General features: G+C 54.8%; 50 protein-coding genes and 12 tRNA genes (2 of these 62 running past the window's edge). 41 read left to right on the top strand and 21 right to left on the bottom strand.

Translation table 11 applies throughout. The annotated features are described in order from the left end of the window. The 4 genes from cysQ to STH12_RS09835 all read left to right on the top strand — a co-directional run. A protein-coding gene (cysQ, locus tag STH12_RS09850; protein WP_126167379.1) for a 3'(2'),5'-bisphosphate nucleotidase CysQ crosses the window boundary here: on the top strand, positions 1-537 show its 3' portion. The gene continues 255 nt to the left of window position 1, outside the view; the window shows 537 of its 792 coding nt (coding positions 256-792); its start codon lies off the left edge, out of view; the stop codon is at positions 535-537. Between the two features lie 27 nt (positions 538-564). Continuing rightward, positions 565-1,464 carry a fructokinase gene (gene mak, locus STH12_RS09845; protein ID WP_126167378.1) on the top strand — a complete coding sequence of 300 codons (900 nt, stop codon included), beginning with the start codon at positions 565-567 and terminating at the stop codon, positions 1,462-1,464. Between the two features lie 118 nt (positions 1,465-1,582). Further along, a complete protein-coding gene (locus STH12_RS09840; protein WP_126167377.1) occupies positions 1,583-2,311 on the top strand; it encodes a YdcF family protein in 729 nt (242 codons plus the stop codon). A 22-nt stretch (positions 2,312-2,333) separates the two neighbouring features. Further along, entirely contained in the window at positions 2,334-3,065 is a 732-nt protein-coding gene (locus STH12_RS09835; RefSeq protein ID WP_126167376.1) for a DUF2982 domain-containing protein, read from the top strand. A gap of 75 nt (positions 3,066-3,140) precedes the next feature. On the opposite strand, the gene STH12_RS09830 is transcribed toward STH12_RS09835, so the two are convergent. From STH12_RS09830 to galU, 6 genes are all read right to left on the bottom strand, one after another. Then, complete coding sequence (locus tag STH12_RS09830; protein WP_126167375.1) at positions 3,141-5,465, bottom strand: OmcA/MtrC family decaheme c-type cytochrome; 2,325 nt, start codon at positions 5,463-5,465, stop codon at positions 3,141-3,143. Positions 5,466-5,619: 154 nt separating this feature from the next. Further along, positions 5,620-6,612: a LysR family transcriptional regulator gene (locus STH12_RS09825; RefSeq protein WP_126167374.1), complete on the bottom strand. Its 993-nt coding sequence runs from the start codon at positions 6,610-6,612 to the stop codon at positions 5,620-5,622. A 283-nt stretch (positions 6,613-6,895) separates the two neighbouring features. After that, positions 6,896-7,291: a bactofilin family protein gene (locus STH12_RS09820; protein ID WP_126167373.1), complete on the bottom strand. Its 396-nt coding sequence runs from the start codon at positions 7,289-7,291 to the stop codon at positions 6,896-6,898. Positions 7,292-7,492: 201 nt separating this feature from the next. Next, positions 7,493-7,981, bottom strand: a complete 489-nt coding sequence (napF, locus tag STH12_RS09815; protein ID WP_126167372.1) for a ferredoxin-type protein NapF — start codon at positions 7,979-7,981, stop codon at positions 7,493-7,495. A gap of 87 nt (positions 7,982-8,068) precedes the next feature. Then, on the bottom strand, positions 8,069-9,079 hold the full coding sequence (gene galE / locus STH12_RS09810) for a UDP-glucose 4-epimerase GalE (RefSeq protein WP_126167371.1): 1,011 nt from the start codon (positions 9,077-9,079) through the stop codon (positions 8,069-8,071). A 1-nt stretch (position 9,080) separates the two neighbouring features. After that, on the bottom strand, positions 9,081-9,989 hold the full coding sequence (gene galU, locus STH12_RS09805; protein ID WP_126167370.1) for a UTP--glucose-1-phosphate uridylyltransferase GalU: 909 nt from the start codon (positions 9,987-9,989) through the stop codon (positions 9,081-9,083). A 347-nt stretch (positions 9,990-10,336) separates the two neighbouring features. On the opposite strand from galU, the gene phhA reads away from it, so the two are divergent. From phhA to STH12_RS09775, 6 genes are all read left to right on the top strand, one after another. Continuing rightward, entirely contained in the window at positions 10,337-11,128 is a 792-nt protein-coding gene (gene phhA, locus STH12_RS09800) for a phenylalanine 4-monooxygenase (RefSeq protein ID WP_126167369.1), read from the top strand. A 23-nt stretch (positions 11,129-11,151) separates the two neighbouring features. Further along, positions 11,152-11,490, top strand: coding sequence for a 4a-hydroxytetrahydrobiopterin dehydratase (locus STH12_RS09795; protein ID WP_126167368.1), 339 nt, complete (start codon positions 11,152-11,154; stop codon positions 11,488-11,490). 206 nt (positions 11,491-11,696) lie between these two features. Then, complete coding sequence (gene tyrR, locus STH12_RS09790; RefSeq protein ID WP_126167367.1) at positions 11,697-13,235, top strand: transcriptional regulator TyrR; 1,539 nt, start codon at positions 11,697-11,699, stop codon at positions 13,233-13,235. A 240-nt stretch (positions 13,236-13,475) separates the two neighbouring features. Beyond that, on the top strand, positions 13,476-14,462 hold the full coding sequence (locus tag STH12_RS09785) for a fumarylacetoacetate hydrolase family protein (RefSeq protein WP_126167366.1): 987 nt from the start codon (positions 13,476-13,478) through the stop codon (positions 14,460-14,462). Positions 14,463-14,716: 254 nt separating this feature from the next. Then, positions 14,717-15,358, top strand: coding sequence for a maleylacetoacetate isomerase (gene maiA / locus STH12_RS09780; RefSeq protein WP_126167365.1), 642 nt, complete (start codon positions 14,717-14,719; stop codon positions 15,356-15,358). A gap of 500 nt (positions 15,359-15,858) precedes the next feature. Further along, positions 15,859-19,701, top strand: coding sequence for a S8 family serine peptidase (locus STH12_RS09775; RefSeq protein WP_126167364.1), 3,843 nt, complete (start codon positions 15,859-15,861; stop codon positions 19,699-19,701). A gap of 62 nt (positions 19,702-19,763) precedes the next feature. Here the strand turns inward: STH12_RS09775 and STH12_RS09770 are convergent, their stop codons facing one another. Then, entirely contained in the window at positions 19,764-20,645 is an 882-nt protein-coding gene (locus STH12_RS09770; RefSeq protein WP_126167363.1) for a LysR family transcriptional regulator, read from the bottom strand. A gap of 190 nt (positions 20,646-20,835) precedes the next feature. Between STH12_RS09770 and STH12_RS09765 the strand changes: the two genes are divergently transcribed. Further along, positions 20,836-22,077, top strand: coding sequence for an MFS transporter (locus STH12_RS09765; protein ID WP_418856614.1), 1,242 nt, complete (start codon positions 20,836-20,838; stop codon positions 22,075-22,077). On the opposite strand, the gene STH12_RS09760 is transcribed toward STH12_RS09765, so the two are convergent. From STH12_RS09760 to STH12_RS09735, 6 genes are all read right to left on the bottom strand, one after another. Next, positions 22,052-23,437 carry a sigma-54-dependent transcriptional regulator gene (locus tag STH12_RS09760; RefSeq protein ID WP_126167361.1) on the bottom strand — a complete coding sequence of 462 codons (1,386 nt, stop codon included), beginning with the start codon at positions 23,435-23,437 and terminating at the stop codon, positions 22,052-22,054. The genes STH12_RS09765 and STH12_RS09760 overlap by 26 nt on opposite strands. Continuing rightward, the gene (locus tag STH12_RS09755; RefSeq protein ID WP_126167360.1) at positions 23,427-25,229 is read right to left on the bottom strand and encodes a sensor histidine kinase; all 1,803 of its coding nucleotides are present in this window, start codon (positions 25,227-25,229) and stop codon (positions 23,427-23,429) included. The genes STH12_RS09760 and STH12_RS09755 overlap by 11 nt, the downstream gene beginning before the upstream one ends. Before the next feature lie 92 nt (positions 25,230-25,321). Further along, complete coding sequence (locus tag STH12_RS09750) at positions 25,322-26,719, bottom strand: TRAP transporter large permease (RefSeq protein ID WP_126167359.1); 1,398 nt, start codon at positions 26,717-26,719, stop codon at positions 25,322-25,324. Then, complete coding sequence (locus STH12_RS09745; protein WP_126167358.1) at positions 26,716-27,357, bottom strand: TRAP transporter small permease; 642 nt, start codon at positions 27,355-27,357, stop codon at positions 26,716-26,718. Before STH12_RS09745 ends, STH12_RS09750 begins: the two co-directional genes overlap by 4 nt. 91 nt (positions 27,358-27,448) lie before the next feature. Further along, a complete protein-coding gene (locus STH12_RS09740; protein WP_126167357.1) occupies positions 27,449-28,468 on the bottom strand; it encodes a TRAP transporter substrate-binding protein in 1,020 nt (339 codons plus the stop codon). A 311-nt stretch (positions 28,469-28,779) separates the two neighbouring features. Beyond that, positions 28,780-29,007, bottom strand: a complete 228-nt coding sequence (locus STH12_RS09735) for a hypothetical protein (RefSeq protein WP_126167356.1) — start codon at positions 29,005-29,007, stop codon at positions 28,780-28,782. Between the two features lie 279 nt (positions 29,008-29,286). Here STH12_RS09735 and gltX point away from each other — a divergent pair, with 279 nt between their 5' ends. From gltX to STH12_RS09670, 13 genes are all read left to right on the top strand, one after another. Further along, positions 29,287-30,696, top strand: a complete 1,410-nt coding sequence (gltX, locus tag STH12_RS09730; RefSeq protein ID WP_126167355.1) for a glutamate--tRNA ligase — start codon at positions 29,287-29,289, stop codon at positions 30,694-30,696. 104 nt (positions 30,697-30,800) lie between these two features. After that, positions 30,801-30,876, top strand: a tRNA-Ala gene (locus STH12_RS09725). A 16-nt stretch (positions 30,877-30,892) separates the two neighbouring features. Further along, positions 30,893-30,968: transfer RNA gene (locus STH12_RS09720), tRNA-Glu, on the top strand. Positions 30,969-31,024: 56 nt separating this feature from the next. Next, a tRNA-Glu gene (locus STH12_RS09715) sits at positions 31,025-31,100 on the top strand. Positions 31,101-31,156: 56 nt separating this feature from the next. Continuing rightward, positions 31,157-31,232, top strand: a tRNA-Glu gene (locus tag STH12_RS09710). A gap of 162 nt (positions 31,233-31,394) precedes the next feature. Beyond that, positions 31,395-31,470: transfer RNA gene (locus tag STH12_RS09705), tRNA-Glu, on the top strand. A 37-nt stretch (positions 31,471-31,507) separates the two neighbouring features. Beyond that, positions 31,508-31,583: transfer RNA gene (locus STH12_RS09700), tRNA-Ala, on the top strand. A gap of 34 nt (positions 31,584-31,617) precedes the next feature. Further along, a tRNA-Glu gene (locus STH12_RS09695) sits at positions 31,618-31,693 on the top strand. A gap of 114 nt (positions 31,694-31,807) precedes the next feature. Continuing rightward, positions 31,808-31,883 (top strand) — tRNA-Ala (locus STH12_RS09690). A gap of 34 nt (positions 31,884-31,917) precedes the next feature. After that, positions 31,918-31,993 (top strand) — tRNA-Glu (locus tag STH12_RS09685). A gap of 114 nt (positions 31,994-32,107) precedes the next feature. After that, positions 32,108-32,183: transfer RNA gene (locus STH12_RS09680), tRNA-Ala, on the top strand. 34 nt (positions 32,184-32,217) lie between these two features. Then, positions 32,218-32,293: transfer RNA gene (locus tag STH12_RS09675), tRNA-Glu, on the top strand. Between the two features lie 37 nt (positions 32,294-32,330). Further along, a tRNA-Ala gene (locus tag STH12_RS09670) sits at positions 32,331-32,406 on the top strand. A 328-nt stretch (positions 32,407-32,734) separates the two neighbouring features. Here the strand turns inward: STH12_RS09670 and STH12_RS09665 are convergent. After that, a complete protein-coding gene (locus STH12_RS09665; protein WP_126169484.1) occupies positions 32,735-34,564 on the bottom strand; it encodes an ABC transporter ATP-binding protein in 1,830 nt (609 codons plus the stop codon). Positions 34,565-34,765: 201 nt separating this feature from the next. Between STH12_RS09665 and STH12_RS09660 the strand changes: the two genes are divergently transcribed. The 8 genes from STH12_RS09660 to STH12_RS09625 all read left to right on the top strand — a co-directional run bounded on the left by STH12_RS09660 (position 34,766) and on the right by STH12_RS09625 (position 42,877). After that, a complete protein-coding gene (locus STH12_RS09660; protein ID WP_126167354.1) occupies positions 34,766-36,274 on the top strand; it encodes an Ada metal-binding domain-containing protein in 1,509 nt (502 codons plus the stop codon). Between the two features lie 58 nt (positions 36,275-36,332). After that, positions 36,333-36,866 (top strand): methylated-DNA--[protein]-cysteine S-methyltransferase, encoded by a 534-nt coding sequence (locus STH12_RS09655; protein ID WP_126167353.1) that lies wholly within the window; start codon positions 36,333-36,335, stop codon positions 36,864-36,866. A 92-nt stretch (positions 36,867-36,958) separates the two neighbouring features. Continuing rightward, positions 36,959-37,426 (top strand): dual specificity protein phosphatase family protein, encoded by a 468-nt coding sequence (locus STH12_RS09650; protein WP_126167352.1) that lies wholly within the window; start codon positions 36,959-36,961, stop codon positions 37,424-37,426. Between the two features lie 30 nt (positions 37,427-37,456). After that, positions 37,457-38,983: a phospholipase D family protein gene (locus tag STH12_RS09645; RefSeq protein ID WP_126167351.1), complete on the top strand. Its 1,527-nt coding sequence runs from the start codon at positions 37,457-37,459 to the stop codon at positions 38,981-38,983. 92 nt (positions 38,984-39,075) lie between these two features. Next, positions 39,076-39,978 carry a chemotaxis protein CheV gene (locus tag STH12_RS09640; protein WP_126167350.1) on the top strand — a complete coding sequence of 301 codons (903 nt, stop codon included), beginning with the start codon at positions 39,076-39,078 and terminating at the stop codon, positions 39,976-39,978. Positions 39,979-40,274: 296 nt separating this feature from the next. Next, entirely contained in the window at positions 40,275-41,498 is a 1,224-nt protein-coding gene (sstT, locus tag STH12_RS09635) for a serine/threonine transporter SstT (protein WP_126167349.1), read from the top strand. A gap of 94 nt (positions 41,499-41,592) precedes the next feature. After that, positions 41,593-42,096: a CIA30 family protein gene (locus tag STH12_RS09630; RefSeq protein WP_126167348.1), complete on the top strand. Its 504-nt coding sequence runs from the start codon at positions 41,593-41,595 to the stop codon at positions 42,094-42,096. A gap of 487 nt (positions 42,097-42,583) precedes the next feature. After that, complete coding sequence (locus tag STH12_RS09625) at positions 42,584-42,877, top strand: hypothetical protein (RefSeq protein ID WP_237158820.1); 294 nt, start codon at positions 42,584-42,586, stop codon at positions 42,875-42,877. Positions 42,878-42,994: 117 nt separating this feature from the next. Here the strand turns inward: STH12_RS09625 and STH12_RS09620 are convergent, their stop codons facing one another. The 3 genes from STH12_RS09620 to STH12_RS09610 are packed head-to-tail and all read right to left on the bottom strand — an operon-like array spanning position 42,995 to position 44,836. Next, positions 42,995-43,669 carry an RluA family pseudouridine synthase gene (locus STH12_RS09620; protein WP_126167346.1) on the bottom strand — a complete coding sequence of 225 codons (675 nt, stop codon included), beginning with the start codon at positions 43,667-43,669 and terminating at the stop codon, positions 42,995-42,997. A gap of 60 nt (positions 43,670-43,729) precedes the next feature. Continuing rightward, the gene (locus STH12_RS09615) at positions 43,730-44,242 is read right to left on the bottom strand and encodes a protein disulfide oxidoreductase (protein ID WP_126167345.1); all 513 of its coding nucleotides are present in this window, start codon (positions 44,240-44,242) and stop codon (positions 43,730-43,732) included. After that, entirely contained in the window at positions 44,243-44,836 is a 594-nt protein-coding gene (locus STH12_RS09610; RefSeq protein ID WP_126167344.1) for an acyl carrier protein phosphodiesterase, read from the bottom strand. 377 nt (positions 44,837-45,213) lie between these two features. On the opposite strand from STH12_RS09610, the gene queA reads away from it, so the two are divergent. The 9 genes from queA to STH12_RS09565 all read left to right on the top strand — a co-directional run bounded on the left by queA (position 45,214) and on the right by STH12_RS09565 (position 53,158). Next, positions 45,214-46,251 (top strand): tRNA preQ1(34) S-adenosylmethionine ribosyltransferase-isomerase QueA, encoded by a 1,038-nt coding sequence (gene queA, locus STH12_RS09605; protein ID WP_126167343.1) that lies wholly within the window; start codon positions 45,214-45,216, stop codon positions 46,249-46,251. 151 nt (positions 46,252-46,402) lie between these two features. Then, positions 46,403-47,527: a tRNA guanosine(34) transglycosylase Tgt gene (gene tgt, locus STH12_RS09600; protein ID WP_126167342.1), complete on the top strand. Its 1,125-nt coding sequence runs from the start codon at positions 46,403-46,405 to the stop codon at positions 47,525-47,527. A gap of 26 nt (positions 47,528-47,553) precedes the next feature. After that, positions 47,554-47,889, top strand: coding sequence for a preprotein translocase subunit YajC (gene yajC, locus STH12_RS09595; RefSeq protein WP_126167341.1), 336 nt, complete (start codon positions 47,554-47,556; stop codon positions 47,887-47,889). 18 nt (positions 47,890-47,907) lie between these two features. Continuing rightward, the gene (gene secD / locus STH12_RS09590) at positions 47,908-49,758 is read left to right on the top strand and encodes a protein translocase subunit SecD (RefSeq protein WP_126167340.1); all 1,851 of its coding nucleotides are present in this window, start codon (positions 47,908-47,910) and stop codon (positions 49,756-49,758) included. Positions 49,759-49,771: 13 nt separating this feature from the next. Then, on the top strand, positions 49,772-50,719 hold the full coding sequence (gene secF, locus STH12_RS09585) for a protein translocase subunit SecF (RefSeq protein WP_126167339.1): 948 nt from the start codon (positions 49,772-49,774) through the stop codon (positions 50,717-50,719). A gap of 207 nt (positions 50,720-50,926) precedes the next feature. Further along, a complete protein-coding gene (locus tag STH12_RS09580) occupies positions 50,927-51,244 on the top strand; it encodes a putative signal transducing protein (protein ID WP_126167338.1) in 318 nt (105 codons plus the stop codon). 74 nt (positions 51,245-51,318) lie between these two features. Further along, the gene (locus STH12_RS09575; protein WP_126167337.1) at positions 51,319-51,678 is read left to right on the top strand and encodes a rhodanese-like domain-containing protein; all 360 of its coding nucleotides are present in this window, start codon (positions 51,319-51,321) and stop codon (positions 51,676-51,678) included. Between the two features lie 8 nt (positions 51,679-51,686). Beyond that, positions 51,687-52,598 (top strand): precorrin-2 dehydrogenase/sirohydrochlorin ferrochelatase family protein, encoded by a 912-nt coding sequence (locus tag STH12_RS09570; protein WP_126167336.1) that lies wholly within the window; start codon positions 51,687-51,689, stop codon positions 52,596-52,598. Between the two features lie 17 nt (positions 52,599-52,615). Then, positions 52,616-53,158: a YaeQ family protein gene (locus STH12_RS09565; protein WP_126167335.1), complete on the top strand. Its 543-nt coding sequence runs from the start codon at positions 52,616-52,618 to the stop codon at positions 53,156-53,158. 104 nt (positions 53,159-53,262) lie between these two features. On the opposite strand, the gene STH12_RS09560 is transcribed toward STH12_RS09565, so the two are convergent. From STH12_RS09560 to STH12_RS09545, 4 genes are all read right to left on the bottom strand, one after another. After that, complete coding sequence (locus STH12_RS09560; RefSeq protein WP_126167334.1) at positions 53,263-55,677, bottom strand: S8 family serine peptidase; 2,415 nt, start codon at positions 55,675-55,677, stop codon at positions 53,263-53,265. A 528-nt stretch (positions 55,678-56,205) separates the two neighbouring features. Continuing rightward, entirely contained in the window at positions 56,206-56,592 is a 387-nt protein-coding gene (locus tag STH12_RS09555) for a rhodanese-like domain-containing protein (RefSeq protein ID WP_126167333.1), read from the bottom strand. 34 nt (positions 56,593-56,626) lie between these two features. Next, complete coding sequence (locus STH12_RS09550) at positions 56,627-56,842, bottom strand: YgaP family membrane protein (RefSeq protein ID WP_126167332.1); 216 nt, start codon at positions 56,840-56,842, stop codon at positions 56,627-56,629. Positions 56,843-56,866: 24 nt separating this feature from the next. Beyond that, on the bottom strand, positions 56,867-57,171 hold the end of the coding sequence (locus tag STH12_RS09545) for an efflux RND transporter permease subunit (RefSeq protein WP_126167331.1). The gene runs 2,917 nt beyond the window's last position; the window shows 305 of its 3,222 coding nt (coding positions 2,918-3,222); its start codon lies off the right edge, out of view; its stop codon occupies positions 56,867-56,869.

Genomic DNA, 57,171 nt, shown 5'->3' with positions numbered 1-57,171 from the left:
GAGTATTTTCTGATTGACCCGCTGGATGGCACCAAGGAATTCATCAAACGCAATGGCGAGTTTACCGTTAACATTGCCCTTATCCGTGACGGCATTGCCGTGGCAGGCGTAGTGTATGCGCCGGTACTGGACAGCTGCTATCTGGGCGCAAAAGGCGTTGGCGCCTGGCTTGAGCGCGAAGGTGATACTGAGCCGCTGACGGGGGCTGCGACCAAGCGCATATCGCCCATTGTGGTTGGCAGCCGTTCACATCAGTCTGCCGAGATGGCCGGGTATTTGGCCGAGCTTGGCGACCATGAACTGCTCAGCGTTGGCAGTTCGCTTAAATTTTGTATGCTCGCCGAGGGGCGGGCGGATTTGTACCCCCGTTTGGGGCCCACCAGTGAGTGGGACACGGCGGCAGCACAGGCGGTGCTGGAAAGCGCCGGGGGCAAGGTGGTGGTGTTTGGCGACAAACGGCCACTGGATTACAACAGCAAAGCAGATATCCTCAATCCCTGGTTTATGGCAACTGCGCCGGGGTGGGACAGCAATTAACAGCCAAGGCTGAGGTGGAGAAAGCAGATGATGCGAATGGGGGTGGATCTCGGTGGCACCAAGATTGAACTGGTGGCATTGGGTGAAGATGGCAGTGAACTGTTTCGCAAGCGAATTGCAACGCCAAGGGAGTATCAGGGAACCCTGAACGCCATAGTGACCTTGGTGAATGAAGCCGAGGCCGCCGTGGGCTGTGAAGGAACGCTGGGGATTGGGATCCCCGGGGTGATTTCCCCTTATACAGGGCTTGTGAAAAACGCCAACTCCACCTGGATCAATGGCCATCCGCTTGACCGTGACCTTGGCAAAATCCTGGGCCGTGAAGTCCGGGTTGCCAACGATGCCAACTGTTTTGCAGTGTCCGAAGCCGTGGATGGCGCTGCGGCCGGCAAGGGCGTGGTGTTTGGTGCGATTCTCGGCACCGGCTGCGGCGCCGGTCTGGCGCTCCATGGCCGGGTACATGGCGGCGGCAATGGCATCGGTGGCGAGTGGGGACACAACCCTCTGCCCTGGATGCGTGCTGACGAGTTCAACTCTACCCAGTGCTTCTGTGGCAACAAAGATTGCATCGAAACCTTCGTTTCAGGCACCGGCTTTGTGCGCGATTACAAGGCCCATGGCGGCAGTGCTGACACCGGCGTTGATATCATGGCGCTGGTGGATGCCGGTGACAAGCTCGCCAATGAGGCGTTCGATCGTTATCTTGACCGCCTGGCGCGCGCCTTTGCCCATGTGATCAACATCCTGGACCCGGACGCCATTGTGCTTGGCGGCGGCATGTCCAATGTGCAGGCGATTTACAGCCGTTTGCCGGAAATTCTGCCCAAGTATGTGCTGGGCGGCGAGTGTCGCACCCCTGTGGTCCAAAACCTCTACGGCTGCTCATCCGGCGTGCGTGGCGCCGCCTGGTTGTGGGAAAAGCGCTGAACCTAACCGAAGCCAAGTCTGTGTCCGCATCGACTGATGCGGGCGTTACGTTTTTGATAGCCTTCATCTCATCCCTTGGGTAAGCTCTTGTTTCATCATTTTTAGCAAGCGCTTACCCATGTTCTGGCTTAAAAAAATCCTCTCATTGCTGATCATGCCCATTCCGGCCTTGGTGCTGCTGTTGCTGCTGGCCCTGTGGCTGTGGCGAAGACGTGTGCTGGCAAAATCTCTGGTCACCAGCGCCTTGATTACCTTGGTGTTTCTATCTTCATCCTTTGGCAGTCGCCTGCTGGTATCGCCGCTGGAGAGTCGTTTTTCGGCCACATCACAGCCCATATCAGGGCCCTGTGTGGTGGCAGTGCTGGGCTCGGGTCATGAAGACGATATCCACGGCAGTGCGGTGCAGCAGTTGTCGACCATTGCGCTGGCAAGGCTCAGCGAAGGCGTGCGGCAGCTGTCTTTGGGGCAGGAGTGCACCTTGGTGGTCAGCGGCTTCAGTGGCGGCCTGAACACCCGTCCCCATGCCGAGGTGATGCGGGCGGCGGCCATCGAGCTTGGTGTCGATGAGAGCCGAATAATTGTTTTGCCGCAGCCACGGGACACCCTGGAAGAAGCCCGTCAAATCAAGGCGTTGGGGATTGACAAGGTGAGGCTGGTCACGTCCGCCGCCCATATGGCGCGCGCCATGGCCATGTTTGCCCATGAAGGCGTTATCGCCGAAGCGGCGCCCACCGACTTTACTGCCAGGCGTTCATATTGGTGGCGCTTAAGTGCCCGCGAACTGTATAACTCGCAGATGGCCATCCACGAATACGTAGGTATGTTGTGGTTTTCCCTAAGATATTAAAGTTAACACTACCGGATCTATGATGACTGACCCGCAATCCAGGGATGCCGCAGTGGCATCCACCGAGTCCCAGGTGTCTCTTGAACCCCTGATAATAGTGCCCGCCAGCAAGCGTAACGGCATCACGCTGTCACTTATCAGTGCCTTGTTGTTTTGTGCGGCCCTGTGTGTGTTCCTGTTTGCCAAAACCTTGTTTGGTTTGGGGATAGTGCTGTTTGCGCTGGGCTCAGTGGGGCTTATCCTGGGCTACGCCAAGGTGTCTCAGCCGCCGGAGTCGGTGCGGTGCGATAGCAGCGGCTTTTACTATTTTCATCGCCGTGGACGCTATGCGCTGGCGTGGGACAACATTGCCCGTATCGATGTACCCAGAGTAAGTCAGGGGCTCGACAGTCTGGATTTGCCCTTTATCGGCATCAAGCTTAAGCGTATCAACCCACTGTTGGATGTGATCTCCCCAAGGCTTGCCACGGGGCTTTTGTCTGAGCAGCGGCCGCTGCTGATGACGGCGGCGGCCCAGGACGAGGCGCTGGAGACATTGGAAACCCAGCTCGGCGCCGAGTTTACGCCCCTTGTCACCGATGGCGAACGTTACCGCGGCGTGCTGGCCATGTTTGGCCACAGGACCCTTATTCTGGATAAGCACCTTGGCTATCATTTGTTTATTCCTGCTGATGCCCTGGACGATGAACCCATGGTGGTTGCAAGAAGACTCAGGGCCTATAAATCTGCATGGCTGCAGAGGCTGGAAAGTTAAAAAAGGGGGCCTTACGGCCCCCAATTAATTGCAGAGATAAGTTGGGCTTTGCAGGGTAGCCCTGAAGGTGCCCTCTTAGTGAGAGGCCTCTGCGTGCACCTTGTCGATACCATAGGCTTTGCCTTCTGCGTGACAGGTGGCGCAGCTTTCTACCGGCAGATTGGCGGTGGTTGCAGGCTCGCCCTGAACGTAGGCACCGTTGCTCTTGAAGTGGGCCACGGCGGCACCGTCTGAGTGCTCGTGGCAGGTACGACAGGCTTCAGCCAATGGAGTGATGTACTCTTCAGCACTGGTGCTGACCTTGATGGCACGCTTGCCGGAGGTCAGGCCGCCATCGTTGGCGAAGAACTTGGCGTTGTCCTGGTGACAGGCAAAGCAGTCAGTAGCCACACCTGGATAACCTTGCAGTTCCATGTTCTTGTCAAGATAGATGGCAGGTACGCCGCGGCGTGCATCCCAGTTACCGCTGTGGAAGCGGTGCGCCACAGTGAACAGATCGCGCTGGCTGAAGGTGATATCTGTGATGGTTTCGAAGATACGGTTGCCATCGGCATCCACTTCGCCGGTATCGTACTCAACAGGGTGACCTGAACGGCCTGCCAGGGTGTTGTGACACGCCATACACTGGGTAAATTCGGTCACACCGTGGGTGCCTTTCACGTGGGTCAGGTTTTGGTGGCAGCTATTACACTTGGCTTCGTCCACTGTGATCCGGGCAGGATCGTCCATACGTGCCAGCACTGTGGCACCGGCTGGGTCGTCCAGGTTGAAGTAAGTGATAGGGGCTGCGTTGGCCAAACCATGGTCACTGCCAAAGTCCAGACCTTCGATGGCTTCGCCAAGTGCGTCGCGACATTTCACGATGGCGCCATCGTTGGCACAAAGCTGAATTTCACCTGTGACATAGATGGTGCCTGTCAGCATGGTTTCGGCAAAGTCTTTGCTGACGGTCAACACGCCGCCTGACAACACAGGGTTATCGGTGACTTTCAGGTTCAAATCGCCATTGACAAAACCACCGGCGTTCACGTTACCAATCAGCAGCGGACGTGAGGTGCTGGTCATGTAGTCGGTAAGCACTGTGCCATCGGCAACCGGCGCCCCATTCATGGTGATCTTGGCGCTGACGGTCAATGTCTTCATGCCATCACCGGGGGTAGGGTCAGTGACTGTAGCGCTTTGAGGTTCCACTTTGAACAGCTCGGCGTATTCAGCGCGTTTACCCACATTGTGTGCCATGGCGGGGCTTAAACTGCCGCTGCCGTGACAGGATTTACACTGGGTATCGTCGGCCTGGGCCAGGTCGAAGTCGGAGTGACCGTCACCGGTTTCAAAGTTCACGTTGATGTGACAGCCCACGCACGCCTGACGGTAGATGTTGTCAGTCCAGGAAGGACCATTGTTGTGACAGCTGGTACATTCGCTCAGCTCACCTGGGAAGCCCAGCTCACCAAAGTATTCTTTGGCTTCACCAGAGAGGAAGTCACTGATGTGATGGCCTGCGTGGATACGGTGCACCATGGGGCCAAAATCAAACAGCCAACCCTCGGCAAGTTGCGCTTCATCGGGCTGATTATCTGGGTTGTGGCAGGCCACGCAGTTTTCAACACTTTGGTAGTTGTGGTGCGCTTCAATCTTGGCGATACGGCCGTCCACATTACCGTGACAGCTGATACAAGCGGCATCGGAGACAGTGTCTTTTCCGGTCGCTTCGACAATGGCACCTGTGGCAGGTACATAGTCGAGTCTGTCTGACAGGACTTTATCTGGTACCGAAACACCGGCGCTGTCTTTGATGTTGTACGCCCTCAGGAATAGACGGTGAGTGGCATTCAAATCATCGCTGGCATTCATGATGGGGGCGGCCCCGTCGTGGGTCCAGGTGCCTGTGTAGGTGCCGGGTTCATTGGCATCTTCCACCAGGGTACAGGCATTACCGGTCTGACCGCGGGAAGTGTAGGTGCCGGTCAGGGTACAGTACATGGAGGAGCCCAGATCCTGCACCATGGCGTTATTCACCCACTCCAAAGGTGCGCCGCTGCCACTGCTGTTGGTGCTCAGCGTCAGTGAATACAGCGAGACCATGTCCAACCCGGAGAATGGTACGGTTTTGCCCTGGGCGGTTTTACCCATGGCTTTGAACTTGATGGCAAATTCGCCAGAGCCCGCCACGTTGATATCGGCAGGCAGGATTTCGAAAGTGACATCTGCGGCGGTTTCAGCGGTGTTGACGACTGAACCGGCGGGAGCGCCGGGTGTGCCAGGGGTTCCGGGAGTTCCGGGGGCGCCTGGGGTACCGGGTGCGCCGTCCTGACCATCGCTACCGTCGCCGCAGGCGGTAATGGTCAGGGCACTGAGGAGTGCTATCGTCAGCAGAGATCTATTGTAGTTTTTCATCATCGCGTCCCTTTATAGCCCTAAGACTGCTGTTGCAGTACCTCCACTATAGGACGTTCGATGTATATATAAAGTGGTAGTTGCGACCTTGTTTCAAATGTGTGAAACAGGTATTTAATCTCTGAATTGCGAATTTCGAGTTTGGGAATTGGCAATTTCAAATACTGAAATTTACCTCGGTGATATCGGTTTCCAGCCCCAGTGTCAGGCCGATAATTCGCAGCATTTTTTGGCGAACTTCCGGGCCATAGCGGCGGTGATGGGCAGGCTTTTCAACCAGATACAGCCCGGGAATGGCAATGCCGGTATGGAGTCTGTCCAGCTCTCGGGCACCCAGGCGGCGAAGCTTCACTTCCGGGAGGGATTCCACCAGGCGGGTTTCCAGCGGTGACGCAAATGACAGACTGCCCTGGGTCAGTAGATGGGCGTACCACTCTTCTTTGTCGGAAACCCGCACCACCTGAGGTGGGGTGAGTCCTTCTCGGTGGCAGAAGAGTTCCAGCGGATCGACCCTGTCATTGAAGCCTGGATGATTCATGCACAAAAACGGGTACTCGCAGATCTGTTCCAGATGAATGTCATCGAGCTGCCACACCGGATGGTTTGAGGCGCCGACGAGGCACAGACCTGGTGTGTCGCACAGACGCTCGAAACTGAGGTCGTTATGGGGCTCAGGTGCCAGCGCCAGCCCCAAATCCAGATCCCCGGCGTGGATGCGATCGGCGGTGTCATTTTGCCACAGGTGCAGGGTGACATCGGGCGCCAGACTGCGCTGACGGTTAAATTCCAGCGCCAGGGTTGTCATCAGTCCCGAACTGACTGCAAGGTTATACACAGGGTTACTTTGGCGGTGAAATGCCTGATGGTCTTTTAAGCGCAGCGACAGCGAGGTGATGCTATCGGTCAGTTCGCGGATAGCGGGGTAGAGCTGCTCTGCCAGGGGGGTGGGTTTCAATCCTTGCTGACGACGATAAAACAGCTCATCGGCAAATATTAGCCTCAGGCTCGCCAGTGCCCGGCTGACTTTGGGGGCGGAGACATCCAGCTGACGGGCAGCGCTGTTGGCGTGGCCGGTTTCAAAAATGGCGCGAAACAGCAGCAGTGAAAAAATGTCCAGCTCGGCGAGTTGTTTATCCAGTGGCTTATTCATGGCTCAGGCTATCGCAAAGTGATGCTATTGAGCCTAACAAATAATCCGACGTATGCTTTGATGGATATCATATTTTTAACAAAATGATAACCACCAACTCCAAAGTTGCAGCGCCAAAGCTGCAGTGCCAAAACAGCAGCGCCAAAACAGCAGTGCCCAAACTGCAACGCCGGTCTGGCAGACCTGAAACGGCAGACCTGAAACTGGCCTGACCGAGATTAGAAAACAAAAAACGCGGCCCGAGCCGCGTTTTGCTGATGTGTTTGCCGGGTTGTCGCCCGGTTTAGCCCTGCTTCAACAGCACAGGCTCTTCATCGTTTGCTTCCAGCAACTCGCCTGAGAGGCTGTCGCGGGTACGGATCCCGATAAACTGTCCACCTTCAAAGATTTCCATGCTGTCGCACTTTACTTCACCTTCCACAGTGCCGCCGTTGGCAATGGTGAGTTTGGTGCATTGCAGCTTGCCTTTGAACAGGCCAGAAACCTTCAGCTCGTTACAGTGGAGAACGCCGTCGACCACGCCATCGGGTTCAATGGTGACTTTGGCCAGCGCATGAATGGTACCGAGCAGCTCGCCGCCGATGAGTGCATCCCCCTCAAAACGGGTCTCGCCACTTAAGCGGGTACCGGGGGAAATAAAAGTCAGGCCAGCCTGGGATTTATTATTTTTTCCAAACATAGTTCAGGGATATGAGTAGTCTGTTTGACTGATGTTAACCTTGTTTTGCGGCCCTGCAAACCACTAAGTTTTGGCACTTGCGTCAGAAATTTGGCTTGCTGTGCCATTGCGCCGGCTGGGTCGCGGCTTTATCGCATCGCCGCCGGTGTTTTTCGCCGCGTTGGGAACGCATGGGTACGTGCACCTTTATGCTTGCTGCGGTTATTCGCCGCCGCGTTTGATACTGATGGCATCGGCCGGGCAGGGGGCGACACAGGCGCCGCAGCCGGTACAGGCATCCAGGCTAAGCTGTGGTGCCGGAGCTTTACCTACTGCTGGGGTGAAATTGATAGCGCGCTCGTCGCAGGCATCTTTGCAGCTCTGGCACCAAATCCCACGCTCAGCGAGGCAAGCATTGGATATCTCGGCTTTTAAATCCCAGGCGGGTGACTTTTCGGCATCAAACAGCGGCTCTTTGCAGACTTCATGGCAGCGGCCGCAAAAAGTGCACTCGGCATCTTTGAAACTCACCTCGGGAAAGCCGCCTTCGCCTTTGATTAAAATATGGGTTTCGCAAGCTGCCAGGCAGTCACCACAGCGGGTACACACATCAGTAAAATCGACGCCTTCTCGCAAAAATGGTGGGCGCAGTGCGGTGTCTTTTCGGCGGCTAAAAAGCCGTCTTCTACTCAGATTGATGTTTTCACTCATATTTTTAGTTTTAAGCCCATCCAGAATGCAGGCCCCGCTGATAGTCTGGGACCCCTGACGACTGCCAGGGGCCCGGATTGGTGCCGGTTACTTGTAGCCGTTGGGATTGGCAGACTGCCAGCGCCAACTGCTTTGGGCCATATCGTCCACATTGAGGTTCGCCTGCCAGCCAAGCTCTTCGCGGGCTTTGTCCGGATTGGCGTAACAGGCGGCGATATCACCGGGGCGGCGCGGCGCAATTTGGTAGGGCACCGGCTTACCTGACGCTTTTTCAAATGCTTTGACCATGTCGAGCACGCTGTAACCCTGGCCTGTACCCAGGTTGTAGGTGACAAGCCCAGGCGACGTTTTGAGTTTATCCAGCGCCTTTAAATGCCCAATGGCAAGGTCAACCACGTGGATGTAGTCGCGTACGCCTGTGCCGTCGTGGGTGGGATAGTCATCGCCGAATACCGCCAACTTTTCCCGTTTCCCCACGGCTACCTGACTGATAAAGGGCATCAGGTTGTTGGGAATGTCGTTGGGATCTTCGCCGATGAGACCACTTTCGTGGGCACCCACCGGATTAAAGTAGCGCAGACGGGCGATGTTCCAGCTTGGGTCTGAGTGATGCAGATCCGCAAGGATATGTTCAACCATCAACTTGGACTGGCCGTAGGGATTGGTGGCCCCGGTGGGGAAATCTTCGGTAATCGGCAGGCTGGCAGGGTCGCCATATACGGTGGCAGAGGATGAAAACACCAGGTGCCTTACCCCAAACTCAGCCATGACCTGACACAGCACTAGAGTGCCGGTGACATTGTTTTCATAGTAGCGCAGCGGCTGGGCGACAGATTCTCCCACCGCCTTGAAGCCGGCAAAGTGGATAACGGCTTCGATGTCGTTGTCCATAAAGATTTTTTTCAGCAGCGCTTTATCGAGAATGTCGCCCTGAACGAAGGGCACTTCGATGCCGGTGATCTGCTCAACCCTGGTGAGTGCTTCCACGCAGGAGTTGGACAGGTTATCCAGCACCAGCACATCGGCGCCGATTTTTTGCAATTCCACCACTGTGTGGCTGCCGATATAGCCAGCACCGCCGGTCACAAGAATGGTCATGTTAGTTGAGTCCTTTTACAATTTGTTTTAAGTACTTGGCAAATTCTTTCCCAAGTTCGGGATGACGCAGGGCATATTCGACGTTGGCCTGCATATAGCCGTGCTTGTTGCCACAGTCGTGGCTCTTACCCACCATACCATAGGCGTTCACCGTCACCGACTCCATCAGCATCGCAATGGCATCGGTAAGCTGGATTTCATCACCGGCACCGGCGGGGGTGCGGCCAAGCAGAGGCCAGATTTCCTTTGGCAGCACATAGCGGCCCACAACGGCGAGGTTTGAAGGTGCCTGGTCGACGGCGGGTTTTTCCACCAACGCCGACAGGGGCGCACTGTCGCCGCCCTTGAGGTTGACGCCATTGATATCGGCGATGCCGTATTGATTTACCATCTCATGGGGCACTTCTTCCACCATGATTTGGCCGGTATCGGTTTCATCGAAATACTTGACCATGGCCGCAAGGTTATCGGTGGCGAGGTTGCTTTTGGCGTCATCGATAATTACATCGGGCAGCAGCACCGCAAAGGGCTCATCGCCTACCACTGGGCGGGCACAGAGGATGGCGTGTCCAAGGCCCTTGGCCTGGGCCTGACGAACGCTGATAACAGTCACGTCTTTGGGGCAGATGGCCTGAACTTCGTCCAGGAGCTGACGCTTTACCCGACGCTCAAGCTGAGCTTCCAGCTCAAAACTGGTATCGAAATGGTTTTCGATGGAGTTTTTACTGGCGTGGGTTACCAGCACGATTTCCTTGATACCGGCGGCAATGGCTTCGCTGACCACGTATTGGATCAGTGGCTTATCTACCACAGGCAGCATTTCTTTGGGGATAGCCTTGGTGGCGGGGAGCATACGGGTTCCGAGGCCGGCAACCGGGATCACGGCCTTGCGGATTTTGGACTGTTTCATGGTCATCCTTAATGGTTTGCCCTGGTGGTTTTTTGCCCTGGCCTTCCTCGGCCCCGGCACGCTGAATATCCACTTATTGTAATGGAGCCTTTGTGAAAAACCATTGACTTCCAGACTGTTTAACGAAATTTTTCATCTGTTTGCTTAATCGGGAATCTATCGTCTGGGTTCGGGATTTTGGAGGTGCCAATCCGGCAGCTTGAGTTATTGCTCTGTTTCTTGCTTGTAATAAAAGCTTTACAAAAATACCTGCCACAGCACGGCGGAATAAAACGTGAGGCAGTTAACAAAAATTGGCCCTTGGAACACTATTGGGGGGTCGCAGTTAACGTGAAGTGAAACACGAGATGAGTACAGAGTATGTTGCCCGAAAGCCGGATGCGAATGGTTTTATCGCCTATCCGGAACAGGAAAATGAGATTTGGGCAGAGCTTTATGCGCGCCAGGCCGTCAACCTGCCGGGCCGTGCCTGCCAGGAATATTTGGATGGACTGGAGAAGCTTGGTCTGCCTACCGACCGGATCCCGCAGCTTGCCGAAGTAGACAACATCCTGCTGGATGCCACTGGCTGGAAAACCGCCGCCGTGCCTGCGCTGATTTCCTTTGAGCGCTTTTTTGAGCTGCTGGCCAATCGCCAGTTTCCGGTGGCTACCTTTATTCGCAGCCGCGAAGAGTTCGATTATCTGCAAGAGCCGGATATTTTCCACGAGATTTTTGGTCACTGCCCCTTGCTGACCAACCAGGCGTTTGCCAACTTCTCCCACGCTTATGGCAAGCTAGGTCTGGCCGCCACCAAGGAAGAGCGGGTGTTTCTCGCCAGGCTCTACTGGTTTACCGTGGAATTTGGCCTGCTCAAGAGCAAAGACGGTGAGCGGCGCATTTATGGTGGCGGCATTTTAAGCTCCCCCGGTGAGACCCTCTATGCCTTCAGCGATACGCCGCTGCGTAAACCCTTCGATTTGGTGGATGTGCTGCGCACGCCTTACCGAATTGATATTATGCAGCCTGTGTATTTTGAAATTGAACACATTGATTTTCTTGATGAGATTGCCCGTATGGACATTATGCAATCCATCACCAAGGCCCGTGCTTTGGGGCTGCATGCCCCGCTGTTTGAGCCCAAAGCCAAAGCCGTTTGAACGATAAGAATAAAGGAGCAGTAATGAGCGAATTAGCATCCATGAAGTGCGAAGCCTGTCAGGCTGATGCCCCAAAAGTCACCGACGCCGAGCTGGCTGAGCTTATCCGGATGATCCCCGACTGGAGTGTGCAGGTACGCGATGGCGTGATGCAGCTGGAGCGGGTCTACAAATTCAAGAACTTCAAGCTGGCAATGGCGTTTTCCAACAAACTTGCCGATCTCGCCGAAGAAGAGTTCCACCACCCGGGCATTTTCACCGAGTGGGGCAAGGTGACTGTGACCTGGTGGTCTCATTCTATTAAAGGCCTGCACCGTAACGACTTTATCATGGCAGCCAAGACAGACCAGTTGCTCGACTAAGTCTTAATTAAAATAAATCAGCACTTTACCTGAGGTGGAGTGCTGATTTTTTTATGTCTGAATCTTTGTTCTGTAAACAAGACTTGCCACTTTAACCAATACCTTCTACCGTATAGCGCCAGGTACTCTTGCAAGGTCATGGACGCCAATTGGGTGATGTGGCCTTAACTCCCAAAAAACAACACAACAAAGGGATACATGCAGATATGCGTTTGGAAGTGAGCTGTCAGGACAGGGTAGGTCTTGCCAAGGACATCCTTATCGTACTGGAAAAGTACGGTATTAACCTGCTTGCCATCGATGCCAGTAACCGTGGTTTTCTGTATTTCCAGTTCGCTGAGGTGAGTTTCGATACCCTGAGCGCGCTGATGCCGCAAATTCGTAAGGTCGAGAGTGTGCACGATGTGCGTACCGTGGCCTTTATGCCGTCCGAGCAGGAGCATTATGCGCTCAAAACCCTGCTCAGAACCCTGCCTGACTCCGTATTCTCCCTCGATGTGAAGGGGCGCATTCGTATTGTGAACGAATCGGCGCTGATGACTTTGGGCATGCAGGAACATGAAGTGGTGGAAGAGCCGCTCAATCATTGGGTGCAGGGCTTCAACTTTGGCCGCTGGCTCAGTGAAGCTCAGGTGCTGGCCCAGGCCACCCGGGTACAGATTGGCCAGAATGAATACCTGGCCGAAATGCTGCCTATTTATCTGCCTGATGAGAATGACAAAAGCATTCTGGCCGGCGCCGTGGTGTCGCTGAAATCCCCCGCCCGGGTGGGTAAGCAGTTCAATGCACTGCAAAATCAGACCGCCGGTTTTGAGAACGTACTGGCTGTCAGTGACAAGATGAAAGAAGTGCTCAAGCAGGCCAGACGCATGGCCCAGCTGGATGCACCTTTGCTGATCACCGGCGAGACCGGCACCGGCAAAGAGCTGATGGCCCGTGCCTGCCACGACGCCAGCATGCGCCGTGAACACCCCTTTATTGCCATTAACTGTGCCGCCTTGCCCGACAGCGCCGCCGAAGAAGAGCTGTTTGGCTTTGTCCGCGATGGCCAAATCATTAAGCGTGGCCTGTTTGAAGAAGCCAAGGGCGGCACCGTGTTTTTGGATGAAATAGCCGAGATGTCCAAGGCGGCGCAGGTCAAGCTGCTGCGCCTGCTTACTGAAGGTTCCTTCAGGCGTATCGGCGGCGATGAAGAGGTGAGGGCGGATGTGCGTATTATCTGCTCCAGCCAAAAGAATTTGGCCGAACTTTGCCAATTGGGCGAGTTTCGTGAGGACCTGTACTACCGCATCCATGTGCTGTCGTTCCACCTGCCGTCGCTGCGTGAGCGTAAAGTAGACATCATCCCACTCACCGAGATGTTCCTTGAGCACTATAGCCAGCAGCTTTCCAGCCCGATGCGCCGCATCTCGCCGAGCTGTCGCGACCATCTGCTGACTTATGCCTGGCCCGGCAACGTACGTCAGCTTAAAAATGCGGTGTTTCGTGCCGTATCCATGTGGGATGGCTCGGCGGAGCTTACGGTTGAGCAGCTGAAACTGCCATCCTACGCCGAAGGCTTCGGTTATTTCGATAATCAATTCGAAGGTACCCTGGATGAGGCCATGCGCCAGTTTGAGTCCAGCTTGCTGCGACGTCTGTATCCGGCTTACCCCAGCACCCGCCAGCTGGCGAAAAAGCTTGGGGTCAGCCACACCGCCATTGCCAACAAGCTTCGCGAGTACAAGATCAGCAAGAAGCGCTGAGTCTGGGCTGTAAATGGAATTTGCCAGTCGGTGGTGCAAAATTGCAGCAGCGATGAATGGCGAAACCCGCCCCGTGGGGGCGGGATGATAACTGTATTATTATGTTTACAAATGGCGACAATCCCGCGCGAACTGTGATTTTGGTCACGCTATTTTAAATAGCCGCGCCTTGGGGTATTTGTTACGCCAAGCAAAGCCGCACCCGTTGGGTTGGCGGCCGTTCGAGGACAGGAGCAGAGAATGAAATTAGCCACATATAACAATGGTCGCCGTGATGGTCAGCTGATGCTGGTCAGCCGCGATCTGACCAAGGCCGTTGCCGTACCCGCCATTGCCCACACCATGCAGCAACTGCTGGATGCCTGGGATCTGCTGAGCCCTCAACTGACAGAGCTGTACGACGCCCTGAACGACGGTCAGCTGGAAAACACCCTTGAATTCGATGAAACCAAGTGTTTGTCGCCATTTCCCCGTGCCTTTCAATGGGCCGATGGCAGTGCTTATGTGAACCACGTTGAGTTGGTGCGCAAGGCCCGCGGCGCCGATATGCCGGAAACCTTCTGGACCGATCCGCTGTTTTATCAGGGCGGCTCCGACAGCTTTATTCCACCGCGCAGCAACATCGAGCTTGGCAGCGAAGACTGGGGTATCGACTTCGAATCTGAAATTGCCGTCGTCACTGACGATGTGCCCATGGGCGTGAGCACTGATAACGCTGCCAAGCACATCAAACTGCTGATGCTGGTGAACGACGTGTCGTTGCGTAACCTGATCCCGGGTGAACTCGCCAAAGGGTTTGGTTTCTTCCAGTCCAAGCCATCCAGCAGCTTCTCGCCAGTGGCGGTGACCCCGGACGAGCTCGGTGACAGATGGCAGGACAGCAAGGTGCATCTGCCGCTTATTACTCACCTGAACGGTGAACTGTTCGGAAAGCCCAATGCCGGTGTGGACATGACCTTCAACTTCAGCCAGCTGGTGGCCCATGTGGCCAAAACCCGCCCCATTGGCGCCGGTGCTATTATTGGCTCAGGTACCATCTCCAACTATGACCGCAGCGCCGGCTCCAGCTGTTTGGCTGAAAAGCGCATGCTGGAAGTGATTGCTGATGGTAAGCCAAGCACCCCATTTATGCGCTTTGGCGATCGCGTGCGTATCGAAATGCTCGACGATAAAGGCGACAGCATTTTCGGCGCCATCGATCAGCAGGTAGTAGAATACAAGGGCTAACGCCCAAAGGATTTGAAAACGGGGCTTTGGCCCCGTTTTTTATCGCCGTGACAATGATGGACTTACCTGGTGCTTAGCTGTTTATTCCGAGAGCCCGCCGACAGCGGTGTTTGACTCAGGTGCTGGCGCTGATTGAGCAAGCGGCTCCCCGGCTTCAGGGCCTCTTCTGACGACCTGAAGAGGAGCGGGCAGGGGAGAACAGCAGCGCGAAGCGGCACTGAACCGGCCACAAGAGTCCATCCAAGGAGAGATGAATGAAATTATACGGATACTGGCGCTCCAGCGCCGCCTATCGGGTGCGCATTGCGCTCAATTTTAAAGGCATTAAGGTTGAGCAGCACTCAGTACACCTGGTGAAAAATGGTGGTGAGCAGCACGCCCGAGACTATGTTTCCCTGAACCCGCAACATCTGGTACCCACTCTGGAGCTGGACGATGGCACTGTGCTGACCCAATCACTGGCCATTATGGAGTATCTGGAAGAGTGCGCCGAGGGGGCAAAACTGCTGCCTGAATCGGCCATTGACAAGGCCCAGGTGCGCGCCATGTGTCTTGCGGTTGCCTGTGAAGTGCACCCTCTCAATAACCTCAGGGTGCTGCAGTACCTTGCTACTGACATGGCGCTGTCCGATGAGGTGAAAAACGCGTGGTATCACCACTGGATCCACGAAGGTTTTGCAGCAATTGAGAAAATGCTCGCCCGCCACAGTGGTCAGTATTGTTTTGGCGATTCTCCCACTCTTGCCGATGCCTGCTTAATTCCACAGGTATATAACGCACGCCGATTTAATGTGCCCTTGGATAATTATCCGAATATTGTTCGAATAGATAAGCACTGTAATTCGACTCAGGCGTTTATCGATGCACTGCCGGAAAATCAACCGGACGCACAGTGATGTGTTTAGAAAAAAGGCGGCTTAAGCCGCCTTTTTTCATTTATCTCAGCTTTAACGATAGGTGAGACGCATCTTTTTGTTAAGTAGTAATTTAATTGATGTTATCAAAGTGTTTGTAATATGTTTTATTTGTGGTTTTGGTAATAAGTTGAAATAAAATTGTTTCAAGATTGGGTTGTGATTAGTTTTAACGGTTTTACATTGTTGGCTGTCAGTTAATATCCAATATTTACAGTTAGTTACCTCCTTCGTCTTGAAGCTTGATTACAGGGTCTTATGCGGTAAATTCTGGATATTGCGTTAAATCTGTCTATATCGGGTAAATGTACGGTTAACGCTTGGTTTTCATTTGTTTCATTGCGTGATACATGTCACGCCTCCGAGATAAAAACGTAATCAGAACAGTGCTCGGAATAGCATTTAAGTGGTTTTTGGCCATCTGCGGCTAAAAATGCGCCTGAATGCGTTTGACATGCAAACAACTACAAGGAAGCGAGAAAGTGAAAACCAAAATCGCCTTGGCCATTTCTATGGCTCTGCTCAGCGGTGCTGCCTCTTCGCAGACCGTCTCTTCTGCATCGGGAGAAATGGCGCTGTCCGATGCGCTTAAACAGTTCAGCGGACGTAATCGCAATGCCGACTCGGCACATCCCAAGTTTATCGCTGAAGCAGGGCTTGGTAATGAAGTTCATACCTACATAGTGCGTCTTGCCGATAAAGCCGTTGCCAACTACAACGGTGAAATCCAGGGATTTAAAGCGACCAGCCCACAGTTTTCCCGCGCCAAAGGTGACGTCAATAACATCAAGCTGAATGTGCGCAAGCCCGAAGTGCGCGCCTATGCCAGTTTCCTGAAAGCAAAGCAGGATAACTTTGTCTTAAAAGCCAAGGCATCAACCGGTGATGACGTCGAATTTGTAACCAGCTTCCAATATGCCTTCAACGGTGTGTCGATGCGGATGACCCAGGCCCAGGCGCAAAAGTTGGCTCAGCTGCCGGAAGTGGCCTTTATCGAACGTGAAAAGCTTGAACAAATGGAAACCGATGCCAGCCAGGCGCTGATTGGTTCACCCAAGGTATGGAATGGCAGTGCCACCGGTACCAAAGCCATGGGTGAAGGCGTGATTGTGGGGATTATCGACTCCGGTATTAACTCAGATCATCCATCTTTTGCCGATGTGGGTGGTGACGGTTACGATCACACCAACCCATGGGGACAAGGGGTATACGTGGGTGACTGTGCCGCCGATTTTGCCGGAATGTGTAACGACAAGCTGATTGGTGTTCACAGCTATCCGGAAATCACCAAAAACTATGATGATTTGGACGTGTTCGGTCCAACTCCGCCGGCTAAAAATGGCGAGGACTATGGTGGTCACGGCTCCCACGTTGCCAGCACGGCAGCGGGTAACATCCTGAAAAATGTTCCTTTTGTTGAAGGTGAAACGGGCAAGCTGGTTGGCGATGGCATTGAGACCGGTTTGACGTTTGAGCAGATTTCAGGTGTTGCACCGCATGCCAACATTGTGGCGTATCAGATCTGTAACCCTGGTAACACCGGGGATACCTACAGTGGCTGCCCCACTTCTGCCACGCTGAAGGCACTTGATGATGCCATCAAAGAAGGGGTGGATGTACTTAACTATTCCATCAGCGGTGGTGGTCATCCATGGCGCAGCGCCGCAGAGCTTGGCTTCCTGGCCGCACGCAATGCCGGTATTTTTGTGGCCGCCGCAGCCGGTAACACCCGCTCCAACATCAAGCAGGTGCCATACACCACGCCCAAGCATGCTCCCTGGTATACTTCGGTCGCCAACTCTACCCATGGCCGTGATATCGCTCAGCAAATGATGCTGGGTGACACCAAGTTCGACTTTACACCATCCGGCCCAGGTTTGACCGAGACAGTGAGCGGCAATCTGGTGTATGCCGGTGCCGTTGATGCAGCCAACTTCCAGGGCTGTAATGCCTTTGCTGCCGATGTATTTAAAGACAAAATTGCCCTGATTAAACGTGGCAGCTGTGCGTTTGTTGACAAGATCAACCATGCGGTAGCCGCTGGCGCCAAGGCCGTTGTTATCTTTAACAGTGATGGCTCAGGCAACGCCCGCTTTGGCATGGCTGGTGTAGAAGACATCAAGGTTCCGGCAATCGGTATTGGTAATGCCGATGGCCTGGAAATCGTAAAGCTGCTTGACGCCAACCCAGCACTGACGTTAACCATCGACCCGGCGCTGGCTATCAAAGAAAAGCCGGCGGATATTTTATCCGCGTCATCATTGCTCGGCCCCAATGGCTCTATTGATGTGATGGTGCCTTATGTCGCAGCCCCTGGTTCCGATATCTATGCCGCCTATGCCGATGAGCAGTACGGCCATGATAAAACCGGTACCGATCCGGCTGATTTCACCTTGATGTCAGGCACTTCGATGGCAAGTCCTCACGTTGCCGGCGCCGGCGCCTTGCTGAAATCCCTGCATAAAGATTGGACACCAGACAATATCCGTTCTGCCTTGATGTTGACCGCCACCGGAGCTCAGGCGATGAAGAAGGCCGACGGCACTACTGTGGCCGACCCATTCGACGTGGGTGCTGGTCGTATTCGCGTGGATTTGGCTGCCAAAACCGGCCTTATCATGGATGAGTCTGCGCTGAATTATGAAATTGCCAACCCGGATACCGGTGGTGACCCACGCAAACTCAATTTGCCATCGATGCAGGACAGCAAGTGTGTAAACAGTTGCAGCTGGAGCCGTAAAGTCACCGCCACCGCCGATGGTGAATGGAGCGCGGCGGTTGAGAAAGTGGTTGGTGATGTCGCCTATACTGTTGAGCCGGCAAGCTTTACTCTGAAAAAGGGTGAAAGTCAGCTTATTACTGTGACTGCCGATGTGACCAAACTCGGTAATGACTGGGGCTTTGCCAACCTGAAACTGAACTCTTCTGCTCATCCAATGGCAGCCATGCCTGTGGTTGTTAAGGCCGCCAAGCGTAATCTGCCATCGCTTATCACTGTGAATGCTACCCGCAGTGCCGATGAGATGAATATTTCTGGCTTGAAAGCGCTTGATTTGCCAGATGTGAAATCAGCTTCTGCCGGTATCGCACTGGCCGAAACGCTGGAGTCCAAACTGGCGGAGGACAGCACCAATGGCAAGCCATTCGACGATTTCGATCAGGTAGACGTGTTTAAGTTCCCGGTTCCGGCTGGCTCGCTCTATTTCACCGCCTCCATTGCCTATACCACGTCTCCCGATCTGGATGTCTACGTGCTTTACGATGATGGCAGCGGCTTTAGCATTGTGGCCAGTTCGGCCCGTGCGGGTTCAGAAGAGTCAGTGCTGGTGAGTAACCCTGCTGCCGGCGATTACTACGTCGTGGTACAAAACTACGAGGCATCCGCCGCCGGTGCAAAAGATACTTATGGTCTTAAGCACCTGACCCTTAGTAATGAAGCAAGCGATAACTTCAATGTGACACTGAGTGGTGATAACAAGGATTTCGACCTGAGTCTGGCATGGGATCTTAATGTATTGCCTGGTGATGATGGCTTAGCAGTGGTTATGCTGCAAACCTCAGATACCAAAGTGGCGACCGTTAACCTGCCGGTGATCTTTACCCGGGTAGCCGATGATGTGACTCCTCCGGCGCAGACCAAGGTCAATGGTCTGGTGGAGCCAGGCGAAGCTATCAAGATAGTTAACAGTATTGCTGCCAACAAGACCCAGGAAACCCGTACTTACCTGTTGAGTGCGTCTATTCCTGCGGGCCATGAAGTGGCGAACATCAGCCACGATGGTAAGCAGGAAGGCCAGAGCATTAACTGGAGCATTGATATGGCTTCAGGTCAGGAAGCACAGGATGTGAGTTTCGACCTGATCCCCCGCAAGGCCAGCAAAGCCAACGAACTGGTGCTGACCAACAAGGTCGACAACGCGACGGCCAAGCTTATCAGCGACAGCTATAGCTTCGATGTACCTGAAGTGAAGCCGGTAGCACGTGTGGATGCGCCAAAAGGTATCCATGAAGGTGCGACCCTTACTCTGAATGGAAGTGTTTCCTACGATCCCAATGGAGATGATTTGACCTATGAGTGGACACAGCTTGGTGGTAAAACCGTGAAGGTTGATGCCACAGCTCCCGTTCTCAAGTTCAAAGCACCTTCCGCTGATGGTGCAGCAGAAATCATTTCTTTCAATCTGACAGTAAAAGACAGTCAGGGGAACTCTGATTCCACTCTGGTTTCAGTATCTATTACCGATAACCCAGACCCAGGCGGCTCTCTGGGTTGGCTGGCACTGCTGCTGGCACCGGTGGCCTTCCTGCGTCGTCGGATGAAGTAATCAACATCCAAGGCAAAAAGCCCGGCATTAGCCGGGCTTTTTTATGTGCAATTGACTGCGGACTACTGATTTTCCAGCAAAAACTCCACAAAGCTGCGGTCTGCTTTTCCGACCGGACGTTTCTTTTTCCAGGCGATATGCAAATCGAGGAACATGCGCGGGTTGAATGAGCGCTTCTCGATGCCGTCTTTGTCGGTAATCACCATATCCAGCACACTGGTAATGGCAAACCCCTGAGAAACAAGCTGTTTGATCAGGTTTATCAGGTTGGTTTCGAAGGCAATATTCGGGCTGATGGCCAGCGCTCTTGCCTGGGACAGCAGCCACTCGCGGTGAAAATAGCCGGGTTTGAACATCACCAGCTCGTGGGCTAAAAAGTCTTCCAGAGTAACGCTTGGTTGCTGGGCGAGGGGATGGTCGCTGCCAAGTGCCACTACCATTTCTTCGGTGAGCAGCAGGCAGGAGTCAAATTCGGGCCGCAAATCACCGGCGGTGATGATGGCAATATCCACCTCTTCCTGCTCAAGCATTCTGAGCGCATCCCGGGTGCCACCTTCAAACAGACTGAGCTTTACGCCGGGGTAGCGGTGGCGAAAGGCCATCAACCGGGAGGGCAAATAGAAGGAGCCGAGCATGCCTGGCACCGCTATCCTGACTTCGCCTTCACTGAGACTTGCCATGGCGCGAATTTGCGCCTTGGCCTGATGCAGCTGGTTGACTATCAAGCGGGCGTGCCCAAGCAGTGCTTCGCCTTCGGCGGTGAGCCTTATCCCCCGGTCGCTCATGCCCTGCGTTCGATTCAGTAAAGTGACTTCAAGCTCCTGCTCCAGCTTTTTAATGCTTTGGCTCAGCGCCGGTTGCGCCAACCCCAGCCGTTTGGCTGCGCGGGTGAAACTGCCTGCGTCGCAGACGGCAATCAGATGAGACAGCTGCTTGATGTCCATAGGAGGTGGCTTGCCTTAAATATAAAAATTATCAATAAATGAATTCTATTTATCTATTATCGTTATGTTATGGCTTGCGCTAGCCTGAAGCAATCCTGATAGATTCATTTTGGTTGGAGTTGCAGTGTCGGGCAGAATTTCAAGGGCAAATGCCAAAAGGCTTATCCATGGCCTGGCGCTGGCCTCGGTGATGGTGTACATCAACCTGTATCTGATGCAGGGCATGTTGCCGATGTTGGCTGAGCAGTTTGCTGTTGCCGGCGGCGAGGCCACCCTGATTTTATCTGTGACCAGCTTTTCGCTGGCGCTGTCGCTGCTTGGCTATGCACTCTTGTCCGACAGTATCGGCCGCTATCAACCGCTGATCTTCAGTCTGTGGCTGCTGGCACTGTCGAATCCGCTGATGCTGCTGATTGACAGTTGGCATGGCATTTTGGCGCTAAGGCTGGTTCAGGGGATATTGCTGGCGGCACTGCCCGCCATTGCCATGGCGTTTATGCGCGAGTCTTTACCGCTGTCTGCGCTAATGAAGGCTGGCGCGTTTTATATTGCGGCCAACAGTTTTGGCGGTATTGTCGGGCGAATTCTGGGTGGCCTGATGGCCGAGTACCTGAGCTGGCAAGGCGCCGCGCTGCTGCTGACCGCAGTGACCTTGGTATCGGTTGGGCTCAGTCACTATCTGTTATCCCCCTTTGGCCAGAGTCATCAGGGGAAAGCTGCGACGAGCAGCGCGAATGCAGAGAAGAGCAACGCGACAGACGCGAAAAACAAGGCCGAGCGGTCAGCTCAAATACCGGCATCGAGCGCCTGGCAAGGTTTTGCCATGCACCTTGCCAACCCTCACCTGCGACTGTTTTATCTGCTTGGCGGCCTGGCATTTATGGTGATGGTCAATCAGTTCAGCTTTATTCAGTTGCACTTGCTCGAGGCGCCGTTTCACTGGAGCCGTTTCGGAGTAACGCTGATTTTCCTGTGCTACCTCAGTGGCACCCTGTGCGCTTATCGCTCCGGCACCCTGGTAGCCCGCTTCGGAGTGGCATCAGTGGTGTTGGTGTCGCTTGCGATGATGGTGACAGGCAGCCTCATCACCCTGTTTGATACCACACAGGCCATTGTCGGTGGCTTCTTGCTGAGCGCCGCAGGCTTTTTCCTTATCCATGCCTGTTGCAACAGCCAGGTCGCGCTCAGAGCCACAGGTCACAGAGCCAAGGCATCGGCACTTTATCTTTGTGCCTACTACCTTGGAGCGTCCCTTGGCGGCCCGTTCCTGATGCCATTTTGGCACCATGGTCAGTGGCCGGCTGTGGTGCTTGGCTCACTGCTGCTGTTGGCACTGGCTGGCGTGGTGGCCCTCAAGCTGTTGCCCGCTGGTACCTTGTCAGCACGCTCGGCTTATCTTCGTTGGTTCAAATTTCGTCGGGGCTGTCATTAAGGTAGTGTTTACGGTCAAGCTCGTACTTGCGCATCTTGTCGTAAAGGGTTTTTCGCGGCAGTTCCAACTGCTCCATGGTGAGCTTGATGGAGCCGCGATTGTGGGACAGGGCTTCTTCAATCAGTACCCGCTCGAAAAACTCGACCCGCTGACTTAACGACATCCCCGAATGCAGCTGCGCCGCGCCGCCAAGACTGGCAGCAAAAGCTGATTCGGCCCCCAGCAGCACGTAGCGCTCGGCCAGATTGCGAAGCTCACGCACATTGCCGGGCCAGTCGTGGGCGGCCATGCGGGCATGATGCTCGGCGCTGGGGTAAATCAGCTCCTTGTGGTAGCGGGCCGACGCCACCCGGGCAAAGTGCAAAAACAGCAGCGGAATGTCTTCTCTGCGCTCACGCAGCGGCGGAATCGGGATGGTCACCAGATTGAGCCGATACAGCAAATCCTGACGAAACTCGCCGGTGTCGCACAACTGCTTTAAATCCACCTTGGTGGCGGCAACCACCCGAATATCCAGCGCAATCGACTTATTGGAGCCAAGACGCTCTACTTTTCTGTCTTCCAGCACCCGCAGCAATTTCACCTGCAACGACAGCGGCGTTGACTCAATCTCATCCAAAAACAGGGTACCACCATTGGCAAATTCGAACTTGCCGACCCGGGCCTTATCGATGCCGGTAAAGGCGCCGGCTTCTGCGCCGAAAAGCTCGCTTTCTATCAGGTTTTCCGGAATCGCGCCGCAGTTAATGGCCACAAAGTTGGCCTGATGGCGCGGGCTGTGGTCGTGCAGACAGCGGGCAACCAGTTCTTTGCCGGTGCCGGTTTCGCCCTCAATCAGTACATCGGCCGGGGTGCTGAGCACCATGTCTATCAGATTTCTAAGCCGAACTATGCCCGGGCTGTTACCGAGGATCCTCGGCCCGGGAATGGCGTGGGCCTCCAACGCCTTTTTCAGATTGCGGTTTTCCAGAGTCAGGGCACGCTTTTCCAGCGCCCGTTTGACCACATCCAGCATATGTTCGTTATTGAATGGCTTTTCCAGAAAATCATAGGCGCCTTGCTTTAACGCATTGACCGCCATGGCAATATCACCAAAACCTGTCAGCAATACCACCGGCAGACTGGCATCGATGGCGTTGCATTTGCCGAGAAGCGAAATGCCATCCATGGATGGCATATTAACGTCGCTTACCACCACGCCGGGCCAGTCGCGACTGATAAGGGTGGCCGCCTGACGCGGGTCTGTAGTGGCCAGGGCGCGAATGCCCTCAAGCTCAAATAACTGCACCAGCACTGTGCCGATATGTGGCTCGTCATCGACGATAAGTACCTGGATGCCATCAAGATTATCAAGACTCATATTGTGCCTTCTCTGGGCTGTAAGCGGGCAGGGCGATATCGAAAATGGCGCCGCCTTCGGGGGCATTGGAGACGCGAATGTCCCCCTGCATGGATTCAATCATGCGGCGGGAAATCGACAGGCCAAGGCCCAGTCCCTGCCGCTCACTGGTGGTGTAATAGGGTTCGAATATTTTTTCCATCAGGCTGTCGCGCACACCGGGGCCTGAATCCTGAATGCGAATAAGCAGTGGATCGCCTTCAATCAGACTGATGTGCAGCCGCTTGTGCTCACTTTGGGCCATGGCCGTCAGGGCGTTGCTGATAAGGTTAACCAGTACCTGCTGCAAGCGGGTGCCGTCGCACCACACCCTGAGATCGTCGCGATCGGCGCTGACACTCAGTGCCACCTGCTGTTTGTCGATTTCGGGCTGCACTATGGTCAGTGCCTGCGCCAGACATTCATCCAGCGCCACCGCCCGATCCTTACCCTGACTTTTACGGGTAAAGCTTTTGAATTGGCCGACAATTTCGGCCATGCGGTCGGTGAGTTCAAGAATGATGGCCAGATTCTCGCGGGCCCGCTGTGGCATGTCCCGCTCAAGGAAGGTCTGGGTGTTTTGGGTGTAGCTGCGAATCGCGGCAAGTGGCTGATTAAGCTCATGGTTAATACTTGCTGACAGGCTGCCTACCACGGTGAGCTTGGCCGCTTGGATCAGCTCATCCTGGGTGTCTTTCAATTGGGTGTTGGCCGCTTGCAACTCGGCGGTACGCTCTTCGACCCGCCGCTCAAGCTCATCCCTGGACTGCTGCATCCTGGCGAGGCTTCGACGGCGCTCGTACTGCAACAAGGTAAACAGCAGCAGCAGGCCATAGCAGGTAGCCGCAAGCAGCAACACCTGATACAGGGCGGCGTACACCTCGCCCAAAGGGCTCAGCACATGTACCCGCCAGCCGGCCTTGGTCATCAAAATCGCGGTATCCAGATAATCCGCCGCCTCGGCGCCTTTGCCGATGCGATAGGTGCTGAGCGCTTTACCTACGCCGCGGTAAGCCGGATGTATGGCAAGCTCGCTGATTTGCCGTTTGGCATAGCGCTTACTGGCATTGAGGGCGTATTGCTTGCTTTGGGTCAGCGGCGTGAGGGACGTAAGGCGCCATTCCGGCCGGTTGGAGGCAAAAACGATGTCATCTGGGTCCGTGATAATAAAATCGTACTGGCCCGCCTGGGCGACCCCGGCGGCCTGGGTTTCGATATCGGTCAAATCCAGCTTCACCACAATGGCGCCCAGCACGCCGCCTTTATCCAGTACCGGAAACGAGAAGTAAAAGCCGCGCCGGTTCGAGGCGGTGCCGACGGCGTAATAACTGCCCTGACCACCGGCAATAGCCTCAGTAAAATACGGGCGGAAGGAGTAGTCCTGGCCAACAAACGAATAGGGCTGTTGCCAGTTGCTGGCTGCCACGGCCACGCCCAGGGCATCGATAAGGTAAATATCTGATGCCTCGGTAATGTGGCGCAGTTCTTCCAGATACAGATTCAGGCGGCTGATTTTCTCCTGATTGCGCTGATCCAGCAGCGCGTCGGCCAGCATGGGGTTGGTGGAGAGCACATGGGGGATGGTTTCAAAGCGCAGCAGCAGGCTGTCGAGCAAACTCACCAGTTCACTGAGCTGTTTTTGTGAATTTTCAGACAGCTCGGCCATGCCACTGCGGATATGCCATGACCAGGTGAGGTAAAGCACCAGCAGCAGGCCAACAAGCACCAGTGCTGTGTTTTTCAAACGTCGTTTTACCGTGGGCGTCAGCGGCATTTATCCCAATCTCAAATAGAAAAAGCCATAGTAAATCTATGGCTTAGGCTCGCTCAAAATGGGGCAGGGATCAAGCCTTGCCCCATGGATGTTTAAAAGCCTTTCAGGCTGTCCAGGTATTCCGGCAGGAACAGGCTGATTTGCGGCACATAAGTGATAAGCACCAAAAAGCCCAGCAGCAGAAGCAGCCATGGCAGACAGGCGTGAATAACCCAGCCGATGCTGCGCCCGGTAATGCCCGCCGTCACAAACAGGTTAAGCCCCACCGGCGGCGTTAACATGCCGATTTCCATGTTCACCACCATGATGATCCCAAGATGAATTGGATCAATGCCAAGCTGCACCGCAATCGGGAACAGGATGGGCGCCATAATCAGCAGAATTGCCGAAGGTTCCATAAAGTTACCCGCAGCCAACAGCAGCAGGTTCACAATGATCAGGAAGCCCCAGGGCGGCAAACCCCAGCCAACAATAGTTTCTGCAATCAGGTGCGGAATGCGCTCTGTGGTCAACACGTGGGCAAACAGCATGGCGTTGGCGATGATAAACAGCAGCATAATGCTGACCTTGGCACCGTCGCGCACCACGTTGCGCACTTCTTTATCGGTTGGGGTTTTAATCAACCCCAGCACCACATGCAGCAGGTTGCGGCCAATGGCGGCAATAATGGCTTCGCCTTCTTTACGCCAGGGCACGTTTTTCAGCGGGCCAATGTCGCGATAGCCAAACACGGCAACGAGGTAGGCATACACGCACGCCACGGCCGCGGCCTCGGTGGGGCTTGCCACACCGCCATAAATCGAGCCAAGCACGATGAAAATCAATGCCAAACCACCCATGGCTTTGGCGCTGGACAGTGACAGTGCCTTGATGCCGGGGAAGGGGCGTGATGGCAGGTTTTTGATGCGTGCCACAATATAAATGGCGAGCATCAGCAGCATACCCATCATCAAACCGGGAATAAGACCTGCCATAAACATGCGGGCGGCCGATACTTCAGTGGCCGCGGCGTACACCAGCATCACAATCGAGGGCGGAATAAGAATGCCCAGGGTGCCCGAAGTAGTGATAACCCCGGCGGCGAACTTTTGCGGATAGCCGGCGCGCACCATGCCTACAATCACGATTGAGCCGATGGCCGCAACTGTGGCAGGAGACGAACCTGACACCGCCGCAAACAGCATACAGGCCATCACAGACGCCATGGCAAGACCGCCGCGAATGTGGCCAACGCTGTCCATGGCAAAGTCGATGATGCGTCTTGCTACGCCGCCGGTGGACAAAAACGCCGACGATAGAATAAAGAAGGGGATCGCGAGCAGGGTGTAGTGCTCCGAGGTGGCCTCATAGAGTTTGAGGGCGACCGACGCCAGCGAGTCATTGGAAAACAGCAGGATGGTCAACATGCTGGAGAACCCCAGTGCAATCGCAATCGGCATGCCCAGCAGCATACACACCAGCAGGGTCAAAAACAGGGTGGCTATGGTCATGACTTGGCTCCGTCATTGTTATTGTTGTCGGCTTCCGGGCTGCCATCGGCCAGATGCATGCTTTCTTTGGCTTCATCGTGGAAGCTGAAGCCCACTGAGGCGCCGCGGAAAATGGCAATGGCCAGTTCGATAAAGCGCCAGGTCAGCATGGCGAAGCCGATAATCAGAATACTTTGACTGATCCACAGGGGAATGGCGGGATCTTCAGGGTCGATACGCATCACGTCCCAGGCAAAGTCTTCGCTCATGTGCTTCATCAGGGCGGCGGGCACATCGAGATCTTCCATGCCAATACCAATCTGATAAATCTGCGACAGATAATCCCAGCTGCCCTTAAGGAACATGGCGCAGTAGGCCAGACAAATGGTGACAGCAATCAGTGCGGTGATCCGGCGGGGACCCTGGGGCAGCTTTTTGACGAAGGCATCCACACCAATATGCGCGCCTACCTTGATGCCGTAAGACATGCCAAAGAGTACAAACCAACCACAGATGGTCAGTGTCAGCTCCTGGATCCACAAAAAGCCGGTGTTGAAAAAGAAGCGGGCAATCACCTCGACAAACACCAGCAGTGTCATCATGGTGATGAGAAGGTTGAGAAAACCTTCTTCTATGTAACCTAAAATACGAGAAATCACGAAAGCTCTCCCCGGGATTTTTGTACCATCCTTGGTCAATCATCGTCCCTGGTGATAAAGGCAGCTTGGGGCGCAGGCGCCCCAGTCAATGTCAGGGTTTGTTTGCGGCTTCGGCAGCGTCAATCAGATCTTTGCCGATTTTGTCTTCAAACTTGGCCCAAACCGGACGCATGGCATTCACCCAGGCCTGGCGCTGGGCTGGTGTCAGGGTGACCAATTCAACACGCTTGGAATCGAGAATAAGCTGACGGTCTTCATCGGCTTTCTTCAGCGCCAGTTCGTTACCCAGGGCAATGGCTTCGTCCAGCGACTGCTTGATAACGTCACGCTTGTCCTTTGGCAGGCTCTTCCAGAAGGTGTCAGAGGTCACCACCATGTAGTCGAGCACGCCGTGGTTGCTTTCGGTGATATGGGTTTGTACTTCAAAGAATTTCTTTGAATAGATGTTTGACCAGGTGTTTTCCTGACCGTCAATGGCGCGGGTTTGCAGCAGGGTGAACACTTCGGAGAATGGCTTTTTCACCGGAATGGCACCGACCACCTCAAACTGAGCGGCAATCACATCCGATGGCATGATGCGGAACTTCTTGCCCTGGGCATCGGTCGGCAGTGACAGCGGGTTGTTGGCGGAGAACTGTTTCATACCATTATGCAGGTAACCCAGGCCAACTACGCCTTTGCGGCTCATGGAGTTCAGCAGTTTCTGACCGGCCTCACTCTGCTGGAAGCGATCAACTGCGGCCATGTCTTCAAACAGGAACGGTAAATCAAAGATTTGCAGTTTCTTGGTGTAACGCTCGAACTTTGACAGCGACGGGGCAACCAGTTGCACGTCGTTCAGCAGCAGGGCCGCCAGTTCGTTGTTATCGCCAAAAAGCTGTGAATTGGGGAACACGCTGACCTTATATTCACCGGGCAGGCGGGTCTCAACCAGCTCTTTGAATTTCAGTGCCATCTGGCCCTTGGGGGTATTTTCGGCCACGACGTGGGAGAACTTGATTTCCACCGGCTCGGCGGCGGCACCAAGGCTTAGACCGAGCAGGGCGGCAGCCAGGCTGGTTTTGCCAAACAAGGCGAGAGATTGCAGGGGTGAGCGTTTGTTCTGTTTCATTGTTGAATTCCCTTGGTTCGTTATAGGTGTTTTTTCCGTTTCCCGAAGGTTGGGATACCGCGTTGTTTTCCCTCGAGGTCTATATAGTTATAGGCAAAGACCAGGCCAAAGTGTTTAACAATGAGTTAACTCGTTGGTAATGAAAGGGTTGCGAATGTGATCTGGCGCAAGGGTGTGGATGCCGTGTGTGAGCGGCCGCTCACTGTTTTGCGGGCAATGGGTGGATTTCCGCCTATTTTGCTGCCCACTGGAGTCGTTTGCGTTGGCCGGCGCAAGTTGGGGCGTTGGGGTAAGCTCTTTATATAAGGCGGTTATTTGGGCTGCGACAGGTGTTTGAGTACCGCATCACTTGGCAGCAGTTCCAAATGACCACGTTCATCGAAGTACCAGCCATTGATAAAACCCTTCTGGCGCATGGCCATCAGGTTTTGCATGACTTCCCGCGCCTCGCGCTGGGCCGTGTCCTGATCGCAGCCATGCAGGCGCTTTAAATAGGCGGCGATGCTGTCCAGTGACGCAGATTGACTGACATTGGCCATCGGTTTTTTCCTGTGTTTGCTCACAGCAAGCATAGGATAAAAGCACGCTGTTCTCTAAATGCTGCTCATTCTTTTGTTCTATAAGCTCATGCCCTTTGATGCTCGAAAGGCTTAACCGGGCGAAAGTTTGCCGATGAGGGGGGGAATTAATGCTGGAAGCGACCGTCGTGGCAAAGACTGCTGCGCCGATTTTCCATCGGCAACAGACACTGATAGAATAGTAAAATTTCGTCCACACAAGGCCCAAGTGGCCCTTCGTTTTATAGGCAAATGTCTCATATGACCGTTAAAACCCGTTTTGCTCCCAGCCCAACCGGATTCCTGCACGTTGGTGGCGCCCGCACCGCACTGTATTCCTGGCTGCATGCCCGTGCCAATCAGGGCGAGTTCGTGCTGCGTATTGAAGATACCGACCTTGAGCGCTCTACCCAGGAGGCGGTGGACGCCATTCTGGAAGGTATGGAATGGCTCAACCTGAACTGGGATGAGGGTCCTTACTATCAGACCAAGCGTTTTGACCGTTACAACGAAATCATCGACGGTATGCTGAAAAACGGTACCGCCTACAAATGTTATTGCTCCAAAGAGCGTCTGGAAGCCGTGCGTGAAGAGCAGGCGGCCAAGGGTGAGCGTCAGAAGTACGATGGTTGCTGCCGTGGCGCGGCGCCTCGCGCTGAAGGTGAGCCACATGTGGTGCGCTTTTTGAACCCACAGGGCGGCAGTGTTGTGTTTGACGATCAGGTCCGTGGTCGTATCGAAATCGCCAACGAAGAACTGGATGACCTTATCATTCGCCGCACCGATGGCAGCCCTACCTATAACTTTTGCGTAGTGATTGATGACTGGGATATGGGTATCACCCACGTGATCCGCGGTGAAGACCACATCAACAACACACCACGTCAGATCAACATCCTCAAAGCGCTGGGTGCCCCCGTGCCTGAGTATGGTCATGTGTCCATGATCCTGGGTGATGACGGCGCCAAGCTGTCCAAGCGCCACGGCGCTGTGAGCGTAATGCAGTACCGTGATGACGGCTATCTGCCGGAAGCACTGCTCAATTACCTGGTGCGTTTGGGTTGGTCCCATGGCGATCAGGAGATTTTCTCCCGCGAAGAGATGATTGAGTTTTTCAATGTACACGACATCAATAAAGCCGCTTCTGCCTTTAACAGTGAAAAGCTGTTGTGGCTGAACCAGCACTATATTAAGTCGCTTGACCCTGAATATGTGGCCTCGCACCTTGAGTGGCACATGAAGGATCAGGGCATTGATACCAGCAATGGTCCAGCCCTGGCTGACGTGGTGACGGCTTTGTCTGAGCGCGCCAAGACTCTGAAAGAGCTGGCTGCCTCCAGCCGCTACTTCTATGAGGACTTTGAAGAGTTTGATGCCGACCAGGCCAAGAAGCATCTGCGTGGTGTCGCGCTTGAGCCGCTCAAGCTGGTGCAGCAGAAACTGGCCGCGCTGACCGAGTGGAATCGTGAAGCGATTCACCAAGCCATTGAAGATACTGCCACTGAGCTGGAAGTGGGCATGGGTAAAGTGGGTATGCCACTGCGTGTAGCCGTGACCGGGGCAGGGCAGTCACCTGCACTGGATATCACCCTGGAACTCATCGGAAAGGCCCGTTCTGAGCAAAGAATCTCCAAAGCGGTTGATTTTGTAGCAGATAGGATAAATTCCTAAAAAAGGCGTTGACACATTTTGGTGTGCTGCATAGAATGCGCCACGCAGTCGAGACACGGTGTCAGCAACGCTGGCAGCACACTCAAATGCAGTAAGAGAAGCAAGGGGCTATAGCTCAGCTGGGAGAGCGCTTGCATGGCATGCAAGAGGTCCGCGGTTCGATCCCGCGTAGCTCCACCAAGTTTCTCTGTCCGGGGTCCCCTTCGTCTAGAGGCCTAGGACACCGCCCTTTCACGGCGGTAACAGGGGTTCGAATCCCCTAGGGGATGCCAATTTTCGCTGAGTTTAGTAAAACCAGTGCTCGTCACCGAGGATAACAGTGGTCCGGGTCCCCTTCGTCTAGAGGCCTAGGACACCGCCCTTTCACGGCGGTAACAGGGGTTCGAATCCCCTAGGGGATGCCAATTTTCGCTGAGTTTCGCAAAACCAGTGCTCGTCACCGAGGATAACAGTGGTCCGGGTCCCCTTCGTCTAGAGGCCTAGGACACCGCCCTTTCACGGCGGTAACAGGGGTTCGAATCCCCTAGGGGATGCCACACTCTTTTAAGCGAGTCTAAACACTTAAGTCCGGGGTCACCTTCGTCTAGAGGCCTAGGACACCGCCCCTTTCTCTGGGTAGAGAGTCGGCGGTAACAGTGGTTCGAATCCCCCAGGGGATACCACACTCTTTTAAGCGAGTCTAAACACTTAAGTCCGGGGTCCCCTTCGTCTAGAGGCCTAGGACACCGCCCTTTCACGGCGGTAACAGGGGTTCGAATCCCCTAGGGGATGCCACATTTTCTGAAGTTTTTGCTTATTCAGTGAAGATTTCGGGGCTATAGCTCAGCTGGGAGAGCGCTTGCATGGCATGCAAGAGGTCCGCGGTTCGATCCCGCGTAGCTCCACCAAATACGTGTTCACGGCGTTAATCGTGAGTCCGGGGTCCCCTTCGTCTAGAGGCCTAGGACACCGCCCTTTCACGGCGGTAACAGGGGTTCGAATCCCCTAGGGGATGCCACATTTTCTGTTCTAAAGCCCTCGGGCGGTGGGACACCGCGCTATTTCGGATGGCACGGCGGTATCCAGTGGATGCCACATTTTCTGAAGTTTTTGCTTATTCAGTGAAGATTTCGGGGCTATAGCTCAGCTGGGAGAGCGCTTGCATGGCATGCAAGAGGTCCGCGGTTCGATCCCGCGTAGCTCCACCAAATACGTGTTCATGGCGTTAATCGTGAGTCCGGGGTCCCCTTCGTCTAGAGGCCTAGGACACCGCCCTTTCACGGCGGTAACAGGGGTTCGAATCCCCTAGGGGATGCCACATTTTCTGTTCTAAAGCCCTCGGGCGGTGGGACACCGCGCTATCTTGGATGGCACGGCGGTATCCAGTGGATGCCACATTTTCTGAAGTTTTTGCTTATTCAGTGAAGATTTCGGGGCTATAGCTCAGCTGGGAGAGCGCTTGCATGGCATGCAAGAGGTCCGCGGTTCGATCCCGCGTAGCTCCACCAAATACGTGTTCACAGCGTTAATCGTGAGTCCGGGGTCCCCTTCGTCTAGAGGCCTAGGACACCGCCCTTTCACGGCGGTAACAGGGGTTCGAATCCCCTAGGGGATGCCACATTTTCTGAAGTTTTTGCTTATTCAGTGAAGATTTCGGGGCTATAGCTCAGCTGGGAGAGCGCTTGCATGGCATGCAAGAGGTCCGCGGTTCGATCCCGCGTAGCTCCACCAAATACCAAACCACCCAATCGGGTGGTTTTTTCTTTTTAGGCTTTCAGTTCTGTTGGCCAGGCTGGCGTTTTCTTTCCGTATTTTGTTTTCTCGCGGTATCTAAGCGTATCCCAATCTGGACCTGTCCATTGCCTGCCAGGTCGCTTCTGCTTTGCAAAGTCACCTGGCCAGTCACTCGTCTGCTACTCAATCGGTTATTACTGCCAGCAATGATAAAAATGATTGGCGGCACCTCCGTTTGTAAACCAATCCTGAGAAGCAAAAAGAAAATAAAAACTGCGGGTAATAAAAAGCTCAGCCTTGGCTGAGCTTTTTTATCGAAGTTTTGTTACTCGGTGCCGAGGAAACCGCCAGTCTGATGTGCCCACAGCTGGGCATAAATCCCGCCGTGTGCGACCAGCTCTTTGTGGCTGCCTTGTTCAACGATTTTGCCGTTATCGAGCACGATAAGGCGATCCATGGCGGCGATGGTCGACAGTCGGTGGGCAATGGCAATCACGGTTTTACCTTCCATCAGTTGATACAGGCTTTCCTGAATCGCCGCTTCCACTTCCGAGTCGAGCGCCGAGGTGGCTTCATCCAAGATCAGAATGGGCGCGTCTTTCAGCAGCACCCGGGCAATGGCAATGCGCTGGCGCTGGCCGCCGGAAAGCTTCACGCCACGCTCGCCCACCATGGCATCCAAACCGTGGTTGCCTGATGGGTCGCTTAGCTGCTCGATAAACTCCCGTGCCTGAGCCCGGTCGATGGCATTGTTAAGTTCTTCTTCGCTGGCATCGGGACGACCATAAAGGATGTTCTCGCGAATAGTGCGGTGCAACAGCGAAGTATCCTGGGTCACCATGCCGATGTGGGCCCGCAGCGAATCCTGAGTAACTTCCTGAATCGCTTGATTATCGATACGGATTTCGCCTTTCTCAACATCGTAAAAGCGCATCAGCAGGTTCACCAGGGTCGACTTACCGGCGCCCGAGCGACCAACCAGGCCCACCTTCTCGCCTGGGCGGATATTGAGCTCCAATCCTTCAATTACGCCACTGCCTTCGCCATAGTGGAAGCTCACGCCCTGATAGTGGATTTCCCCTTTACTGACCTGCAGCGCCTTGGCATTGGGGGCGTCCTTAATTTGCGTGGGTTTGGACAGGGTATTCATACCATCCACCACTGTGCCAATGTTTTCAAACAGCGAGCTTACTTCCCACATGATCCACTGACTCATGCCGTTGAGGCGCAGCGCCAGGCTGACTGCAATGGCAATGGCGCCAATGGTGATGGCCTGCTCGGTCCACAGCGCAATCGCGATTGCCGCCACGGCAAAGACCAGCACATAGTTGATGATTTGCACGCTGACATTGAGCCCGGTCACCAGGCGCATTTGCCGGTACACGGTATCCAAAAAGCCGCCCATGGCGTCGCGGGCATAATCCGCTTCACGCTGGGTGTGGGAAAACAGCTTCACGGTGGAAATATTGGTGTAGCTGTCGACAATGCGTCCGGTCATGGTGGAACGCGCATCCGCCTGCTCGGTAGAGACGCGTTTCAGCCGCGGAATAAAGTAAATTTGCAGGCCAATATAGATCCCAAGCCATACCAACATCGGGATCATCAGCCGCCAGTCACTGCTGGCAATGATGACCAGCATCGAGGTGAAATACACGAGAATGTAGACGGCCACATCGAGCAGCTTCATCACGGTTTCCCGCACCGCCAGCGCCGACTGCATCACCTTGGTCGCAATTCGCCCGGCAAATTCATTCTGATAAAAACCAATGCTTTGCTTCAGCAAATAGCGGTGTGCAAGCCAGCGAATCGACATGGGGTAATTACCCAGCAAGCTTTGGTAGGCAATCAGCGCGTGCAACAGCACTAAAATAGGAATGGCGACAAGCACCAGCAGGGTCATTCCAAGCAGATAAGCGCCTTCATCCTGGAGCAGGCTGCCGGGGTCTTTATTGGCAAGCCAATCAACTAATTGCCCCATAAATCCGAATAAGGACACTTCGAGCATGGCGAGGATGGCGGTGAGCACCGACATGCAAATGAGCGGAATTTCAAAGCCTTTGGTGTAATGACGACAAAAAGCAAACAGGGTTGACGGTGGCTGCGAAGCATCCGATTCGGGCAGGGCAGTGGTCCAGCGCTCGAACAGTCGAAACAGGGTTTTCATTGGCAATGTCTTAATAGATAACGAGTTGCATTTACTGATGGCACAGCATATCGCAAATACCGGCGGCGTGTTGTTTTTTCAGCGACTGATATTGAGGGCCGATTTCCGCTGGTTGGTGCAGGGCGGCTGCGGTAGAGTGAAGCCATTAAGCTAATAGCGCCACAACCAAAGCGCAAATGCTAAGGAAAGACCATGTCTTTGTCCCTGCCGAGTCCCGAAACCTGCCAGCGCGCCCGCTTAAGTCGCGATGCGCGCTTCGATGGGCTGTTTTTTACCGGTGTATTTTCCACCGGGATCTACTGCCGCCCGGTGTGTCCGGCGCCGTCGCCCAAAGAAGAAAATGTGCGTTACTTCTCGACAGCGCAGGCGGCAGCGGCCGCCGGATTGCGCCCCTGTCTGCGCTGCCGTCCGGAATCCGCGCCGGGCTCAGCCCCCTGGCGTGGTACGGCAACCACCTTAAACCGAGCCATGGCGCTGATAGACGCCGGTGCTCTGAATGCGAGGGATAGCGACGGCGCCGCAGCCATGGAGGCACTGGCGGCGAGGCTGGGGGTGGGGAGCCGCTACTTACGCAAGTTGTTTCAGGAGCAACTGGGGATGTCTCCCAAGGCCTATGGCGACTATCGGCGTTTGCTGCTTGCCAAGGCGCTGCTGCATCAAACCGAGTTGTCCATTACCGATGTCGCCTTTGCCGCAGGGTACGGTTCACTGCGCCGCTTCAATGAAGTGTTCAAAGTGGCGCTGAACCTGACTCCAGGGCAGGTGCGGGCGTCTAAGCGGCCTTGCAAACAGGCCAGTCGGCAAAGCGAAGGGCTGTGTCTGATGTTGGGCTTCAGGCCACCCTATGATTTTATGGCGCTGAGACAGTTTTTTATGGCTCGGGCCATTGAAGGTGCCGAGTGGTTTCTAAGCGCTGATGGCACGCCTTGCTATGGCCGTACGCTGCGTATTGAAGGCGAAGCAGGCTGGTTTGAGGCGAGCCTTGTTGCAAAAAAGCATGCGCTGAGAGTACATATCTATCCCGGCAAAGACAGCGCCAGACTCAGCCAGTGGCTCGCTGAAATCAAGCGGATACTCGATATCGATGCCAATCTGCCACTGATTGGTGAGCATATGGCTGCGCTGCTGGGCCGGGTGGCTACGTGTGACGCGGCTTCCGCGATGCCTCAGCCATCGCTGCCTGTGATGCCGCTGCCCGGTGCCGGCAGTTTTTTCGAGGCAAGTTGCCGGGCAGTACTTGGACAACAGGTAAGCCTGGTGCAGGCCACCCAACTATTGAATCGGTTGGTAGACGAAACCTCGGGGTATGTTGAACTTGGCGGCCGCCGCTGCCGGGTGTTTCCTGAGCCCAGCGCTGTTGAGTGTGCGAGCCTTGAAAGCCTGAAAATGCCCGGCGCCCGCAAACTTGCGCTGCAGGCACTGGCGGCGGCATTCAGGGATACTGAGCCCAGCGCGGAAGCGCTGCTGGCGGTGAAAGGCATAGGCCCATGGACCGTCAGCTACGCGCGAATGCGCGGATTATCTGAGCCGGATGTGCTACTGACCGGGGATCTGGTGGTGCGTCAGCGCCTGGCTGCACTGGGGATAGTGACACAGGCAGTTGCGGCGCAGGATGCGCTTGTCAAAGGTGCATCACCCTGGGGCAGTTACTTAACCCTGGCGCTGTGGCATATGGATTTAACATGCCAACCACAGCAGTAAAACCGCTCGGACAAATAGCAGCAAAGCCGCTCGCCAATATATTGAAAAGGATAAGCATATGACAACCAAGCAAACCAGGCTCACCTTTGCCACTCCGGCGCCCTGCGTGGCCCTGTGCGAGCTTCATTCACCGCTAGGCCCCCTTTGGCTGGGTGCCAGTGCGGCAGGGCTGATGCATCTGGTTGCATCGCCAACACTCACGGCAGAGCAGGGCGCCTGTGCAGGCAGCATCGAGGCTGCACAGGTGCATTTGCACGCAGCCTGTGCGCAGCTTGGAGACTACTTTGCCGGTAACCTTGACACTTTTGAGCTGACGCTGGCGCCGAAGGGCACTGATTTTCAGCGCGATGTCTGGCGGGCGCTGGCGGCCATTCCATTTGGTGAAACCTGCAGCTACAGCGACATTGCCAACCGCATAGCACGCCCCAAGGCAGTCAGAGCCGTCGGCGCTGCCAATGGCGCCAACCCCATCGCCATCATAGTGCCGTGCCACCGGGTGATAGGCAAAGGCGGCAGTTTGACCGGGTATGCCTGGGGCCTTGAGATGAAGTCCAGCCTGTTGTCGCTCGAATCCCGCCAGTTGGCGTTTTAACGCACGCTATTGGAAAAAATACTGCGCTCTATCAAATCCCCTTCGCTGTCCAATCTGGCATAATGGCCCCATTACACCTGACGGGGATGACGATGAAACACCTGTATTGGATGGTTGATGGGGTGCTGGCAGGACGCTGCGGCCCTTGCTTTGAGCCCTGGGATCTGGGCGAACTGAAACAGGCCGGTATTGGTGCCTTGGTGTCGTTTTCCGACGACATTGGCGATCCGGCGGCGCTGCCGGCGGCGGGTATTGCCCATCTACACCGGCCACTGCCGCGCAATGTGCCTCCGCGGGATGAAGACCTGCAGCTTTACACTCAGGTGATACAGGAAAGCCTTAACTGGATTGATACCTGGGAGGCCAAATCCGTGCCCGTGCTGGTGCACTGTGCCCTGGGTAACGACAGAACCGGCCTGTTGCTGGCGGCCTACATGATGCGCCGCGGCGCAGCGCCTGTACATGCGGTCAGTCAGGTGCGAAGCTTGCGGGAACAGGCGTTTTCTGCCGATGGCTGGGATCAATTGGTGTACGATGTGTTATATTCGTTGCAAGATTAATCCAATTGATATTGAAAGGAATTCAAACTCATGCCCCGGCCTTCTGCCCGTCGCTCTTTCTGGCTGATGCTCTTTGGCTGCATGACCCTTGGCGGCTGCGCCAGCCTGCCGGAACTCAAGGATGTGGAAAAATCTATTAAGCTGACCTCGCCCGAGGACAGCTTAATTGCCGGTTATCTGGCCGAGCCGCTGTCACAGCATCCGGGTCAAAGCGCGGTGTTGCCGCTGTTTGATGGTCTGGATGCCATGGTGGCCCGATTGGCATTGATCCAGTCGGCGAGCAGCAGTATCGACCTGCAATATTATATTTTCCGTAATGATGACACCGGGCGGCTGCTCGCCTGGCAGCTGATGGAAGCGGCCGAGCGCGGCGTGCGGGTACGCCTGCTGTTGGACGACACCGCCAGCGCCAACATTGACTATCAGCTGGCCGTGATGTCCAGCCACCCCAATATCGGCGTTCGCCTGTATAACCCGTCTGCACATCGCAGCCTGCGTGCTTTGTCGTTTATGGGTGACTTCGCCCGTATGAATCATCGAATGCACAATAAGTCGCTGACGGTGGATAACCGCCTGAGCGTGGTGGGCGGTCGCAATATCGGCAATGAGTATTTCTCCAACGACGAAGCGGTGGAATTTGGCGATCTGGATTTGCTGATGGCCGGGCCCGTGGTGGATGAAGTCTCGGATCAGTTTGACCGCTACTGGAATGCCGCCAGCAGTTATCCGGTGGAGGCGTTTTCAAGCCTGGAGAACGCCAAAGACGAGCTTGCCGCAGCCTACAGCAACATAGATACCCAAAAGGCGAAGCTTGAAGAACATCCTTATATTCAAAGACTCACCAAGTCGCCATTGCTTCGGCACATGGCGGACAACCGCATAGGCTGGTTTTGGGGCCAGGCGACTGTGTTTGCCGATCCGCCCGATAAGCATCAGGGCCAGGCCGATGAGTGGATGATTAAGCCGCTGCTTGAGGCCTTTGCTGACGTTAAGCAGCGACTGGTGATCTTCTCCCCGTATTTTGTGCCCACCGACAATGGCGTCAAGCTGCTCAATGACATGGCGGCACGGGGTATTGAAGTGATTGTGATCACCAATAGCCTCGCCGCTACCGACGTGCTGGCGGTGCATTCGGGTTATCAGGGCTATCGCGAGGCGCTGCTTCGCGGCGGAGTTACCCTGTATGAAGTCAAAGCCACTGGCCGCAAGCCCAGTCATTCCTGGAAGGGCAGTTCCCGCTCCAGTCTGCATGCCAAAAGCTTTTTGTTCGACGACCAGGCGCTGTTTGTCGGCTCGTTTAATTTCGACCCCCGCTCGGCCTGGCTCAACACCGAGATGGGCGTATGGGTTGACCAGAGTGAACTCAATCAGCAGATGCTGGCCTGGCTGCCGACATTTCTTGGCAAAAACACCTATAAGGTGAGCCTGGCTGATGATGGTTTGCAGTGGCAGGATTTAAAAACCGGCCAGATACTTTATGCTGAGCCTCAGGCCGGATTCTGGCGCCGTTTTATGGCCGATGTGCTGTCGCTGCTGCCACTGGAGTCTCAGCTGTAGCCATGCTGCAGCACGGTTGTGATGATGCGTTGTTGCGGGATGGCATTGGCCGTCCCAATGCCGCCAAGTGGCGGCAGATGTGAAGGGGAGTTATGAAAAGTAAAGCCAGTCAGTCTCAGGGGTTACTGTTATTTCATCTTAGCCGCCGGCAGCTGTTTGCCATGGGCACCCTTAAAATCCGTGAGCTGGTGCCTTACACCCACTTAAACGCCTTACCCCAGTCCCATCCGGCGGTGCTGGGGACGGCCACAGTGAGGGGCCATACCATTTCAGTTATTGATATGGCTGCGGCTGTGGGCTACCCGCCAATCAGCGAAGAAGAAAAGCAAAAGAGCTTTATCATCATCACCGACTGTCAGCGGATGGTGATTGGCTTTTTGGTGCGCGGTATCGACAAGATTATTGAGTGCAACTGGCGCGACATTCTGCCGCCGCCGGATAACCTCGGCCGTAATGCCTTCCTCACCGGTGTGACCCGCTATCAGGATGCCTTGGTGCAGCTGCTGGATGTAGAGTTGCTGCTGTCGAAAATTTTCCCCATCAAGGAAGACAGACGCATTGGTATTTTGACCGATGTGCAGCGCGAGCAGCTTAAACCCATGAATATCTTGCTGGTGGACGACTCCAAAGTCGCCAGAAAGCAGCTGTCGGATGCGCTGGATGCCATCAATATTCACTATCAGGTGGCGTCCAACGGCCGCGATGCGCTGGAAATTATGAGCCAGAACGCCGAGGCCCGGCATCCGGTGGATATTCTGGTAAGCGACATCGAAATGCCTGGGCTCGATGGTTACGAGCTGGCATTTGAGGTGAAAAACGATAACCGGCTGGCATCGGCTTACATTATTTTGCACACCTCGCTTTCCAGCGAAATCAGCGTCAGCCAGGCACGGCAGGTTGGGGCAGATGAAGCCCTGACCAAGTTCGATGCCCAGGAGCTGATTTCCGCCATGCTGCGCGGCGTTGAAAGTAAAGCTCAGCTCGCGAATGCCTGAGTGACACATTTCTGAGCTTGAGACACTGTTGCCGCCCCAGCTATCCTCACAGCCATGGTTGAGGCGACAACTACAATCGCGGGCGCTAACGTGGTTAGGCTCAGCAGATGTTGAGTGAATGCAAGTAAAATGCAACGCTGGGGTATCCCAACCCGGCTCAGGCGGGCCTTTATCAGGCCTTTGCTGGACAAAGTCGCTCAGTTTCGATAAAACCCAAAGCCAGGCACTGAGCTTTCCAACATATCAGTGCCATTCTGCCGTCAAGGCACATAACGATAATAACGACAGGTCAAGTCATGAGTACTGAAAAATCATTGCTGGCAAATGTTGCCGGTGGCAGCCTGGTGCTGCAAATTTTTGTGGGGATCCTCGCCGGTGGCGCGCTTGCAGCTTACAGTCCGTCGACCGCCAATCAGGTCGCCTTTCTTGGTGACCTTTTCGTCAGTGCGCTTAAGGCCATTGCCCCTGTGCTGGTGTTTGTGCTGGTGGCTGCGTCTATCGCCAATCAGCAAACCGGCTCACAGACCAATATGGGCCCCATTGTTGTGCTGTATTTGATTGGCACCTTTGCGGCGGCACTTACCGCGGTACTGATGAGTTTTGCCTTTCCAACCAGCCTGATTTTGATTGATGCCGCCTCCGGCTCCAATCCGCCACAGGGGATCAGCGAAGTATTGAACACTCTGCTGTTCAAGCTGGTGGATAACCCGGTGAATGCGCTTATCAATGCCAACTATATCGGCATTCTTGCCTGGGGTGTGGGGCTTGGTGTGGTGTTGCGTCACGCCAGTGCTGCCACCAAAACCGTGCTGCACGATGTGAGCCACGGGGTATCCCAGCTGGTGCGTTTTATCATTCGTTTGGCGCCCATTGGTATTTTCGGCCTGGTGGCTGCTACCTTTGCTCAAACCGGATTTGAGGCGCTCACTGCCTATGCCCGACTGCTGGGTGTATTGCTGGGAGCCATGGCGGTTATCGCCTTTGTGGTCAATCCGCTGATCGTGTTTTTGAAAATTCGTCGTAACCCTTATCCGCTGGTATTCAAGTGCCTGCGCGAAAGTGGCGTGACGGCCTTTTTCACCCGCTCAAGCGCGGCCAACATTCCGGTGAACATGGCGCTGTGCGAGCGTTTGAAGCTGCATGAAGACACCTATTCGGTGTCTATTCCCCTTGGTGCCACCATTAATATGGCAGGCGCTGCCATCACCATCACAGTGCTGACGCTGGCGGCGGTGCATACCCTCGGAATTGAGGTGGATTTGGCCACGGCGCTGCTGCTAAGTGTGATTGCGGCGGTATCGGCCTGCGGCGCCTCTGGCGTAGCCGGTGGTTCCTTACTGCTGATCCCGCTGGCCTGTTCACTCTTTGGTATTTCCAACGATGTTGCCATGCAGGTGGTGGCGGTAGGCTTTACCATTGGTGTCATTCAGGACAGTGCCGAGACCGCGCTGAATAGCTCCACCGACGTGCTTTTTACCGCAGCAGCCTGTGAAGCGGCGGAGCGTAAACAAGCCAGTTAATTGCCTCCGGCTTTGCATATCGCTGAAAAAGCGGCAGTATTAAATTACTGCCGTTTTTTTATTGGCACAGCAGACGAGAAATCAGGAGGTAAGTATGCGGCTCGTCGATTTTACCGCGCTGGACAGTACGCGAGACTGGTACAGCGTGACGGACTCGCTGATGGGAGGCCAGTCCCGTGCACAATTACTCACATCGCCCAAGGGCCATGGATTGTTCACCGGTCTCGTCTCGCTCGCCAATGGGGGAGGATTTGCCTCTGTATATCTGGACTTTGAGCCTAAGGATGTCAGCGCCTATCTGGGGGTAGAGCTTGAGATTGAAGCGCCACAGCGGCTGTTTAAGGTCAATCTGAAGGACGTGGCTTGCGGCGACCGGCACGTGTATCAGGCGACGCTGGGGGAGGTGCACAGCGAGCAGCGTCATTGGCGTCGCTATCGGATCCCATTCAATCACTTTGTGGCCATGCGCCGCGGCTTGACGGCCATGGCGCCGCCGCTTGACCGTTTTCAGGTTTGTGGTTTTGGTCTGGTGGCCGGCGATGGTGTGGAAGGGGAGTTCAGCCTCGCCATCAGAAGTATCTCCTTTTACAAGCATTAATCCAAAGCGTGTCAGGCAGGCACCGCAGTGTGGGGCCTGCTTTTTGCCAGCGGCAGAGCGGGTGGCGCTGCCGATTGGCCGTTTCTTTTTGCCAGGCATACCTTCTGCCAAGGACAATCCCATCTATCAAAAAGCACACGACTGCGACTTTGCCGTGACCGAGGCGTGCTGGCGTTTTTGCTTTACGCGGCGGCGTCGAAAATTTACGCATAAATAGTGATATTGCTCGCGTTTTTATTTTCCAGCTGAGTTACACTTCCCGCAAACAGAGACCGGAAATAAAAGTAGTTGTTTATCACAGACTTTTATCCGTATCTTCACCGAATTTTAACGATTTAAGCTGGTTTAACGGAGAAAAGAGTCAATGGCGGCTATGCTGAATGCAGCAGAGGTTTTTGGAATGTTTGCTGCTGCGCAAATTATGCATAGGGATTCAACCGTGTCTGCATTTGAAAAGCGTCGGCGCCTGTCCGGGCGGGAGGCAGAAATGAGTGTACGTGAGCTGATGGGACGTTGGGTTGACGAAAGACCCGATCAAGGTGACAGCCTGACTCTGTATAAAGAGGATGGCCGTGTCTTTTTGGAAACCTGGTTCAGCGACGGCTGCCACAGCCGTGATGAGATGCGTGTGACCGAAACCGATTCCGGACTTAAGCTTGAAGATCTTGGTGGTAACTTCTTCGGTGAGTATTTTATGGTAACTCAGGCCGGGCTTGAGTTCTGTAACCATCGCGGCAGCTATTACACCGCGCCAGCCAGCGACGAAGTGCTGGTTGCTTAAGCTTGCCCGAATTGTTGGCTTGAGCCTTAGGGAGCCAAGCCGCAAGGCAAGAATTAACGAGGCTGCGCGCGATTGTTATAGCGCGCAGCATTGATTTTCTGTGATAACGGCGCCGTATTAAAACGGTGCTGGGCTCTCAAACTGCATCGGCTTGTTTGACCAGGGGTGACTGAATTCCAGTCTCTGGGCATGCAGGCACAGCCGCTTTCTGGCACTTTCCACCGTGCCGTCTCCAAACGCCATTTCCCTGCCGTAAAACTCATCGCCCAGAATGGGGTGACCTAAAGCCAGCATGTGCACCCGCAACTGATGGGTCCGGCCAGTTTCCGGCATCAATGCCACCAGGGTTGAGTTGTCACGTCGCTCCAGCACCTTGAAATGGGTCACTGCAGGGCGGCCTTCTGTCTTATCGACCTTCTGCCAAGGCGGATTGCTTTTGTCTTTGCCAAGCGGCAGGTCGATGGTGCCTTCATCCAGGGCCATGTCTCCTGCCACCTCGGCAAGATACAGCTTGCCGGTTTGGCGGTTCTGGAATTGGGTCTTGAGGTTGGATTCGGCTTTTTTACTGCGGGCAAATACCATGATGCCCGAGGTGGCGCAGTCCAGACGGTGCACCAGAATCGCACCCGGGTACAGCTGACACAGGCGGGTTATCGCACTGTCGTGGGTGTGGGCCGCCATGCCGGGATTGGATAACAGCCCCGAGGGTTTATTGATGATGATAATATCGCGGTCAATATAGCGAATATCGAGCCAGGGCACGGCTGGGGGGCGGTAGTCAAAAATCTCCATCACGCCTCCTTCATTGGCGCACACGAATTTAAGTGGGCGCATTCTACGAAGTTTCCACGACTATTGCAGCAGTTCGGTCAGCAAAAGCCGGGCTCTGAGCGCAGGTTCGGTGCTGACGCCGCGGGTAACAAAGCGCACTTGCCCCTTGGCGTCCACCACAAACAGTGATGGAAATCCGCTGACTCCAAAGTGATGACTGAGGGCACCATCGTCATTCAGTGCATCAAAGCCATAACCTTTTGCCTTGAGAAACGCCTTTACCTCGGCATCGCTGCCCGAATCGACCGCAATCGCCAGCACCGGATAATCGGCGCTTATACTGGCAACGGCGGGGGAGGTGAGCTTGCAGGCGCCGCACCACTCGGCAAAAAAGTACACCAGGGTAGCCTTACCTGATGCGGACGGCAGGCTGAGGCTGCTGCCATTCACTCCTTTGGCGGCAATCACAGGCGCGGCATCTTTCAACATATCTTTTTGAAAGTATAGGGATATGCCATAAAAAAGGCCGATGGCAATCAGGGCTTCGACCATCAGTCGTTTGGCTTTGCTGCGGGGTTTGGGCGTATCCGTCATTTACAGATATTGCTCAGGGGTAGTGCGGGCAAGGCGTCTGGCATAGGCCATCAGCTGCGGGTACAGGGTGCGAAAGGCAATTTCGAGCTCAATATCCAGCTCCTCAATCGCCTGTTCGGCGCCGTTGAATATCTCGGGATGGGACAAGCGGCTTCGCACGCCGTTGATGGCGGCGTTGATGCCCTGACGGTGGGCGTAGCTGCCAAACCAGTCTTCGGCCTGCATTTTTGGGGCAATGGCGGCGAGTTTCTCCGGCAGCTCCTGGCAGTCAAGCAACTGGGAATACGCCGAACGGCAAAACTCTGCCAATGGCTGGTGATGGTATTCTTCCCAGTCGCGGGCGAGGCGATGGTCAAAGCCGAGATCAATCAGGATTGGCGCGGCGCGGCTTAAGTGTTTGGGGAACTTGCCGAGCATTTCTTTAAAAATCTCATGCTCGTCGGTGATCTTGTCTATTTGTCGGTGGAGCCACAGCCCCTGTTGCAGCGCCTTGGGGAAGCGCTCAACCGGCCCCTTGGCAAAGTCGCCGGCGAGGTTAGCCGCCAGACTGGTACCACTGATGTCGGCCAGGTGCAGGTGTGCAAGAAAGTTCATAATTTGTACTTGGATTGACTCGGGGGTTCAAGGTATCATGCGCGCCGATGTCTAGGGAACCCATAAAATGCAACCATGGCCAAAGAGCCAAGGGGAACCCTTAAGGATGTGACATCAGCACCCTGAGTAATTGAGCACCTTGAGGAATCACGGACGATGTGGAATTGGTTCACGAAAGTCTTTGGCATCAAAAAGTCCCCCCAGCGCAGAAAGGTTCAGTTCGATATCCCATTCGAACAATTAGATAACCAACCCGGCGCAAAATCTGTCGAACAGCAAACCAACGGTAATAAGCCAGCACCCAAGGATCCTTGATCTTACCAGGCTCTGCCCCTAGACTACGCGCGTCTTTTTTGGCCACGGCGTGAGAGTAGTAGATGCGAGTTGCTGATTTTACCTTTGATCTTCCTGATGAATTAATTGCGCGCTATCCGATGGCGGAGCGCACTGCCTCCCGTTTGCTGCATCTGGAAGGCAATAGCGGCGCCCTGGCCGATCGCCAGTTTACCGATATCCTGGGGTTGATTGAGCCTGGCGACCTGATGATTTTCAATAACACCCGGGTTATCCCTGCGCGTCTGTTTGGCCAGAAGGCCAGTGGCGGCAAGCTGGAAATCCTGGTGGAGCGCATGCTGGATGACAAACGCATTCTGGCCCATGTGCGTTCATCGAAATCCCCCAAGCCTGGCGCCGAGATTATCCTCGATGGCGGCTTTAAAATGACGATGGATGCCCGTCACGATGCCTTGTTCGAGCTGTCGCTCAAGGACGATAAAACCATCCTCGAGGTGCTGGAAGCCGTGGGGCACATGCCGCTGCCACCTTATATCGACCGCCCCGATGAAGATGCCGACAAAGAGCGCTATCAGACTGTGTACAACGAGCGCCCAGGTGCGGTAGCTGCCCCTACCGCCGGTTTGCACTTTGACGAAACCATTCTTGACGCCCTGAAAGCCAAAGGCGTGGACATGGCGTTTGTAACTCTGCACGTGGGTGCAGGTACCTTCCAACCGGTGCGGGTCGACAATGTGCTTGAGCACAAGATGCACTCCGAGTGGGCAGAAGTACCTGCGGATGTGGTAGAGAAAATCCGTGCCACCAAGGCGGCGGGTAAGCGGGTCATTGCCGTGGGTACTACCTCGGTGCGTTCACTGGAGAGTGCCGCCAAAGCCAGCGAAGGTGAATTACAGCCATTTTGTGGTGATACCGATATCTTTATCTTCCCCGGTTTCGAGTTCAAAGTGGTCGATGCCATGGTGACCAATTTCCACCTGCCGGAGTCGACACTTATCATGCTGGTGAGCGCCTTTGCCGGCTTCGATGAAGTGATTGGTGCCTATCGCCACGCGGTTGAACAAAAATACCGCTTTTTCAGTTACGGCGATGCCATGTTTGTGACTAAAAAAGCCCCCTAAAGGCATTTTTTGCTTTAAAATGCCTGCCCAACCTTCTGGTTGGGCTTTTTTTTGGTGGCGGCGCCTTGAAGGGACATGCCGCCACCCCCATGTGAGTTGAATCGGCCATTTGGCCCCAATGCAGTCAGACTGTTTCTCTGACGAGGTCATTATGAAATTTGAATTGATTACCACCCAGGGTCGCGCCCGTCGCGGCAGACTGGTTTTCGAACGTGGCACAGTGGAAACCCCGGCCTTTATGCCAGTGGGCACCTACGGTACGGTAAAGGGCATGACCCCTGAAGAAGTGCGTGCCACCGGCGCCGATATTCTGCTGGGCAACACCTTCCACCTGTGGCTGCGCCCCGGTGAAGAGATCATGCGCAAGCACGGCGATCTGCACGACTTTATGAACTGGCAGCGTCCTATTCTCACAGACTCGGGCGGCTTTCAGGTATTCAGCCTCGGCGATATCCGTAAGATCACCGAAGAAGGGGTACATTTCCGCTCGCCTATCAACGGCGAAAAGATTTTTATGGATGCCGAAAAGTCGATGCAAATCCAGCATTCTCTGGGCTCCGATGTGGTGATGATTTTCGATGAGTGCACGCCTTATCCGGCGACGCACGATGAAGCACGCAAGTCCATGCAGATGTCACTGCGCTGGGCTCAGCGTTCACGGGATGAGTTCGACCGCCTGGAAAACCCCAACTCACTGTTTGGGATTATTCAGGGCAGCGTGTACGAAGACTTGCGTGACGAGAGCCTCAAGGGGCTGCTCGAAATTGGTTTTGACGGCTATGCCGTCGGTGGTCTGGCGGTGGGTGAGCCCAAGGCTGACATGCATCGAGTACTTGAGCATGTGTGCCCGCAAATTCCTGCTGACAAACCACGCTATCTGATGGGGGTAGGTAAGCCGGAGGATCTGGTTGAAGGCGTACGTCGGGGCGTTGACATGTTTGACTGTGTTATGCCAACCCGTAATGCCCGCAACGGCCACCTGTTTACCAGTGAAGGCGTTATCAAGATCCGCAATGCGCGGCATCGCGACGACACTTCACCGCTGGACGCCAAGTGTGATTGCTATACCTGCACTAACTATTCCCGTGCATATTTGCATCACCTGGATCGTTGTAACGAAATCTTGGGAGCCCGGCTCAACACCATCCACAACCTGCGTTATTACCAAAGGTTGATGGAGGGTTTGCGCGGCGCCATCGAGACAGGTACATTAGACGCCTTTGTTGAGGACTTCTATACCAGTCAAGGGCGCGAAGTTCCTGAGCTAAAAGACTAACAATCAAGCAATAAGAAGAGAAATCTATGTTCATTTCAAACGCGTATGCCAATGCAGCAGGTGCCGCTCCCCAGGGCGGTGGTACCATGGAACTTGTGATCATGCTCGGCCTGTTCGGTCTGATTTTCTACTTCATGATCTTCCGTCCTCAATCCAAGCGCGTCAAAGAGCACAAAAACCTGATGTCCTCCCTCTCCAAGGGTGACGAAGTGCTGACCAGCGGCGGTATCCTCGGCAAAATCGCCAAGATCTCCGAAGACAGCGACTACGTTGTGCTGGCGCTGAACGACAGCACCAACATCACCATTAAAAAGGACTATATTGCGGCGGTATTGCCTAAAGGCTCTATCCAGTCCCTGTAAGCCAAGAGGGCTAAAGGCGTGCTAAATAAATACCCAATGTGGAAGAACATCATGGTGGTGCTGGTCATCGCCATTGGTGGCTTCTATGCGCTGCCCAACCTGTTCGGCGAAGATCATGCCGTACAGGTGGTGGCAACCCGTGGTGCCGAAGTCAACGCGACGACCCAGTCGAACGTGACCGAGGCCCTGACTGCCAAAGGTATTGGCGTTAAGCGTTCTGAGTTGGAAAACGGCCAGTTGCTGGTTCGTGTTGCCAACGCCGAAGATCAGCTGACTGCCAAGGAAACCATTGCTGAGCTGCTGGGCGACAAATACACAGTTGCCCTGAACCTGGCGCCTGCTACTCCTGAGTGGCTGGAATCCGTCGGTGGCAGCCCGATGAAACTCGGTCTTGACCTTCGCGGCGGTGTGCACTTCCTGATGGAAGTGGACATGGGCGAAGCCATCCGCAAGATGGAAGAAGCCAAGATTGCCGATTTCCGTGGTCAGCTTCGGGAAGAGCGCATTCGCTATGCCGGCGTGCATCGCACTGTGCGTGGCATTGAGATCAAGTTCCGTGATGCCGAGACCGTAGGTCAGGCAGAACGTTTCCTCAAAAGCCGCAGCAACGACATGGTGTTTTCTGATATCTCCAGTGGTGAAAACTACGTACTGCTGGCGGTTATGAGCGAGGCGTACCTCAAGCAAATCAAAGAGGAAGCCCTGCAGCAGAACATCACCACCATTCGTAACCGTGTGAACGAGCTGGGTGTGGCCGAGCCTGTGGTGCAGCGTCAGGGTGCCGAGCGCATCATCGTTGAGCTGCCCGGTGTGCAGGATACTGCCCGTGCCAAGGAAATCCTGGGTGCGACAGCCTCGATTGAATTCCACATGGTAGATGAAAAAGCCGATGTGGCTGCTGCGGCGAATGGCCGTGTGCCAGCGGGCAGCGAGCTGTATCAGCGCCGCGAAGGTGGTCCGGTTGTACTGAAGAAAGAAGTGATGCTCACCGGTGACCATATCACCGGCGCCCAGCCTTCGTTCGACGAATACAGCCGTCCACAGGTTGCCATTCAGCTGGATGCCAAGGGCGGGGAAATCTTCTCCAACGTCACCAAGGACAACATCGGCAAGCCGATGGCGACCCTGTTCATTGAATATAAGGACAGCGGTGAGCGTAACCCAGACGGCAGCGTAAAAATGCGTAAAATCGAGGAAGTTATCTCGGTTGCTACCATTCAGGCACGCCTTGGCCGTAACTTTGTTATCACGGGTCTGACTCACAGTGAGTCGCAGAATCTGGCACTGCTGCTGCGTGCCGGTGCCCTGATTGCCCCTGTGTCCATCGTCGAAGAACGTACCATTGGTCCAAGCCTGGGTGCGGAAAACATCGAAAATGGCCTGCAGGCAATGATTTGGGGTATGGCTGTGGTACTGGCATTTATGCTGGTGTACTACCGTGCCTTCGGTGTGATTGCCAACCTGGCGCTGTGTGCCAACCTCATCATGGTAGTGGGCGTGATGTCCATGATCCCGGGTGCGGTACTGACCCTGCCGGGTATTGCCGGTATGGTGCTGACCGTGGGTATGGCCGTTGACGGTAACGTGCTGATTTACGAGCGTATTCGTGAAGAACTTCGTGCCGGTCGCAGCGTGCAGCAAGCCATCCACGAAGGTTACGGCAACGCCTTGTCGACCATTGCCGACGCCAACATCACCACCTTTATCACCGCGCTTATTCTGTTTGCCGTGGGTACTGGTGCGGTGAAAGGCTTCGCCGTGACCCTGATGATTGGTATCGCTACTTCTATGTTCACGGCCATCGTGGGCACCCGCGCGATTGTTAACGCCCTCTGGGGTGGCAAGCGCGTGAAGAAACTGTCGATTTGAGGGAGCCAATACCATGTTTCAGCTTTTAGATATCAAGGGCTCCATCAACTTCCTCAAGCACGCGCTGCCCATCAGTATCCTGTCTGCCATTTTGGTAGTGGGCTCGCTGGTGTCGCTGGCTACCCGTGGCATTAACTGGGGCCTGGATTTTACCGGTGGTACCGTGGTGGAGATGGAATTCTCCAAACCGGCCAACCTGGAGACGCTGCGTAACAACCTGACCGAGCCTGAAGTTGCCGGCGCTGTGGTACAGAACTTCGGTTCAAGCCGCGACGTGCTGGTGCGTCTGCAGGTACGTGAAGGCGTAAAGAGTGACGATCAGGTTCGTGTGGTTATGGCCGAAGCCATGAAGCTCGACCCTGAAGTCGCCCAGAAGCGGGTGGAATTCGTCGGTCCGCAGGTGGGTAAGGAATTGGCAGAGCAGGGCGGCCTCGCAGTACTGGTGGCGCTTATCTGTATCCTTATTTACGTGTCGTTCCGCTTCGAGTGGCGTCTTGCCGCAGGCTCGGTGGCCGCACTGGCACACGACGTTATCGTGACTCTGGGTGTATTCTCGCTGCTGCAGCTTGAGTTTGACCTCACCGTACTGGCGGGTCTCTTGACGGTAGTGGGTTACTCCCTTAACGATACCATTGTGGTATTCGACCGTATCCGTGAGAACTTCCTCAAGATGCGTAAGGGCAGTCCGGAAGAAGTGGTTAACACCTCTATCACCCAGACCATGAGCCGTACCATCATCACCACAGGCACAACGCTTATTACCGTTGTGGCACTGTTCCTCAAGGGCGGAACCCTTATTCACGGCTTCGCCACGGCGCTGCTGCTGGGTATTGTGGTGGGTACCTACTCGTCCATCTATGTGGCGAGTTACCTGGCCATTCGCCTCGGTATTAACCGTGAGCACATGATGCCTGTGGAAGTGGAAAAAGAAGGCGCCGATCAGCCTTCCATCATGCCCTGAGGCTGATGTCCTGTGAAAGACCACCCTTAGGGGTGGTTTTTTTATGGCTGACTTTTGCCGACACCGAACAGCATGTTTTAAAAATGTTAACAATGACACATTTTCAGCGCTCGATTTTCAAGCAGTTTGCCGTTAGCATGGGCTGACCCCGGCCGCAGCGCGGCGGGCGACAATTACAAGAGACAGCAGTGGTTGTAGGAAAGTCCGATGGAAGAAAGAAAATGTTTGCTGGCCGGTGGCAACTTGCTGCAGGCGCATACCTGGAAGGGATTACTGCAGGCTTGTGGCATTCAGGTGGAGCTTAGGGGCGAAGCGCTCCTTGGCGGCGTGGGTGAATTGCCGGTGGATCTGCAGAATGTCGAGCTGTGGGTGAACGAGTCCGAGCTTAAAAAGGCCCAGAGTCAGCTCGAAAGCCTTGCCTGCGACCGACCCCAATGGCAATGCATCAACTGCCATGAGATGAACGAAGACAGCTTCGAGCTCTGTTGGCAATGCAGTGCCGAGCGCAGCGAAGCCCACAACTGATGGAATTATGCTGACTTGTGAAGCGCTTGGCGTCACACTACACTGGACGCAAACAGCATCATAAGGAATTCAAAATGCAGCATAATCCAGGATTTCTTGCCTTGGTTGAGTCTGTGCTTCCCAAGGTGACCGAGCTTTCCATCGAAGACTATCAGGCCGACGACAGCTGGCAGCTGCTCGATGTGCGCGAAGATCATGAATGGCTGGTCAATCATCTCCCCGGCGCAAAGCATTTGGGCCGCGGCATTCTGGAGCGGGACGTCGAAACCCGTTTCCCTGATAAAGATACCCCGTTACTGCTTTACTGCGGTGGCGGTTACCGCTCGGCACTGGCCTGTTATAACCTGCAGCTGATGGGCTACACCCGGGTGGCGTCACTCATTGGCGGCTACAAGGCCTGGGTGGCGCGCAACCTGCCGCTGGTCAACGAATAGGGCCTGTCATGCAGTATTTTCCGCTTTTTATTGATACCCACGAGTTACCGGTACTGGTGGTGGGCGGCGGCGATGTGGCCGCCCGCAAGCTTGAGCTTTTGTGCCGAACCTATGCCAGGGTCAGGGTGATTGCCCTTGAGGCCTGTGATGAGGTGAGGGCAATCGGAGCCGCCGGTAAAATTGATCTCAGCGAACGGGCTGTTACCGACGAGGATATCCGTGACGTGCAGCTTGCTTACCTTGCCACCAACGATGAGGCGCTTAATGTGCGTTTGGCGGCGGTCGCCCGCAGCCGAGGTATTCTGGCCAATGTTGTGGATAATCCTGCCCATTGCCGCTTTATAACACCCTCTATCGTCGATCGGGGCCGACTGGTCGTGGCTATCAGCACCGCCGGCGCCGCGCCTGTGTTTGCCCGGGATATCCGTGCCCGGCTCGAAGCCTGGTTGCCCCCCTCGCTGGCACCGCTGTTTGATTTTATTGCCGAGCGGCGGGTGCAGGTGCAAAACCGCCTTGACAGCGTGCCGGAGCGGCGCCGCTTTTGGGAGCGTTTTTTTACCCTCAATGGCGACAGATTTGACGGCAACACCCAGGATCATTTCGACGATGCGTTTGAGAACATAGCCGCGCAGGGTGAGCTTTTGCTGATTGATGAAGACACTTCGCCACGGCTGCTGCCAATTGCCGCTATGGCGATGTTGCAGCGCCTCGATTGCATCGCCAGCAACTTAACTGTGCCGATGGAGCTCAATGAGCTGCTGCGCCGCGACGCAGACCGCGCTGCCCAACCTGCCATCGGTGAGCTCGAGCATTGGCTTGCGAGCGGCAAGCGGGTGCTGGTGTATGCCGCTGCAGCCGACATCAAGGCGCTGCGGGCGCATTTCCCCCAGGCCAGGCATTTGAGGGCCGGTGCGCTTTAACGCGCGGCGCAGAGCTGATGACGCTCAAATCCGATATTCACAAGCTTACCCTGTCCATTACCGACCTTGGCCGCAGCTATGTGGCCGAGCATAAGCTCACGGTGGCCCGCCACCCGTCCGAAACCGAGCAGCGGCTTATCGCCTTTGCCTTGAATGCATCGCCCACGCTTAAATTTGTCGGTGAGCTTTGCAATCAGGATGAACCAGAGCTGTGTGAGCCGGGACTCGATGGTCAGTACCGCCTGTGGGTGGAGTTTGGCCTTGCTGATGAAAAGCGTATCAAACGCGCCTGCCACCGCGCTGACAGGGTACTGGTGTGTGCTTACGGCGGTCAGGATTTGGCATTGTGGTGGAAGCAGCATCAGGGGAAATATACCCGCATTGGCCAACTCCAGGTGCTTGCCTTTGACAACCAGCAGCTTGATGCGATGTTGCCCTTTGTCGAGCGGGGTATGCACCTTGCCATCACCATTGATGAAGAAGGCAGTTTGCTTATTTCAAACGGTCTGCTGGGTATGAGTTTGCAGCCAAAGCTGCTTAAATCCTGGAGCTTGGATTAACGCATTTAAGCCATTGGCGTAAAGCCAAGCCTTTAGCAGAAATCTAAGCCATTCAAGTAAATAAAAAAGGAGCCCAATGGCTCCTTTTTCTATGGGTTAACAGATTACTGGAAAGACAGGGTCCAGGAATCGATATAGCCGGTGTCGCGGCGGGCGCTGTCAACAGCCTTCAGCTTCCAGGTACCCTGAGACTCGATACCTGAGGTGTTCACTGTGTAGGTCTTGTTGATGTTGTCAGTGCCTGAGCCTGTGTTGTCGTGCAGCACGGCAACCTGGCCATTGGGGGCAATCAACTCAACCTGCAGATCACCGATGTAGGTATGAACGATGTTCACTTCCACGGTCACAGTGCCTGAGTCACCTGTGCGGGTCACGTTGATTGGGCTGGTGATCCCGGCGGTGCTGTTGTCAGGAATGTTGTAGTTGTCGGTGTTGGTGTAGCTCACAGGACCTGTGGTACCACCGCCATTGCCGCCACCATTGTTGTCGGTGTAGCTGGCAACCAGGTTCACACCGCTGAAGGCGCTGTAACCCTGAACCATCACATAGTAAGTACCTGCCTGGGCGTTGGCGATTGGGCAAGACTCGGTGTTGCCACCTTTCCATGGACGGCAGTCGTAGCTGCTGGTGGTTGGCGCTGCGCCGTACTGAACGTACAGGTCGGCATCACCGCTGCCACCGCTCATGGCGAAGTTCAGATCAGTGGCACCGGCGGGTACGTCGATGTAGAAGTGCAGTTCTTCAGCTTTGGCACCGCTGAGGTTGGACTTGGCTACGCCATTGGTCATTTCAGCATCTGAGCCACCATTTCCGCCACCGCCATTGGTTGGGCCGTCACAGGAAGCGTCCAGATACTCTTTGGCAGCCACAGCATCCACCAGACCGTAACCGGTTCTGTCGTCACGGCCGGCTACATCCAGATCTTCAGCAGTCGCACGCAGGGCAGCACGCACCTGAGCGGCGCTACACTCTGGGTGATAGCTCCACACCAGAGTCGCTACGCCGGACACGTGTGGGGTCGCCATAGAAGTACCGTTGTAGTACTCGTAGTCTTTTCCGCCTTCGTTGGAAACGGTAACAGAAGAGCCTACACGGCCACGCAGCGCCAGACCGGTGGCACGGTCAACCGATACAGACACCTTGGTCAGCTCGCTGTTGGTATCAACCACGAAGGGGTTTTGCAGGCCTGGCAGGTCGCTGTTTGAGTAAACGATGGTGGCAGAGGCACCGGCGTTTTGACAGGCTTTGGCTGCGTTGATTTCAGGATAGCTTGAACCCTGGTTGCCGATACGCTCAACCAGACACACTTTGCCGGTCATGTTACCGCAGTTGAATACGCCGCCTGACACGCTACATTCGGCCAGAGTGGCAGTCACAGTACCGTTGATTGGGGCTGGCGCATAGCTGGTACCAGATTTCACCAAACGGTTGTGCGGAACAACGCCGTTGTCGAAGTAAGACTGGCCGCCGATAACGATATCAGCCAGACGGCCTTCGCCGCGGGTCACGGTAGACAGAATGGCTTCACCGGGACCAGAGACTTCCACCTGATTGGTGTACTGGGAGAAGGCTGCATGGTGCTTGGTGCTGTCCACTGCGGCAACAGACACTACGCTGTCGTAGGACGCTGGGTAGCTGTGGGTGTTGTCGCCATCGTTACCGGCAGCGGCAATCAGCAGTACGCCGTTGTTGTAGTGAGCGGCAAGGGCATTACGCTCAGTGGTGCTGGAGCTTGCGCCGCCCAGCGACATGGAAACCACGTTGGCACCGTTGGCAACACAGGTGTCGATGGCGCTGACCAGACCGGATGAGTAGCCCCAGCCAGACTCGTTGAATACCTTGATTACGTGGATGTTGGCGTTGCGGTTAGGCAGTACACCCACCACGCCTTCGCCGTTGGCGATGGCGGCAATGGTACCGGCAACGTGAGTGCCGTGGGCATTGTTGTTGCCAGGCTCAAACCAGTTGCCAGTGCCTGAGTTGTTGGTTCCGGTAACATTGTTGCCGGACAGATCAGGGTGACCACGATCGTAACCTGAGTCGATGATACAGATGGTGCGGTTGCCGCTTAAGTTGTCTGCCAGCTGGGTGGCGCCCACGAAGGTTTGACCCCATGGCGTGGTTTCAGACAGCAGGCGACGTGGTACGTCTTCTTCAACAAATTCAACGTCGGCACGGGCGCGCAGGGCCTTGATGCCCTGATTGTCCAGCTTCACTGTATAAGCGTTGCTGCGGCCAATACGCTTCATTTCTTTGGCGCTGGCAGCGTTCAGGGCGCGGTGATGGCCAAATACCTCGTGGGTACGTGGCTGGTACTGCATGCTGTTGATGCTGTCTTGGGCGCTGAACAGTTCGGCGGCGGCGTTATTTTTGAACTTAACCACATAACGCTTTGGCAGAGGTGTGTGATCACCATCGGCAAACATGCCGTTGGCAGGAGCTGCGTGGACACCGGCTGAAATAGCCAGTGCCAGGGTTGATAAACCCAGGGCGAAAGTTTTTGTGTTTTTGCTTGTCATACTCGTCTTCCGTGTTGCAAGAGGCAGAACATATCGTTGTTATTAAGCGTCCGTTCGGTATAACTGCGAAAAAATCCGTTTTTCGGCAGTGAATGTATCCAGCGGTGACACAGTTGTAAATGACATGTAAACGGAATGGCGTGTTGCAGCTATGATACAGGTCAGAGCTGTTGTTTGAATTTATATTCACATTAGGCCGGTCATATTCAAGTTTGCCTTATGGATGTGAATCATTATTCGCGGGACTGAATGAGTCTTGTATCGAGGTCAGAAAGGCACTGCAGCAGAGGTGTTTCAGCTATAGCATTAAAATTATTAAAGATTTATTTCTCTTATTCTTATTGGGAATAAGTTATGCGAATGCTTGTGGTTCAATGGTGTTTTATAGTGCTGGATGCGTAAAACTGCATAAAAGCGCCATTTTTATGGCTGAGTCAATCGGATACCGCTTGCTGTGCGGCCTGCGTATTTTCATTTATGCAACAAAAAAGGCACCCAAAGGTGCCTTTTTGAATCGTCGCCTGTCCATTATTTGGATTTGGCGGCGCTTTCAGTCGAAGCCAGTGTTTCATAGGCTCCGCCGTTGTATGTATTGCTGTAACCGTCGGCTATCAGGGCGTCGTTGGCAACACCGCTGCGGCGGCCGCTGCGACAGTAGAGTACGACCTGAGTGTCTTTGGCGATACCGCGGGCGGCAAATTCGGCGCTGATCTGCTCGAAGGGGATGTTAATGGCGCCTTCGAGGTGTCCGGCGGCAAACTCATCCGGCGTGCGCACATCCACTACCATGGCACCCTGATGAATACGCTCCCAGGCGGCCTGGGGGTCTTTATCAGCTGCCACAGCAGTATTTGACGCCACAAGTAAGGTGGCAGTCAGCAGGGCAATATGCCAGATTTTGGCCAGTATCTTCACGGTATCTCCTTGATTATTATTTGAGTTTTTGCGCCTATTGTTTGAGCTTACAAAGCTCAGCCTCCGATTTTACCCCCATTTTGCGCATCAACATGGCAGCGGGGCAGAATCCGGTAAAGGCACTTTGGAACAGATTAGCGCCGACAAACACGGTAAGCCAGACAAAATTGTGGTTCACCCAGGCGGTGAGGGCCAGTGACAAGAGCACCATAAAACCGGCAAAAGCCATGATAGAACGTTCGAGTGACATAATTTCTTCTCCCAATAGCAGTGATTAGTGGGTCTCATAGCCGTGCCGCATAAAGGCATAATAGAGCACGGGGATGACGACCAGCGTCAAAATGGTTGATATAAAGATCCCGAAAATCAAACTGATAGCCAGACCGTTGAAAATCGGATCGTCCAGAATAAACAGCGCACCAATCATGGCGGCAAGCGCCGTCAGCATGATGGGCTTAGCCCGCACCGCGCCCGAGTGGATAACCGCCTGAGCAAAGGGCACGCCGCGGTCAACTTCCTGATTGATAAAGTCGACCAGCAAAATCGAGTTGCGCACTATGATCCCCGCCAGCGCAATCA

Source organism: Shewanella khirikhana (assembly GCF_003957745.1).
Classification (GTDB): domain Bacteria; phylum Pseudomonadota; class Gammaproteobacteria; order Enterobacterales; family Shewanellaceae; genus Shewanella; species Shewanella khirikhana.
This window is presented reverse-complemented; position numbering and strand designations above follow the sequence as displayed.

What these genes read in the sequence shown, in the direction of transcription:
- mak (WP_126167378.1), top strand. Translation starts at nt 565, where the DNA reads ATGATGCGAATGGGGGTGGATCTCGGTGGCACCAAGATTGAACTGGTG.
- STH12_RS09840 (WP_126167377.1), top strand. Translation starts at nt 1,583, where the DNA reads ATGTTCTGGCTTAAAAAAATCCTCTCATTGCTGATCATGCCCATTCCG.
- STH12_RS09835 (WP_126167376.1), top strand. Translation starts at nt 2,334, where the DNA reads ATGACTGACCCGCAATCCAGGGATGCCGCAGTGGCATCCACCGAGTCC.
- STH12_RS09830 (WP_126167375.1), bottom strand. Translation starts at nt 5,465, where the DNA reads ATGATGAAAAACTACAATAGATCTCTGCTGACGATAGCACTCCTCAGT.
- STH12_RS09825 (WP_126167374.1), bottom strand. Translation starts at nt 6,612, where the DNA reads ATGAATAAGCCACTGGATAAACAACTCGCCGAGCTGGACATTTTTTCA.
- STH12_RS09820 (WP_126167373.1), bottom strand. Translation starts at nt 7,291, where the DNA reads ATGTTTGGAAAAAATAATAAATCCCAGGCTGGCCTGACTTTTATTTCC.
- napF (WP_126167372.1), bottom strand. Translation starts at nt 7,981, where the DNA reads ATGAGTGAAAACATCAATCTGAGTAGAAGACGGCTTTTTAGCCGCCGA.
- galE (WP_126167371.1), bottom strand. Translation starts at nt 9,079, where the DNA reads ATGACCATTCTTGTGACCGGCGGTGCTGGCTATATCGGCAGCCACACA.
- galU (WP_126167370.1), bottom strand. Translation starts at nt 9,989, where the DNA reads ATGAAACAGTCCAAAATCCGCAAGGCCGTGATCCCGGTTGCCGGCCTC.
- phhA (WP_126167369.1), top strand. Translation starts at nt 10,337, where the DNA reads ATGAGTACAGAGTATGTTGCCCGAAAGCCGGATGCGAATGGTTTTATC.
- STH12_RS09795 (WP_126167368.1), top strand. Translation starts at nt 11,152, where the DNA reads ATGAGCGAATTAGCATCCATGAAGTGCGAAGCCTGTCAGGCTGATGCC.
- tyrR (WP_126167367.1), top strand. Translation starts at nt 11,697, where the DNA reads ATGCGTTTGGAAGTGAGCTGTCAGGACAGGGTAGGTCTTGCCAAGGAC.
- STH12_RS09785 (WP_126167366.1), top strand. Translation starts at nt 13,476, where the DNA reads ATGAAATTAGCCACATATAACAATGGTCGCCGTGATGGTCAGCTGATG.
- maiA (WP_126167365.1), top strand. Translation starts at nt 14,717, where the DNA reads ATGAAATTATACGGATACTGGCGCTCCAGCGCCGCCTATCGGGTGCGC.
- STH12_RS09770 (WP_126167363.1), bottom strand. Translation starts at nt 20,645, where the DNA reads ATGGACATCAAGCAGCTGTCTCATCTGATTGCCGTCTGCGACGCAGGC.
- STH12_RS09765 (WP_418856614.1), top strand. Translation starts at nt 20,836, where the DNA reads ATGGTGTACATCAACCTGTATCTGATGCAGGGCATGTTGCCGATGTTG.
- STH12_RS09760 (WP_126167361.1), bottom strand. Translation starts at nt 23,437, where the DNA reads ATGAGTCTTGATAATCTTGATGGCATCCAGGTACTTATCGTCGATGAC.
- STH12_RS09755 (WP_126167360.1), bottom strand. Translation starts at nt 25,229, where the DNA reads ATGCCGCTGACGCCCACGGTAAAACGACGTTTGAAAAACACAGCACTG.
- STH12_RS09750 (WP_126167359.1), bottom strand. Translation starts at nt 26,719, where the DNA reads ATGACCATAGCCACCCTGTTTTTGACCCTGCTGGTGTGTATGCTGCTG.
- STH12_RS09740 (WP_126167357.1), bottom strand. Translation starts at nt 28,468, where the DNA reads ATGAAACAGAACAAACGCTCACCCCTGCAATCTCTCGCCTTGTTTGGC.
- STH12_RS09735 (WP_126167356.1), bottom strand. Translation starts at nt 29,007, where the DNA reads ATGGCCAATGTCAGTCAATCTGCGTCACTGGACAGCATCGCCGCCTAT.
- gltX (WP_126167355.1), top strand. Translation starts at nt 29,287, where the DNA reads ATGACCGTTAAAACCCGTTTTGCTCCCAGCCCAACCGGATTCCTGCAC.
- STH12_RS09660 (WP_126167354.1), top strand. Translation starts at nt 34,766, where the DNA reads ATGTCTTTGTCCCTGCCGAGTCCCGAAACCTGCCAGCGCGCCCGCTTA.
- STH12_RS09655 (WP_126167353.1), top strand. Translation starts at nt 36,333, where the DNA reads ATGACAACCAAGCAAACCAGGCTCACCTTTGCCACTCCGGCGCCCTGC.
- STH12_RS09650 (WP_126167352.1), top strand. Translation starts at nt 36,959, where the DNA reads ATGAAACACCTGTATTGGATGGTTGATGGGGTGCTGGCAGGACGCTGC.
- STH12_RS09645 (WP_126167351.1), top strand. Translation starts at nt 37,457, where the DNA reads ATGCCCCGGCCTTCTGCCCGTCGCTCTTTCTGGCTGATGCTCTTTGGC.
- STH12_RS09640 (WP_126167350.1), top strand. Translation starts at nt 39,076, where the DNA reads ATGAAAAGTAAAGCCAGTCAGTCTCAGGGGTTACTGTTATTTCATCTT.
- sstT (WP_126167349.1), top strand. Translation starts at nt 40,275, where the DNA reads ATGAGTACTGAAAAATCATTGCTGGCAAATGTTGCCGGTGGCAGCCTG.
- STH12_RS09630 (WP_126167348.1), top strand. Translation starts at nt 41,593, where the DNA reads ATGCGGCTCGTCGATTTTACCGCGCTGGACAGTACGCGAGACTGGTAC.
- STH12_RS09625 (WP_237158820.1), top strand. Translation starts at nt 42,584, where the DNA reads ATGAGTGTACGTGAGCTGATGGGACGTTGGGTTGACGAAAGACCCGAT.
- STH12_RS09620 (WP_126167346.1), bottom strand. Translation starts at nt 43,669, where the DNA reads ATGGAGATTTTTGACTACCGCCCCCCAGCCGTGCCCTGGCTCGATATT.
- STH12_RS09615 (WP_126167345.1), bottom strand. Translation starts at nt 44,242, where the DNA reads ATGACGGATACGCCCAAACCCCGCAGCAAAGCCAAACGACTGATGGTC.
- STH12_RS09610 (WP_126167344.1), bottom strand. Translation starts at nt 44,836, where the DNA reads ATGAACTTTCTTGCACACCTGCACCTGGCCGACATCAGTGGTACCAGT.
- queA (WP_126167343.1), top strand. Translation starts at nt 45,214, where the DNA reads ATGCGAGTTGCTGATTTTACCTTTGATCTTCCTGATGAATTAATTGCG.
- tgt (WP_126167342.1), top strand. Translation starts at nt 46,403, where the DNA reads ATGAAATTTGAATTGATTACCACCCAGGGTCGCGCCCGTCGCGGCAGA.
- yajC (WP_126167341.1), top strand. Translation starts at nt 47,554, where the DNA reads ATGTTCATTTCAAACGCGTATGCCAATGCAGCAGGTGCCGCTCCCCAG.
- secF (WP_126167339.1), top strand. Translation starts at nt 49,772, where the DNA reads ATGTTTCAGCTTTTAGATATCAAGGGCTCCATCAACTTCCTCAAGCAC.
- STH12_RS09580 (WP_126167338.1), top strand. Translation starts at nt 50,927, where the DNA reads ATGGAAGAAAGAAAATGTTTGCTGGCCGGTGGCAACTTGCTGCAGGCG.
- STH12_RS09575 (WP_126167337.1), top strand. Translation starts at nt 51,319, where the DNA reads ATGCAGCATAATCCAGGATTTCTTGCCTTGGTTGAGTCTGTGCTTCCC.
- STH12_RS09570 (WP_126167336.1), top strand. Translation starts at nt 51,687, where the DNA reads ATGCAGTATTTTCCGCTTTTTATTGATACCCACGAGTTACCGGTACTG.
- STH12_RS09565 (WP_126167335.1), top strand. Translation starts at nt 52,616, where the DNA reads ATGACGCTCAAATCCGATATTCACAAGCTTACCCTGTCCATTACCGAC.
- STH12_RS09560 (WP_126167334.1), bottom strand. Translation starts at nt 55,677, where the DNA reads ATGACAAGCAAAAACACAAAAACTTTCGCCCTGGGTTTATCAACCCTG.
- STH12_RS09550 (WP_126167332.1), bottom strand. Translation starts at nt 56,842, where the DNA reads ATGTCACTCGAACGTTCTATCATGGCTTTTGCCGGTTTTATGGTGCTC.